Source organism: Stenotrophomonas sp. SMYL89 (assembly GCF_036319985.1).
GTDB lineage: Bacteria > Pseudomonadota > Gammaproteobacteria > Xanthomonadales > Xanthomonadaceae > Stenotrophomonas > Stenotrophomonas maltophilia_Q.
Genome location: NZ_JAWIRW010000003.1, coordinates 169211 through 225049, shown reverse-complemented (window position 1 = coordinate 225049; position 55839 = coordinate 169211). Strand labels below are relative to the sequence as shown.

52 protein-coding genes and 1 tRNA gene (2 of these 53 only partly in view) are annotated in these 55839 nt (G+C 67.8%); 26 read left to right on the top strand and 27 right to left on the bottom strand.

The window, feature by feature from the left end; all coding sequences use genetic code 11:
- Positions 1–780, bottom strand: partial view of a 2,5-didehydrogluconate reductase DkgB gene (gene dkgB, locus V3B41_RS05500; RefSeq protein ID WP_010482282.1) — the 5' portion only. 30 nt of this gene lie to the left of the window's left edge; only the first 780 of its 810 coding nucleotides appear in the window; its start codon is at positions 778–780; its stop codon lies beyond the left edge, outside the window.
- A gap of 86 nt (positions 781–866) precedes the next feature.
- Positions 867–2081: an MFS transporter gene (locus tag V3B41_RS05495; RefSeq protein ID WP_329860357.1), complete on the bottom strand. Its 1215-nt coding sequence runs from the start codon at positions 2079–2081 to the stop codon at positions 867–869.
- Positions 2082–2186: 105 nt separating this feature from the next.
- Here V3B41_RS05495 and V3B41_RS05490 point away from each other — a divergent pair, with 105 nt between their 5' ends.
- A complete protein-coding gene (locus tag V3B41_RS05490; protein ID WP_049426727.1) occupies positions 2187–3089 on the top strand; it encodes a LysR family transcriptional regulator in 903 nt (300 codons plus the stop codon).
- 91 nt (positions 3090–3180) lie between these two features.
- Here V3B41_RS05490 and V3B41_RS05485 read toward each other — a convergent pair whose 3' ends face one another.
- Complete coding sequence (locus V3B41_RS05485; RefSeq protein WP_100443717.1) at positions 3181–5301, bottom strand: methyl-accepting chemotaxis protein; 2121 nt, start codon at positions 5299–5301, stop codon at positions 3181–3183.
- Between the two features lie 184 nt (positions 5302–5485).
- Between V3B41_RS05485 and V3B41_RS05480 the strand changes: the two genes are divergently transcribed.
- The gene (locus V3B41_RS05480) at positions 5486–5941 is read left to right on the top strand and encodes an Rrf2 family transcriptional regulator (protein ID WP_049427226.1); all 456 of its coding nucleotides are present in this window, start codon (positions 5486–5488) and stop codon (positions 5939–5941) included.
- On the top strand, positions 5931–6836 hold the full coding sequence (locus tag V3B41_RS05475) for an NAD(P)/FAD-dependent oxidoreductase (RefSeq protein WP_329860353.1): 906 nt from the start codon (positions 5931–5933) through the stop codon (positions 6834–6836). Before V3B41_RS05480 ends, V3B41_RS05475 begins: the two co-directional genes overlap by 11 nt.
- A 109-nt stretch (positions 6837–6945) precedes the next feature.
- Here V3B41_RS05475 and V3B41_RS05470 read toward each other — a convergent pair whose 3' ends face one another.
- The 4 genes from V3B41_RS05470 to V3B41_RS05455 form a co-directional block, all read right to left on the bottom strand.
- The gene (locus tag V3B41_RS05470) at positions 6946–8166 is read right to left on the bottom strand and encodes an RtcB family protein (RefSeq protein ID WP_049427222.1); all 1221 of its coding nucleotides are present in this window, start codon (positions 8164–8166) and stop codon (positions 6946–6948) included.
- A 56-nt stretch (positions 8167–8222) separates the two neighbouring features.
- Complete coding sequence (locus V3B41_RS05465; protein WP_049427220.1) at positions 8223–9347, bottom strand: slipin family protein; 1125 nt, start codon at positions 9345–9347, stop codon at positions 8223–8225.
- A gap of 355 nt (positions 9348–9702) precedes the next feature.
- Positions 9703–9773: transfer RNA gene (locus V3B41_RS05460), tRNA-Gln, on the bottom strand.
- 643 nt (positions 9774–10416) lie between these two features.
- Positions 10417–11373: an aldo/keto reductase gene (locus V3B41_RS05455; protein ID WP_197632932.1), complete on the bottom strand. Its 957-nt coding sequence runs from the start codon at positions 11371–11373 to the stop codon at positions 10417–10419.
- Between the two features lie 169 nt (positions 11374–11542).
- Here V3B41_RS05455 and V3B41_RS05450 point away from each other — a divergent pair, with 169 nt between their 5' ends.
- The gene (locus V3B41_RS05450; protein ID WP_329860350.1) at positions 11543–12400 is read left to right on the top strand and encodes a methyltransferase; all 858 of its coding nucleotides are present in this window, start codon (positions 11543–11545) and stop codon (positions 12398–12400) included.
- A 123-nt stretch (positions 12401–12523) separates the two neighbouring features.
- Positions 12524–13063: a pseudouridine synthase gene (locus tag V3B41_RS05445; protein WP_019336761.1), complete on the top strand. Its 540-nt coding sequence runs from the start codon at positions 12524–12526 to the stop codon at positions 13061–13063.
- A gap of 90 nt (positions 13064–13153) precedes the next feature.
- On the opposite strand, the gene V3B41_RS05440 is transcribed toward V3B41_RS05445, so the two are convergent.
- Together V3B41_RS05440 and hrpB are read right to left on the bottom strand one after the other, a co-directional pair.
- Positions 13154–13528 (bottom strand): hypothetical protein, encoded by a 375-nt coding sequence (locus V3B41_RS05440; RefSeq protein ID WP_049427214.1) that lies wholly within the window; start codon positions 13526–13528, stop codon positions 13154–13156.
- Positions 13529–13688: 160 nt separating this feature from the next.
- A complete protein-coding gene (gene hrpB / locus V3B41_RS05435; RefSeq protein WP_049427213.1) occupies positions 13689–16193 on the bottom strand; it encodes an ATP-dependent helicase HrpB in 2505 nt (834 codons plus the stop codon).
- Positions 16194–16261: 68 nt separating this feature from the next.
- On the opposite strand from hrpB, the gene V3B41_RS05430 reads away from it, so the two are divergent.
- A complete protein-coding gene (locus V3B41_RS05430) occupies positions 16262–17059 on the top strand; it encodes a TatD family hydrolase (RefSeq protein WP_049427229.1) in 798 nt (265 codons plus the stop codon).
- A 78-nt stretch (positions 17060–17137) separates the two neighbouring features.
- Here V3B41_RS05430 and V3B41_RS05425 read toward each other — a convergent pair whose 3' ends face one another.
- The 5 genes from V3B41_RS05425 to V3B41_RS05405 all read right to left on the bottom strand — a co-directional run bounded on the left by V3B41_RS05425 (position 17138) and on the right by V3B41_RS05405 (position 21927).
- A complete protein-coding gene (locus V3B41_RS05425; protein ID WP_197632940.1) occupies positions 17138–18064 on the bottom strand; it encodes an NAD-dependent epimerase/dehydratase family protein in 927 nt (308 codons plus the stop codon).
- A complete protein-coding gene (gene panE, locus V3B41_RS05420; RefSeq protein WP_329860347.1) occupies positions 18061–18999 on the bottom strand; it encodes a 2-dehydropantoate 2-reductase in 939 nt (312 codons plus the stop codon). The genes V3B41_RS05425 and panE overlap by 4 nt, the downstream gene beginning before the upstream one ends.
- A 194-nt stretch (positions 19000–19193) precedes the next feature.
- Positions 19194–19961 (bottom strand): hypothetical protein, encoded by a 768-nt coding sequence (locus tag V3B41_RS05415; protein WP_049427208.1) that lies wholly within the window; start codon positions 19959–19961, stop codon positions 19194–19196.
- 209 nt (positions 19962–20170) lie between these two features.
- On the bottom strand, positions 20171–20962 hold the full coding sequence (locus tag V3B41_RS05410) for an ABC transporter permease (protein ID WP_049427207.1): 792 nt from the start codon (positions 20960–20962) through the stop codon (positions 20171–20173).
- A complete protein-coding gene (locus V3B41_RS05405) occupies positions 20959–21927 on the bottom strand; it encodes an ABC transporter ATP-binding protein (protein ID WP_049427206.1) in 969 nt (322 codons plus the stop codon). The genes V3B41_RS05410 and V3B41_RS05405 overlap by 4 nt, the downstream gene beginning before the upstream one ends.
- Before the next feature lie 85 nt (positions 21928–22012).
- On the opposite strand from V3B41_RS05405, the gene V3B41_RS05400 reads away from it, so the two are divergent.
- Positions 22013–22762, top strand: coding sequence for a ferredoxin--NADP reductase (locus V3B41_RS05400; protein ID WP_080354965.1), 750 nt, complete (start codon positions 22013–22015; stop codon positions 22760–22762).
- Between the two features lie 77 nt (positions 22763–22839).
- Here V3B41_RS05400 and V3B41_RS05395 read toward each other — a convergent pair whose 3' ends face one another.
- The 3 genes from V3B41_RS05395 to V3B41_RS05385 all read right to left on the bottom strand — a co-directional run bounded on the left by V3B41_RS05395 (position 22840) and on the right by V3B41_RS05385 (position 26054).
- On the bottom strand, positions 22840–24006 hold the full coding sequence (locus V3B41_RS05395) for a lytic polysaccharide monooxygenase (RefSeq protein WP_049427201.1): 1167 nt from the start codon (positions 24004–24006) through the stop codon (positions 22840–22842).
- Positions 24007–24167: 161 nt separating this feature from the next.
- Positions 24168–25334, bottom strand: a complete 1167-nt coding sequence (locus V3B41_RS05390) for a lytic polysaccharide monooxygenase (RefSeq protein ID WP_049427199.1) — start codon at positions 25332–25334, stop codon at positions 24168–24170.
- A 234-nt stretch (positions 25335–25568) separates the two neighbouring features.
- Positions 25569–26054, bottom strand: coding sequence for a DUF1203 domain-containing protein (locus V3B41_RS05385; protein WP_049427198.1), 486 nt, complete (start codon positions 26052–26054; stop codon positions 25569–25571).
- A gap of 155 nt (positions 26055–26209) precedes the next feature.
- On the opposite strand from V3B41_RS05385, the gene V3B41_RS05380 reads away from it, so the two are divergent.
- The 4 genes from V3B41_RS05380 to V3B41_RS05365 all read left to right on the top strand — a co-directional run bounded on the left by V3B41_RS05380 (position 26210) and on the right by V3B41_RS05365 (position 30928).
- Complete coding sequence (locus V3B41_RS05380; RefSeq protein ID WP_049427197.1) at positions 26210–27412, top strand: GGDEF domain-containing protein; 1203 nt, start codon at positions 26210–26212, stop codon at positions 27410–27412.
- A 68-nt stretch (positions 27413–27480) separates the two neighbouring features.
- Positions 27481–29004 carry an alpha/beta fold hydrolase gene (locus V3B41_RS05375; protein WP_049427195.1) on the top strand — a complete coding sequence of 508 codons (1524 nt, stop codon included), beginning with the start codon at positions 27481–27483 and terminating at the stop codon, positions 29002–29004.
- Positions 29001–29747: an ATP-binding cassette domain-containing protein gene (locus tag V3B41_RS05370; protein ID WP_197650640.1), complete on the top strand. Its 747-nt coding sequence runs from the start codon at positions 29001–29003 to the stop codon at positions 29745–29747. The genes V3B41_RS05375 and V3B41_RS05370 overlap by 4 nt, the downstream gene beginning before the upstream one ends.
- Complete coding sequence (locus V3B41_RS05365; RefSeq protein ID WP_049427189.1) at positions 29744–30928, top strand: ABC transporter permease; 1185 nt, start codon at positions 29744–29746, stop codon at positions 30926–30928. The genes V3B41_RS05370 and V3B41_RS05365 overlap by 4 nt, the downstream gene beginning before the upstream one ends.
- A 157-nt stretch (positions 30929–31085) precedes the next feature.
- On the opposite strand, the gene V3B41_RS05360 is transcribed toward V3B41_RS05365, so the two are convergent.
- Entirely contained in the window at positions 31086–31871 is a 786-nt protein-coding gene (locus tag V3B41_RS05360; RefSeq protein WP_329860441.1) for a helix-turn-helix transcriptional regulator, read from the bottom strand.
- A gap of 77 nt (positions 31872–31948) precedes the next feature.
- Here V3B41_RS05360 and V3B41_RS05355 point away from each other — a divergent pair, with 77 nt between their 5' ends.
- Positions 31949–32203 (top strand): hypothetical protein, encoded by a 255-nt coding sequence (locus tag V3B41_RS05355; RefSeq protein ID WP_049427185.1) that lies wholly within the window; start codon positions 31949–31951, stop codon positions 32201–32203.
- A gap of 74 nt (positions 32204–32277) precedes the next feature.
- Here the strand turns inward: V3B41_RS05355 and V3B41_RS05350 are convergent, their stop codons facing one another.
- Entirely contained in the window at positions 32278–33282 is a 1005-nt protein-coding gene (locus V3B41_RS05350; RefSeq protein ID WP_197619410.1) for an energy transducer TonB, read from the bottom strand.
- Between the two features lie 201 nt (positions 33283–33483).
- Entirely contained in the window at positions 33484–34104 is a 621-nt protein-coding gene (locus V3B41_RS05345) for a TIGR00645 family protein (RefSeq protein WP_049427182.1), read from the bottom strand.
- A gap of 112 nt (positions 34105–34216) precedes the next feature.
- Between V3B41_RS05345 and V3B41_RS05340 the strand changes: the two genes are divergently transcribed.
- From V3B41_RS05340 to V3B41_RS05325, 4 genes are all read left to right on the top strand, one after another.
- Positions 34217–34906 (top strand): glutathione binding-like protein, encoded by a 690-nt coding sequence (locus tag V3B41_RS05340; protein ID WP_049427180.1) that lies wholly within the window; start codon positions 34217–34219, stop codon positions 34904–34906.
- A 162-nt stretch (positions 34907–35068) separates the two neighbouring features.
- Positions 35069–37294, top strand: a complete 2226-nt coding sequence (locus tag V3B41_RS05335; protein ID WP_049428575.1) for a S9 family peptidase — start codon at positions 35069–35071, stop codon at positions 37292–37294.
- Positions 37295–37318: 24 nt separating this feature from the next.
- Positions 37319–37834 carry a cytochrome c oxidase assembly factor Coa1 family protein gene (locus V3B41_RS05330; protein WP_049428574.1) on the top strand — a complete coding sequence of 172 codons (516 nt, stop codon included), beginning with the start codon at positions 37319–37321 and terminating at the stop codon, positions 37832–37834.
- Between the two features lie 67 nt (positions 37835–37901).
- A complete protein-coding gene (locus tag V3B41_RS05325) occupies positions 37902–39701 on the top strand; it encodes a DUF885 family protein (RefSeq protein ID WP_197619412.1) in 1800 nt (599 codons plus the stop codon).
- Between the two features lie 135 nt (positions 39702–39836).
- Here V3B41_RS05325 and V3B41_RS05320 read toward each other — a convergent pair whose 3' ends face one another.
- On the bottom strand, positions 39837–40301 hold the full coding sequence (locus tag V3B41_RS05320; protein WP_014038879.1) for a hypothetical protein: 465 nt from the start codon (positions 40299–40301) through the stop codon (positions 39837–39839).
- A 184-nt stretch (positions 40302–40485) separates the two neighbouring features.
- On the opposite strand from V3B41_RS05320, the gene V3B41_RS05315 reads away from it, so the two are divergent.
- The 4 genes from V3B41_RS05315 to V3B41_RS05300 all read left to right on the top strand — a co-directional run bounded on the left by V3B41_RS05315 (position 40486) and on the right by V3B41_RS05300 (position 43085).
- Positions 40486–40734, top strand: coding sequence for a hypothetical protein (locus tag V3B41_RS05315; RefSeq protein ID WP_005411548.1), 249 nt, complete (start codon positions 40486–40488; stop codon positions 40732–40734).
- A gap of 122 nt (positions 40735–40856) precedes the next feature.
- A complete protein-coding gene (locus V3B41_RS05310) occupies positions 40857–41774 on the top strand; it encodes a bestrophin family ion channel (protein ID WP_049428569.1) in 918 nt (305 codons plus the stop codon).
- A gap of 19 nt (positions 41775–41793) precedes the next feature.
- Positions 41794–42783, top strand: coding sequence for a porphobilinogen synthase (hemB, locus tag V3B41_RS05305; RefSeq protein ID WP_049428566.1), 990 nt, complete (start codon positions 41794–41796; stop codon positions 42781–42783).
- A gap of 32 nt (positions 42784–42815) precedes the next feature.
- A complete protein-coding gene (locus V3B41_RS05300) occupies positions 42816–43085 on the top strand; it encodes a hypothetical protein (protein WP_049428564.1) in 270 nt (89 codons plus the stop codon).
- Positions 43086–43167: 82 nt separating this feature from the next.
- On the opposite strand, the gene V3B41_RS05295 is transcribed toward V3B41_RS05300, so the two are convergent.
- Positions 43168–44031, bottom strand: coding sequence for a PD40 domain-containing protein (locus tag V3B41_RS05295; RefSeq protein ID WP_100443714.1), 864 nt, complete (start codon positions 44029–44031; stop codon positions 43168–43170).
- A gap of 48 nt (positions 44032–44079) precedes the next feature.
- Here V3B41_RS05295 and aroE point away from each other — a divergent pair, with 48 nt between their 5' ends.
- The 3 genes from aroE (at position 44080) to dinG (ending at position 47552) form a co-directional block, all read left to right on the top strand.
- Positions 44080–44925 (top strand): shikimate dehydrogenase, encoded by an 846-nt coding sequence (aroE, locus tag V3B41_RS05290; protein ID WP_049428561.1) that lies wholly within the window; start codon positions 44080–44082, stop codon positions 44923–44925.
- Between the two features lie 3 nt (positions 44926–44928).
- Entirely contained in the window at positions 44929–45282 is a 354-nt protein-coding gene (locus tag V3B41_RS05285) for a hypothetical protein (protein ID WP_049428559.1), read from the top strand.
- A 167-nt stretch (positions 45283–45449) separates the two neighbouring features.
- On the top strand, positions 45450–47552 hold the full coding sequence (dinG, locus tag V3B41_RS05280) for an ATP-dependent DNA helicase DinG (protein ID WP_329860335.1): 2103 nt from the start codon (positions 45450–45452) through the stop codon (positions 47550–47552).
- 69 nt (positions 47553–47621) lie between these two features.
- Here the strand turns inward: dinG and V3B41_RS05275 are convergent, their stop codons facing one another.
- Positions 47622–48212, bottom strand: a complete 591-nt coding sequence (locus V3B41_RS05275; protein WP_065428067.1) for a hypothetical protein — start codon at positions 48210–48212, stop codon at positions 47622–47624.
- 73 nt (positions 48213–48285) lie between these two features.
- A complete protein-coding gene (gene ilvD, locus V3B41_RS05270; RefSeq protein ID WP_295547516.1) occupies positions 48286–50124 on the bottom strand; it encodes a dihydroxy-acid dehydratase in 1839 nt (612 codons plus the stop codon).
- Positions 50125–50585: 461 nt separating this feature from the next.
- On the opposite strand from ilvD, the gene V3B41_RS05265 reads away from it, so the two are divergent.
- The 3 genes from V3B41_RS05265 to V3B41_RS05255 all read left to right on the top strand — a co-directional run bounded on the left by V3B41_RS05265 (position 50586) and on the right by V3B41_RS05255 (position 52964).
- Positions 50586–51158: a DUF1190 domain-containing protein gene (locus V3B41_RS05265; RefSeq protein WP_005420172.1), complete on the top strand. Its 573-nt coding sequence runs from the start codon at positions 50586–50588 to the stop codon at positions 51156–51158.
- 7 nt (positions 51159–51165) lie between these two features.
- A complete protein-coding gene (locus V3B41_RS05260; protein ID WP_049428949.1) occupies positions 51166–52344 on the top strand; it encodes a glutathionylspermidine synthase family protein in 1179 nt (392 codons plus the stop codon).
- 296 nt (positions 52345–52640) lie between these two features.
- Positions 52641–52964 (top strand): hypothetical protein, encoded by a 324-nt coding sequence (locus V3B41_RS05255; protein WP_308306918.1) that lies wholly within the window; start codon positions 52641–52643, stop codon positions 52962–52964.
- A gap of 123 nt (positions 52965–53087) precedes the next feature.
- Here the strand turns inward: V3B41_RS05255 and V3B41_RS05250 are convergent, their stop codons facing one another.
- The 3 genes in view from V3B41_RS05250 to V3B41_RS05240 are tightly spaced (each overlapping or abutting the next) and all read right to left on the bottom strand, a layout consistent with a single transcriptional unit that may run on beyond the window.
- Complete coding sequence (locus tag V3B41_RS05250; protein ID WP_049428947.1) at positions 53088–54386, bottom strand: DUF58 domain-containing protein; 1299 nt, start codon at positions 54384–54386, stop codon at positions 53088–53090.
- Positions 54383–55369: a MoxR family ATPase gene (locus V3B41_RS05245; RefSeq protein WP_049428946.1), complete on the bottom strand. Its 987-nt coding sequence runs from the start codon at positions 55367–55369 to the stop codon at positions 54383–54385. The genes V3B41_RS05250 and V3B41_RS05245 overlap by 4 nt, the downstream gene beginning before the upstream one ends.
- Positions 55366–55839, bottom strand: partial view of a DUF4350 domain-containing protein gene (locus V3B41_RS05240; protein ID WP_329860329.1) — the 3' end only. Its footprint extends 711 nt past the window's final position; 474 of the gene's 1185 nt are visible here — the last part of the coding sequence; its start codon lies off the right edge, out of view; it ends in the stop codon at positions 55366–55368. The genes V3B41_RS05245 and V3B41_RS05240 overlap by 4 nt, the downstream gene beginning before the upstream one ends.

The window sequence follows — 55839 nt, the reverse complement described above, 5'->3', positions numbered from 1 at the left end:
ATTGGCCAGGCGGTGCCCACGATCCAGCTTGGCGATCTGTGCCATGTCTTCGTCGGTCAGGCGGATCGCGGCCGCTTCCAGGTTGCTGGCCAGGTTCTCGCGCTTGGTCGAAGATGGAATGACCGAGAAGCCCTGCTGCAGGGCCCAGGCCAGTGCGATCTGCGCGGGCGTCGCCTGGTGCCGGCCGGCAATGGCCTGGATCACCGGGTCCTTGATCACCTCGCCATAGGCCAGGCTCATGTAGGCGGTGATGTGGATGCCGTTGTCCTGCAGGAACTTCACCAGCAGGCGGTTCTGCAGGTACGGATGGATCTCGATCTGGTTGGTGGCGATCGCATCGGCGCCGAGGATCTCGATCGCCTTGCGGGTCTGGGCGATGGTGAAGTTGGAGATACCGATCGCCCTGGTCAGCCCCTGCGCCTTGGCTTCGGCCAGCGCCGGCAGGTACTCCTCCATCGGCACGTCGACCTTGTCGTTCGGCGAGGGCCAATGGATCAGCGCCAGGTCGACGCGGTCGGTGCGCAGCTTTTCGAGGCTGGTACGCAGGCTGGCCAGCAGCGCATCGTGCTTGAACTCGGAGATCCACACCTTGGTGGTGAGGTACAGATCATCACGCGGCACGCCGGACTCGGCGATGGCCTGGCCGACTTCGGCTTCGTTGCCATAGATCTGCGCGGTATCGACGGCGCGGTAGCCGACATCCAGTGCATTGCGCACCGAGTCGATCACGGTCTGGTCCTTCAGGCGGAAGGTACCAAGGCCAAAGGCGGGAACAGTCATTGAAAGCTCCAAGGGGGGAGGGAGTTGCTAGGGAAAGAGGGTAGGACAGGTGCCGTATGCATGCCGGCAACGCTGCATTGCATGGATCAGTGCGCGGCCACGGCGATGCCGTCGGCACGATCATCGATGCCATCACGACGGTCCAGGCGCCCGCTGAGCACGGTCAGCGCATAGGCGGCCAGTACCACCAGCGCGCCGAGCCACGGCGTGTGCATCAGGCCGACGTGCTCCACCACCAGGCCACCCAGCGAGGCGCCCAGCGCGATGCCGATGTTGAAGGCGGCAATGTTCAGGCCCGAGGCCACGTCGGTGGCCTGCGGTGCATAGCGCTGCGCCTGCTTGACCACATAGACCTGCAGGCCGGGCACGTTGCCGAATGCCGCCGCGCCCAGCGCCAGCACCGTCAGCAGCATCAGCCAGATGTTCCAGGCGGTGAAGGTGAGCACGAACAGTACGACCGCCAGCAGGGCGAAGATGCGCTTCAGCGCGGGCACCGGGCCCATGCGGTCGGCCATGCGGCCGCCCCACAGGTTGCCGATCGCCACCGACACGCCGTACACCAGCAACACCAGGCTGACCGCGTTGGCCGAGAAACCGGTGACGTCCTGCAGGATCGGCGCCAGGTAGGTGAAGGCCAGGAAGGTGCCGCCATAACCCAGCGTGGTCATCGCATAGACCAGCAGCAGGCGTGGCTGGGCCAGCACGGCCATCTGCTGGCGGAAGCTGGACGGCGCGCTCTGCGGCACGCTGCGCGGCACGAACAGCAGCGCGCCCAGCAGTGCGATCACGCCGAGCCCGGCCACGGCCAGGAAGGTGGCGCGCCAGCCCAGGTGCTGGCCGATGAAGGTGCCCAGCGGTACGCCGGTCACCAGTGCCACGGTCAGGCCGGTGAACATGATGGCGATGGCACTGGCCGCCTTCTCCTTCGGTACCACCGCAGTGGCGATGATCGAGCCGATCGAGAAGAACACGCCATGTGCCAGGCCGGTGAGGATGCGCGCGGCGATCAGCGAGGTGTAGCCCGGCGCCAGGAAGGCGATGACGTTGCCGAGCGTGAACAGCACCATCAGCGCCACCAGCAGGGTCTTGCGCGGCACGCGGCCGGTCAGCGCGGTCAGCACCGGCGCACCGATCGCCACGCCCAGCGCGTACAGCGAGACCAGCAGGCCGGCCGAGGGCAGGCTGACCTGCAGGTCGGCGGCGATGGTTGGAATCAGGCCGACGATGACGAACTCGGTGGTGCCGATGGCGAAGGCACCGAGGGTCAGGGCCAGCAGGGCGAGGGGAATGCCACGGATCATGGCAGGCTCCAGAGGGAAGGAAGGCGCGCAGTGTGCGCGTCGAACCTTTGCCTAAACACCCATCTTCACGCCAATCACTCTTGCCGCGTGGTCAATAATGGCGCCATGAAAACCACCCTCGATGAAATGCAGGCGTTCCTGGCGGTGATCGACAGCGGTTCGATCAGTGCCGCGGCCGAGCAGCTGGGGCAGACGCCCTCCGGCGTCAGCCGTGCGCTGGGGCGGCTGGAGGACAAGCTGGGTACCACCTTGCTGACCCGCACCACGCGCCGCCTGCACCTGACTGCCGAAGGCGAGGCCTACCTGCGCCATGCGCGGGCGATCATCGACGCGGTGGAATCAGCCGAGGAGCAGATGGCGGCGCGCCGCGAACGCCCGGCCGGACGCCTGCGCGTGGATGCGGCGATGCCGTTCGTGCTGCATGTGATCGCGCCGCTGGTCGCCGGCTATCGTGCGCGCTATCCGGAAGTACAGCTGGAGCTGAACAGCTCCGAGCGCTACATCGACCTGCTGGAACGGCGCACCGACCTGGCGATCCGGATTGGTCCGCTGGCCGATTCCACCCTGCATGCCCGACCGCTGGGCCGCTGCCAGCTGCGCCTGGTGGCGAGCCCGGCCTACCTGGCCGCACATGGCGAACCGGCCAGCGTGGCGGCGCTGGGCCAGCACACCCTGCTCAGCTTCAACGAGCCGGAATCGCTGAATCACTGGCCGCTGCCGGGCGATGCCGATGGCCTGCTGCGGGTGCGCCCGGACATCGCGGTGTCCAGCGGCGAGACGTTGCGCCGGCTGGCGGTGGAAGGGGTGGGCATCACCTGCCTGTCCGACTTCGTGACCGACCGCGACCGCGCCGCCGGCACCTTGGTGCCGGTGCTGGCGGCACAGACGCTGGACGTGTACCAGCCGATCCATGCGGTGTATTACCGCAACACCGCAGTATCGGCGCGGATCAGCTCGTTCCTGGATTACCTGGGTGAAGCGATGGCGCGGAGCGATTACCTGCGTTGAGGTGCGCCGAGCGCAGGCTCGGCTCTACAGAGCCCGGAACGATTGACGGCCCGGTGTAGAGCCGAGCCCACGCTCGGCTGCCTGCAAAGGATCAGGCTGCGCGCGCCAGCGCATCCTTCGCTGCGGCGGTGGTCGACAGATCAAACACATCCACCGCATCGATCAATCGGTTCGCCTGCTGTTCCAGGCTGCGTGCGGCGGCACTGGCTTCTTCCACCAGCGCCGCATTCTGCTGGGTGGTGCCATCCATCTGGATCACCGTCTGGCTGACCTGTTCGATGCCTGCGCTCTGTTCCTGCGAGGCCGCGGAAATCTCGGCCATGATGTCGGTCACGCGCTGCACCGACGCCACGATCTCGGCCATGGTGTCGCCGGCCTCGCGCACGCGCTGTGCGCCGAGGCCGACCTGTTCCACCGAGGCCTCGATCAGCGCCTTGATCTCCTTGGCGGCACCGGCCGAGCGCTGTGCCAGCGTGCGCACTTCGCTGGCCACCACGGCGAAGCCGCGACCCTGCTCACCGGCGCGTGCCGCTTCAACCGCCGCGTTCAGCGCCAGGATGTTGGTCTGGAACGCGATGCCATCGATCACGCTGATGATCTCGGCGATCCGCCTCGACGAGGTCTCGATCGCGCCCATCGTCGCCACCACCTGGCCGACCACGCTGCCGCCCTGCGAGGCGACCGTGTGCGCGCCGATGGCCAGCTGGTTGGCCTGGCGCGCATGCTCGGCGTTCTGGCGCACGGTGGAGGTCAGTTCCTCCATCGAGGCAGCGGTCTCTTCCAGATTGGCCGCCTGCTGCTCGGTACGGCGCGACAGGTCATTGTTGCCGGCGGCGATCTCTGCGGCGGCGGTGTGGATGTTGCCGGAGGCGTGCTTGATGTCGGTGACGATGGTCGCCAGCTGCGCGGCGGTGGTGTTGGCGTCACCGGCGATGCGCGCGAACACGCCCTGGAAATCACCGTGCATGCGTGCGCCGAGGCGGCCGTCGGCTATCGCGCGCAGCATGCTGGAAACCTCGCCCAGGTTCAGCTCGGTGGTCTGCATCAGACGGTTGAGGCCATCGACCATCGCGCGGAAATCATGCTCGAAGCGTGCGCTGTCGCCGCGCTGGCTGAAGTCACCGGCGGCAGCGGCTTCGGCCAGGCGGCGGATCTCGCCGTTGATCACGCCGAGATTAGCCTTGGCCGTATCCAGTGCGTTGGTGATCACGGCCTTCTCGCCGGGCAGGCGTTCCATGTCCTGGCTGAGGTCGCCGACGGCATAGCGGCCCATGATCGAGATCGCGCGCATCTTCACCTGGATATGTGCGTCGACCAGCGTGTTGCAGTCGGCCACCATGGTGCCGAAGGCGCCGGGGAACGCGCTGGCGTCCATGCGGTGGCTGATGGTGCCGGCCTCGTGTGCCTGTGCCATCGCAGTCTGCGCATCCAGCACGCCGCGCAGCGTGGACTGCACCGCCTGCATGGCTTGCGCGAGGCGTCCAATCTCGTCGCGGCTGCGCACCTGCACCACGTGCTGCAGGTCGCCGGCGGCCACCGCGCGGGCGGCGGCTTCCACCGCCAGCACCGGCTGCACCACCGCGCGTCGCAGCCACCAGGCCAGGCCCATCAGCAGCAGCACGGCGGCCAGCACGGTCAACGAGGCACACAGCAGCAGGGTCTGCCGCGCCTGCTGCGACCGTGCCGCCACGGCCGTCTCCGCCACCTGCGTGGCATGCGTGCTCAGTGCATCCAGTGCCGTAGCCACCGGGCGATCCTTGCCGCGCACGAGGTTGTCGCCGGCGGCGGGATCGTAGCCGGCCTCCGCAAACGCCTGCAGGGCGGCGTGGTAGTCCTTCTGCAGCTGTGTGTGCAGGCCGATGAAGGCCTGTGCCAGTTCACGCGTACGCGCGTCCGGACTGGCTGTGAGGCTCTTGGCCAGCTGCTCGACCAGGCGGCCCTCGCTGTCGAAGGCGTCCAGATGGCGCTGGCGCAGCGCGTCGTCGTGGCCGCGCAGCAGCACGTTCTTCCATTCCTGCACCTGGCCGCGGAACTCGCGCTGCAGGCGTTCGGCGTCGCGGCTGTGCGCGACTTCGGGCGGAACCTCGGTGGAAAGCTTCAACCAGGCGGAGGCCAGGCCCGCCAGAGCGCACAGCAGGACCACGGCAAGACCAACGGAAACCGCGCCGAGCAGCTTGGACTGCAGGCGCGGAGCACGGACAGACGCATTCATGGGGAGGGACTCTCGGGAAGGGGCGATTCGGTATCGACCGGTGCCACTTCTCTCTGAAGTGCGACTTGGATCACATTCCCGTTTCGTTTAGTGATGTGAAGGAGATATTTCATAGGACAAATGTGTCCATATGGAACGAAAGAAGACCCTCGACAGAGGATTTAAATGTAACTATCGTTGTTACATGAAATCCGCGAATCCCCTTTCCGACGCCCTGCACGTGATGGCGCATCTGGTCGGCCATGCCGCCCCGCGCACCTCCGAGCAGCTGGCGTCGTGCCTGCCGACCCATCCGGTGGTGATCCGCCGCCTGCTGGCACAGCTGCACAAGGCCGGCCTGGTGCGCAGCACCCGTGGTCATGGCGGCGGCAGCCAGCTGGCCCGCGATGCCGCAGCGATCACCCTGCACGACATCTATCTGGCGGTGGGAGCGCCGCCGCTGGTGCAGGTCGGTACCCGCGACGCCAGCGGCGGCTGCCCGATCCAGCAGCTGGTCAACAGCGCCCTGCTGGAGGGCGCGCGCGAGGCACAACGGATGCTTGAACAGCGATTGCAAGCGACCACGCTGGACCAGCTCGGCGCCGACTTCGCCCGCCATCTCGCCCATCACCGTTCCCTGGAAGGTCCGCATGAATCCTGATGTGCTCATCGTCGGCGGCAGCTATGCCGGCATTGCCGCCGGCCTGATCCTGGCCCGTGCCCGTCGCCCGGTTACGGTCATCGATGTCGGTTCGCCGCGCAACCGTTTCGCCAGTCATTCGCACGGGGTGCTCGGGCTGGATGGCATCAGTGGCGCCGAGCTGCTGAAGACCGCGCGCCAGCAGCTGCTGGACTACCCCACGGTGCGTTGGGTGCATGCCGAAGCCGTGCAGGCCACCGCCAGCGCTGAAGGCGTGGAACTGCGTACCGCCGATGGCCAGGTCCTGGCCGCACGCAAGCTGCTGCTGGCCAGTGGCATCGCCGACCAGCTGCCGGACCTGCCGGGGCTGGCCGAGCGCTGGGGCAGTACCGTGCTGCATTGTCCCTACTGCCATGGCTACGAAGTGGGTGGTGGCGCCATCGGCCTGCTTGGTGGTCACCCGATGTCCGCCAGCAAGGCGCCGCTGTTCGCCGATTGGGGAAATGTCACCTTCTTCAGCCAAGGCCTGCCGATCACCGATGAGGAGCAGGCCGCCATGCAGCAGCGCGGCGTGCAGATCGAGACCGCGCCGGTGGTGGGCGTGCAGGGTGACCAGCCGACCTGGCTGGAAGTGGAGTTGGCCGATGGCCGCCGCATCGCCCAGCGTGCGCTGTTCGTACCGGCCACCCAGGCGATGGCCACGCCGCTGGTGCAGCAGCTCGGTTGCACCTTGGTCGAGAGCCCGCTGGGGGTGCTGATCGAGGTCGACATGATGAAGCAGACCTCGGTGCCGAACGTGTATGCCGCAGGCGATGCGACGACGGTCGGCAACATCACGTTGGCCGCTGCCGAAGGCGTGCGTGCGGGCATTGGTGTGCACCATGCGCTGGTGGGCGAGGACAGCGTGCCGCGTTGATCGCTGCGCCGGTAGCTGCCGACCTTGCCCGGCGCCGTTCGATCCACGCATGGCGTGGATCTACCGCAATCGAGCGCGGTGGGTGCCGGCCCTGGCCGGCACCGTTCCATCATCCCTTCACGCACAGCACCTGCCGCAGCGTGTGCACCACGTCCACCAGGTCCAGCTGGGCGGCCATTACATCATCGATCGACTTGTACGCCGCCGGTGACTCGTCCAGCACGCCGCTGTCCTTGCGGCATTCCACATGCGCGGTGGCCTCGCGGTGCTGGGCCAGCGTGATCTGCTGGCGTGCAGCGCCACGGCTCATCACCCGGCCGGCACCGTGGCTGCAGCTGTGGAAGCTGTCCGCGTTGCCCTTGCCGCGCACGATGTAGCTGCGCGTGCCCATGCTGCCGGGAATGATGCCCAGCTCGCCCTCGCGCGCACTGACCGCGCCCTTGCGCGTCACCAGCAGTTCCTGGCCGTGGTGCGTCTCCTTCTGCACGTAGTTGTGGTGGCAGTTCACCGCCATCGCCGCCAGCTGGAACTTCGGCAAGCGGTGGCGCATCTCGGCCAGCACGCGCGACATCATCGCCTCGCGGTTCTGCCGGGCGTAGTCCTGCGCCCACGACACGGCTTCGACGTAATCATCGAACAGCGGCTCGCCTTCCATGAAGAACGCCAGGTCCTTGTCCGGCAGGTGGAAGCCGAGCACGCGCCGTGCCAGCTCCTCGCGCGCCTTTTCGATGAAGTAGGTGCCGATCAGGTTGCCGGTGCCGCGCGAGCCGCTGTGCAGCATCACCCACACCGTATCCGTCTCGTCCAGGCACAGTTCGATGAAGTGGTTGCCACCGCCCAGCGTTCCCAGCTGACGGTCGAGCTTGTCGGTGCGGATCCTGCGGTGCCTGTCCTTGATCTTCTCCAGCCCGGCGGCCAGCCCGGACTGCACCAACCGGGTGTGGATGCTGTCGGGCATGCGCTGGTGCTCGCCGCCGCGCCCGTTGCCGACCGGGATGCTGCGCTCGATGCTGTTGCGCAGCTGCCGCAGGTCATCGGGCAGGTCGTTGGCGCGCAGTGTGGTGCGCACGGCGGCCATGCCACAGCCGATGTCGACGCCGACCGCGGCCGGAATGATCGCGCCACGGGTCGGGATCACCGAGCCCACGGTCGCGCCCTTGCCCAGGTGCACGTCCGGCATCACTGCCACCCACGGCCCGACGAACGGGATCGCAGCGATGTTGCGCAGCTGCTCATGCGCCTGCGCTTCCAGCGGAACGCCGTTGACCCAGCCCTTGATCGGCGTGGTGCCCTGGGCGTGCAGCCATTGATAGTTGTGTTGAGTGTCCATGTCTTCGTGTATGTCCTTGATGGGCCGGCGGCGCGTCCCTGCGCCGCCGCTACCCCCTACCTGATCGTCACCAGCTGCTTCAGCACGCCATCCAGGCCGCCGAACACGGTGAGCTTGTCGATCTTCTCGGTGACCTTCTCCAGCGCCTCCAGCTCCTTCAAGCGCATCAGCACCGGGTTGTCCTCGATCAGCTTTGCGGTGTTGAGCTGCGAACGCGTGGCATTGGCCTCCTCGCGGCGGCGGATCACGCTGGCCTGGGCCTGCTTCTCGGCCAGCACCACGCCGTTGAGGATCTCCTTCATCTCGCCCGGCAGGATCACGTCCTTGATGCCCACGCCAAGCAGACGTACACCGTGGCCCTCGATCGCGGCCTGCACATGGGCGGCGATCTCACCGTCCAGTGCCGCCTTGTCACCCAGCAGCTCGTCCAGGCTGCGCACGGCAATCGCCTGGCGCAGGCCGAACTGCAGCTGCCGATAGATGAACTCATCAGCATTGCTGAGCGAGCGGTGTGCCCGCACCGGGTCGACCACCTGCACGGTCGCGGCCAGGTTCACCCGCAGGGTCACCTTGTCGCGGCTGAGCAGCTCCTGGCCGGATACGTCCAGCGAACGCGCACGCAGCTCCACACGCTCCACCGACACGTTGCCGTTGAAGTTCCAGAACGCGTGCAGGCCGGCGTCCAGCGTCTGCCGCAGCGTGCCATCGATGAACAGCAGGCCCACCGACTCGCTCGGCACGGTGCTGATCACCGCCACACGCGGCAGCACGCCCAGCTGGCCCAGCCGCTGCTGCACGTCCGCCGGGACGCGCGGCTCGTCACCGAGTGCCATCACGCGCACCTGAGTGTCGACAGAACCGCGCCAGTACAGGCGGCGGCTGCCCGGCGGCAGCACCTCGTCGATGCGGCCGTTGCGCAGCAGCAGGCCGACCTCGCCGGCACCGACGTTGGCCAGCACGAAGTGCGTGTCCAGCGTCGCGCCCAGCGCTTCGATCAGGCTGTCCTGGTCGCTGCCGGAGTAGGCCGCGCCCTTCGATGCGTTGTGGATGTCCACCTGCGGGCGGCCGCCGAACAGCGACAGGCGGTGCACACCCGGCAGCAGGATCTGCTGGAAACGACGGTTGCGATACACCAGGCCGCGCTCGCCGTCGCCGATCACGACCTTGATGGTCCAGAACATGGGAGTCTCTCCTTGTATGGCTCTGGTGGTTCGACCCGTTGCGGATGAATCGCCAGGACCCGGGTCGATCAGGTCGTGGCGAGGCCGCGTGCACACCACGTGCAGGCAGCGGAAGAGGGCGGCCATCGGCGGACGGTCCGCGCGCGGAGCCTTCGGTGCACCGGCAGTGCTGCCGTCGTCGTTCCCGGCAGGCAGCACCGGGGCGGAACGTGGCTGGCATTGACGGCGGGCCGAGGCCCGGCGTGCGGTCCGTTGCCCTTCCTGTAACGCCCGAAGGCGTTCGCAGGACCGGCGACGATGGCCGCTGGGGCGTGCGCCCCGGGTGTTGCTTTACGTCATGACGTGGAAGGTCATGTGGTTGGAGTGGGAGTCGAACCCACGACAGACGGAATCAGGGTCCGTTGCTCTACCCGACTGAGCTATCCAGTGGTGAACCGCGCGGAATCGAACCGCGTGCCGGCGAACCGGCGCCTGCCTCCAGCAGGCGATCCAGGCGATGGCATGTCCGCGACCTCCGGCATACGCCACGGCAATGCCGCGCGCACCAGCCCGTGGTTGAAACGGGACCGTTGGTAGTCGAGGGTGCAGGCCACCGACATTATCGCGAGCGATAATGTTTGGGTGCGATGCAGATAATGTCCAGGCGTTGCCGTGCACGCGGAGAAAATCCTCCGGTGGGGCGGAAAAACCTGGGTCAGTGAGCGGCGGGTTGCCGCGTGGGGTGCAGTTCTGGCATCGCCGGTCCTTGCGCCGACGCAAATGAAAACGCCCCCGGGACTTGCGTTCCGAGGGCGTCGTCAGGCCTCGGAGATCGGGGTGGCCGATCTCCGCAGGGCGGGTATCAGGCCGTTGTCAGCTGGACTTCCTTGCAGAACGCGCGCGCCAGCACGTCCATGCGCAGGCATGGCAGCAGTTTGGCGGTGGCGACGGAATGCGCGTTCAAGGGAAGTTTCCAGTGGTTGTTGAAACGAGGTGCGCACGATAAACCACGATTTAGTCGTGCGCAACTATTTTGTTCAATTATTTTCTTCGCTGTTGTGCAATGCCGGCCAGCGGCCGGCACTGCAACTCAGGCTTCCGTGCTGGCGGCATCCAGCTGCGCGACATCCTGCACGCTCAACGACACGTTCGCCGCCGCCAGCAGATCGTGCAGCTGTTCGACGCTGGTAGCGCTGACGATCGGCGCGGTGATCGACGGCCGTGCGATCTGCCAGGCCAGTGCGATCTGCGCAGCGCTGGCGCCGTGCTTGCTGGCCACGTCATCCAGCGCCTGCAGGATGCGCAGGCCGCGCGGGTTCAGATAGCGCTTCACTACTGTCTCGCCACGCGCCGGGCTCTTGGCCGCATCGGCCGGCGTGCGGTACTTGCCGCTGAGGAAGCCACTGGCCAGCGCGTAGTAGCCGATCACGCCGATCTGCTCGCGCTGCACCAGCGGTTCCAGTTCCTTTTCGTAGCCGGCGCGGTCATACAGGTTGTACTCCGGCTGCAGGGTTTCGTAACGCGGCAGCTTGTAGTCGGTGGACACCTTCAGCGCATCGGCCAGGCGCGTGGCGCTGTAGTTGGAGGCACCGATCGCACGTACCTTGCCGGCTTCGATCAGGCGGCCGAACGCAGCCAGCGTGGCTTCCAGCGGCGTCGACTCGTCATCCTCGTGGGCCTGGTACAGATCGATCACGTCGGTCTGCAGGCGGCGCAGCGAATCCTCGACCGCCGCAGTGATGTTGTCCGGGGTCAGGCCGGGGCGTTCGGCCCACTTGGCCACCTTGGTCGCCAGCACCACCTTGTCACGCTTGCCGCTGCGCGCGAACCACTTGCCGATCAGTGTTTCCGATTCGCCGCCGGCGTTGCCCGGCACCCAGGCCGAGTACACATCGGCGGTGTCGACCAGATTGAAACCGGCGTCGACGAAGGCATCGAGCAGGGCGAAGCTGGCCTTCTCATCGGCGCTCCAGCCGAACACGTTGCCACCGAAGGCGAGCGGACGTACATGCAGGCCGGAACGGCCCAGTTCGCGGGTTGCCGTCATGGGCACGGACTCCTTGGGGGAAGTGCTCCAGAATAGAACGCGATGTGTGACCGTGCTGCGGCGGCGACCACAAAACAGTGTTCCGCGATGCGCACGCCGCTAACGTTTTGTGAACACCTTGGACGCTGCGACTGCTAGTCTCGCCGCATCTTCCGCTGGAGTCGTCCCGATGATGCCTGCTTCGTCCCTGCGTGGCTGCCGCCTGCTGCTTGCTTCGGCCCTGCTTGCTGCTGTTCCCGCGTTCGCCGCACCGGCCACGGTCGCGCCGGCGAAGATCGAGGTCTCGCCGGCCATCGAGGCGGCGGTGAAGGCGCCCACCCGCGATGCCAACAACATCAAGCGCGATGGCTTCCGTCATCCGGCGCAGACGCTGTCGTTCTTCAAGGTGGCTCCGGAAAAGACCGTCATCGAGATCACCCCCGGCAACGGCTGGTACTCGGAGATCCTGGCGCCGCTGCTGCATGACAAGGGTCATTACGTCGCCGCCGTGGTCGACCCGATGGCCGTGCCCGAAGGCCGCGGCCGTGACTACCAGCAGCGCAGCCGCGACAGCCTGGAGAAGAAGTACGCCGGCGCCCCGGCACAGTTCGGCAAGACCGCCGTGGTCGCCTACGATCCAGCCAAGCCGGTCTTCGGCCCGGCCAATTCAGCCGACGTGGTCCTGACCTTCCGCAACGTGCACAACTGGCGCAAGGCCGGCCAGGCGCAGGGCATGTTCCAGGGCTTCTACAACGTGCTCAAGCCGGGCGGCGTGCTGGGCGTGGTCGAGCATCGCGCCAAGGCCGATGTGGCCGACGACGATGACACCGGCTATGTCGGCCAGCAGCAGGTGATCGCGATGGCCGAGGCGGCTGGTTTCAAACTGGATGCGCGCAGCGAGATCAACGCCAATCCGCGCGACACCAAGGACCACCCGAACGGCGTGTGGACGCTGCCGCCGACCAACCAGCACGACAAGGCCGATGATGCGAAGTACCAGGCGATCGGCGAAAGCGACCGCATGACCCTGCGCTTCATCAAGCCGTAAGAGGGGCATGTGCGGACCCTGTAGAGCCGAGCCCATGCTCGGCTCATCGCGCGCAGCGCGACAGGGACGTGGCGCATGGCGCGGCATGGGACAATGCCTCATCCGCCGACTGCCGTGCCCGCAATGCTGATCGCCTTCAACAAGCCCTTCAACGTGCTCTGCCAGTTCACCGACCGCAGCGTGCCGCCGCGGCCGACCCTGGCCGGGTTCGGCCTGCCGCCGCGCGTGTATGCCGCCGGTCGTCTGGACCATGACAGCGAAGGCCTGCTGCTGCTGACGGATAACGGCACGCTGGCGCACAAGCTGACCGACCCCAGGCACAAGGCCGACAAGACCTACTGGGTGCAGGTGGAAGGCACGCCCAGCGATGAGCAGCTGCAACGGCTGCGCGATGGGGTGGAGCTGAATGACGGGCCGACCTTGCCGGCGAAGATCGAGCGCCTCGATCCGGCGCCGTCGCTGTGGACACGCGATCCGCCGGTGCGCTTCCGCAAGACCGTCCCCGATGCCTGGCTGGCGATCACTATCCGCGAGGGCCGCAATCGCCAGGTGCGGCGGATGACCGCGGCGGTGAACCTGCCGACGCTGCGCCTGGTCCGCGTTTCGATGGGACCCTACCGGCTGGACGACCTGCAGCCGGGGCAGTGGCGGCAGATCGGCTGAAACAGAAAGGGCCGGATACCTCGCGGCATCCGGCCCTGGCTCGGGGTCAGATCCCTTCCGCAGGAAGGGCTCTGACCCGGTCGGTCACACTCAGGCGTCGCTGCCGATATCGCTGTGCTCGTCCACCACGGTGTCGTTGCGGCGGTCACGTGCGTTGATGCGCTGCGCCTGCCCATTCACCACGTGGCCATTGGCAGCCTTCTTCTTCTGCTGCTTGCGGTACAGCGCATAGCCCAGCAGGCCGACACCGACGGCAGCAGCGGCGATGGTCACGGCCGGGTTGCGGCGTGCGAACTTGGTGGCGACCTTGCCGCCGGTCTTCACTGCGCCGATGGCGGCGCCGGTCTTGATCCAGTCCGCATTGCGCAGGCTGCCACCGGCGCTCTTCAGGCCATCGCCGGCGGTGTGGGCCAGTTCCAGGGCGCGCTCCAGAGCGCGGTCGGTGATTACGGTGAGCTTGCTCATGCGGGGGTCCTTTGCCTCGGGTCGAAGTCCAGTGTCGCGTGTTGCCCGTAAACGGTATGTCAGTCGGGGCCGCAGGCGGTGTGACTTTAGCGTAGCCATTCAGGATCAGGCAGGGTGGGTCGGATCCCTTTCCGTTGGGAAACGGCTCTGACCCCGCCCTTCAGGTTCCGCGCGGCTTGGCCCGGTGCGTGGCCGTCGCGGTCCACGGATCATCCGGCCACGGATGCCGCGGGTAGCGCCCCTTCATTTCCTTTTTCACTTCGGCGTAGGTGCTTTCCCAGAAGTTGCGCAGGTCCTGGGTGACCTGCAACGGGCGGCCGCCGGGGGAGAGCAGGTGCAGGGTCAGCGGCACGCGCCCATCGGCGATGCGCGGCGTATCAGCCAGGCCGAACAGTTCCTGCAGCTTCACCGCCAGCACCGGTGGCAAGGGCTCGCCACTTTCGCTGTCCAACTCGTAGGTGATCGGCCGCTCCAGTCCGGACGGCACGGTAATGCGGGTCGGCGCATGGCGCTCGACCAGCTGCCGCTGCGACCACTCCAGCGGCGACTTCAGCGCCTCGCCGAAGCTGGACTCGTCCAGCGCATCCAGACGGCTCTTGCCGGCGAACGCGGGCTGCAGCCACTGCGCACGGTTGGCCAGCAGGGCCGCGTCGCTGCAGTCGGGCAGATCCAACTCCGGCATCCAGCGCCGCAGTGATTCCACCCGTGCCTGCCACTGGCGCAGGCCTTCGGTCCATGGCAGCGCCTGCAGGCCGAGCTCGGCCACCGCGTCGGTCAGCGCCTGCGCGGCGTGCTGCGGATCGACCCGGCCGGCCGAGCGGCTGTCCAACACGATGCGGTCGAAACGGGTCTCGCGCAGGGCCACCAGGGCGCGGCGCTCGCTGTCCCAGCGGACCACATCTTCGGTGACGAAGCGCTCCGGCCACGCCTTGCGCAGCTGGCCTTCGTCCACCGGTGCGGCACGCAGCAGCAGCGCATCGCGTGCCTCGAAGCGAAGCTCGCTGGCCACCAGCCACGGTTCGCCACGCAGGTCGCTCAGCTCGTGCAGGCGCGCGCTGCGCCCATTGGCCAGCAGGTAACGCAGTGGATCGCCGGGATGCTGGAAGCCGATCCGATCAGGGAAGGCGTGAGCGAGCAGGTCACCCAGCTGATGGGCCTCGATGCTGGCCGGCGGCGTGGCTTCGCAGCGCAGGCGGCGACGCCACTGCTTGGCGGCGGCATCGATGGCGGCCAGCCCGCTACGGTTGGCATCGCCCGGTGTGCGGCCATTGCGGAACGCGGCCAGTGCGCGCCAGCGGCTCGCCAGCGCGTCACCGCCTTGGCGCAGCGGATCGCGCGCTTCCAGCAGCGCGGCCAGATCGGCGGCCAGCGCCTGCGAACGTGCATCGGGCGCGGCCAGCAGCATCGCCGCCATCCGTGGGTGCGTACCCAGCGCCAGTACGCGGCGGCCGAGTGCGGTGATCGCACCACTGCTGGACAATGCGCCCAACCGCTGCAGCAGTTCGCGGGCGGCGCCCATCGGGCCGGCAGGTGGTGGATCGAGGAAGCGCAGGTCGCTGCTGCCCCAAGCGGCCAGTTCCAGTGCCAGTCCGGCCAGTTCCACCTGGTCGATCTCGGCCCGGCGCTGCGGCTCCAATCGCTGCGACTGCGGCCACAGCCGCCAGGCCACGCCTTCGGCCACGCGACCGGCGCGACCGGCGCGCTGGTCGGCCGACGCCTGGGCGATGGAGACCACGTCCAGCCGGGTGAAGCCGCTGTTGGGGTCGTAGCGCGGTTCGCGTGCCTGGCCGCTGTCGATCACCACGCGCACGCCGGGCAGGGTCACCGACGACTCGGCCACGTTGGTGGCCAGCACCACGCGGCGGCGGCCGTCGCTGGCGGCCTGCAGCACGCGCGCCTGCTGTTCCACCGGCAGCTCACCATGCAGGGCCAGTACTTCGACGCCGGCATCCAGCGATTCCTGCAGGCCGGCCTGCACCCGCGCGATCTCGCGCTGGCCGGGCAGGAACACCAGCAGGTCACCGGGGTGATCGGCCAGGGCCTGCTGCACCGCGCGGCGCACCTGCAGTTCCAGCGTCTCATCGCGGCGCGCCGGGAAATGGCTGATCGCCACCGGGTAGCTGCGGCCCTCGCTGCTCAGTCGCGGCGCATCGAGGAAGCGTGCCAAGCGCTCGCCATCCAACGTTGCCGACATCACCACCAGACGCAGGTCATCGCGTAGCTGTGCCTGCACGTCCAGCGCCAGCGCCAGGCCCAGATCGCCGCTGAGGTGGCGTTCGTGGAATTCGTCGAACAGGATCGCGCCGACCTCTTCCAACATCGGGTCGTCCTGCAGCATGCGGGTGAGAATGCCCTCGGTGACGACCTCGATGCGGGTGCGTGCCGAGATCTTGTTCTCGAAGCGGATGCGGTAGCCGACCGTGCCACCGACCTCTTCACCGAGCTGTCGTGCCATGAACAGCGCCGCGCTGCGCGCAGCCACCCGGCGCGGTTCCAGCAGGATGATCTTCCGGCCCTGCAGCCACGGTGCGTCCAGCAGCGCCAGCGGCACCTGGGTGGTCTTGCCTGCGCCGGGTGGGGCTTCCAGCACCAGCCGCGGCTGCGCAGCCAGGTGCTGCTGGATCTGTGGCAGCAGCGGGGAAATCGGGAAGAGCGGGGCGTTCATTATGCAAAGGATAAGGGGCCACGGCCGGCGCAGGTACAATGCGCGGGCACTTTTCCCCCGCGATGACCATGCACCTGATCGATATCGGCGCCAACCTGACCCACGACTCCTTCGACCGCGACCGCGATGCCGTGCTGGACCGTGCGCGCCAGGCCGGCGTGGTGCAGATGGTCATCACCGGCGCCAGCCGCGAGCACTCGCCGTTGGCGGTACAGCTGGCGCAGCAGCATCCGGGCTTCCTGTATGCCACCGCCGGCGTGCACCCGCATCATGCGGTGGAATACACCGACGAATGCGATGCCGAGATGCGCGCGCTGCACGCCCATCCGGAAGTGGTGGCGGTGGGGGAGTGTGGGCTGGACTACTTCCGTGATTTCTCGCCGCGCCCGGCCCAGCACCGTGCGTTCGAGCGCCAGCTGCAGCTGGCCGCGGACAATGGCAAGCCGCTGTTCCTGCACCAGCGCGACGCGCATGCCGATTTCATGGCACAGATGAAGAACTTCGAAGGTCGCATCGGCCCGGCGGTGGTGCATTGCTTCACCGGCGAACGCGATGAACTGTTCGACTACCTGGACCAGGACTGGTACATCGGCATCACCGGCTGGCTGTGCGATGAGCGCCGTGGAGCGCACCTGCGCGAACTGGTGAAGAACATCCCGGCCAACCGCCTGATGATCGAGACCGACGCGCCGTACCTGCTGCCACGCACACTGAAGCCGATGCCGAAGGATCGCCGCAACGAACCGATGTTCCTGTCGCACATCGTGGAAGAGCTGGCACGTGACCGTGGCGAGGACGTTGCGTTGACCGCGGCCAATGCCACGGCGGCCGCGCGCACGTTCTTCCGTCTGCCCGACGCGGGTTGATCCGTAGAGCCGAGCCCATGCTCGGCTCATCGCGCGCAGCGCGACGGACACGGAGAGCAGCCGAGCATGGGCTCGGCTCTACAAAGCGCTGTCCGGTAGCGCCGGGCCATGCCCGGCGAGCGAAGCGGCAAGGTCCTTCAGCCCTTCCCGATACGTCGGAAACCGTGGCGCCCACCCCAGCGCTTCACGCGTGCCCCGGCTGTCGATGCGCTTGTTGCTCTCGTAGAAGCGTCGCAGCGTCGGGCTCAGTGCCGGGTCATCCCAGGCCACGGCGGGCGGCAGCGCAAACCCGCCCAGCTTCGCGGCGAAGGCCAGCACATCCTGCGGCGGTGCGGGCTCGTCGTCGCTGGGCAGGTAGAGACCCTGCCGGGCCGGTCGCCGCATTGCGGCGATGATGACGGTTGCCAGGTCATCCACGTGCAGTCGGTTGAACACCTGGTCCGGGCGAACCACGTGGCGTGCACGGCCCTGTGACAACTGCACCAGCGCATTGCGGCCCGGTCCGTACAGGCCTGGCAGGCGGAACACCGCCGAGGCGATGCCGCGTTGTCCGGCCAGTGCACGCCACTGTGCTTCCGCGAGCAGGCGCTGCACGCCGGCCGCGTCGGTGGCGTCGGCCGCGCTGCGCTCGTCGATCCAACCGCCGGCGCGATCGGCATACACCGAGGTGGACGACAGATAGCCGACCCAGCGCAGTGCTGGGCTGGCCAACAGCGCGGGCAGCAGCAGGCGCAAGGCAGGATCGCCCTCGGCATCGGGCGGCACGCTGCACAGCACGGCATCGGCGTGTGCGATCTCCTCGAGCAGATCGGGCGAAGGTGCGGTGTCGGCCTGCAACCGATACCGACGAAGACCGTCATCGGGCGCCGCTGCCGGATCGCGCACCGTCCCAGCAACCTGCACGCCACGTGCCTGCAACTGCGTGGCCAGCACGCATCCGCTCCAGCCCAGGCCGAGGATCAGCACCCGCGCTGGCAGTGCGTTGGCCTGCAACGCGAAGCTCACGCGCTGCGCAGTGCCTGGTAGGCCTGCAGGCTGCTGTAGGCGACCTGCAGCAGCAGGGCTTCCTGGTCGGCCTTGCGCGCACGCGCCAGCATGTCGCCGACGATCTGCTCGACCTCCACCTGCTGGCCGGCCTCCAGGTCACGCAGCATCGATGCCTTCAGCGCAGATCCGGCCTGGGTCAAGGTGCCGCGCGCGTTGTCCTGCGCGGCTTCGGGAATCGGTTCACCGGCGGCCTCGGCCACGGCCAGGCACTCGTCGTACAGGCCACGCACGATCGCCTCGCCATCGTGGGTAGCGACGATGGTGCCGATGTCCGCACGCAGCAGGCAGGTGGCTGCGGCCAGCGCGGTCAGGAAGGTGTACTTGATCCATTGCTCCTGGCCGATGTGCTCGCTGGCCAGGTGATCAAGATTGGCCTGTGCGCAGGCGGCAGCGAAGGCGCGCACGCGCGCGGAGATCGCGCTGCCATCGCGCTCGCCGAAGGTGAGCTTGGCCGGCTTGCCCAGATGCAGCACGGCGCCGTCGGCGGCCTTGGTGGCGCTGATGAAGCACAGGCCGCCGAGCACCGCCTCACGACCGAAGCGCGCATCCAGTGCGTTGTAGTGATGCAGGCCGTTGAGGATCGGCAGCACGGTGGTGTTCGCACCGACTGCCGGCGCGATGGCATCGATCGAGCTGTCCAGGTCATAGGCCTTGCAGCTGAGAATGACCAGATCGAACGGCTTCTCCGCGGCGAGCGCGGGCAGTGCCTCGGCGGTCACGTGCTGCACCGGGAAGCAGGCATCGCCGATCGGGCTGTGGATGACCAGCCCATCGCGGTCCAGCTGCGCTGCGCGGGCGGGGCGCACGAGGAAGGTCACGTCCACGCCGGCCTGGGCCAGTCGACCACCGAAGTAACCGCCGGTACCGCCGGCGCCGAGGATCAGGATGCGCATTGCAGGTTCACCGTGTTCTGGGGGAATCAGAACTGCGATTGTGCCGGAGATTGCGGCCAACGGCGGTGCCCCCCGTGGTGGTTCGCGGAAAGCACTGTTCAGTGGGGTTGGCCCGGCGCGGCCACCGCCACCGCGTGAAGCAGTTCAAGGGCGGAAGCGGGTCGCTCGCTGCGCTCGCCCATGCAGAGCGGTACTCAGCGCAGCTGCTCGCTGAAGTCTTCGGTGTATCCCAGCAGAAGCGTGGTGCGGGTGGCCAGCGTCGCAGCCAGGTGCGACCAGGTGTCGTCCCTTCCTGTGGCAAAGATGTGCTGCAGATCCGTGACCAGAGCACTCGCTTCCGCAGGCAACGGCGCGCTGTCGCGCTGGAAGCCCAACCACGATGCGCCAAGCCCGAACAGGCGGTAGCCATGGTGTTCCTGCAGGTGCCGGATCAGGGCATGGTTCTGGAAGATGTCCCAGTCGGCGCTGAAGTAGCCATTGGGCAGGGCGGCGATCAGCAGGTCGTCACGGACCACGGGTACCTGCTGCACGCAGACCACCTCGTCGACGATCAGATCCGGCGCGGCATTGGCAGCAACCAGCGCCTCGATGTCTGCGTCACTGCACATCAGTGTGCCTGCCAGCGCGCTCCATTCCAGCCGATGAGAGGAATGCTCGAGCTGCGCGATGACATGCGCCAGCAATCGCTCGCGTGCCGCCAACGCATCGTCGGGGGTTGCCGGGTCTTCGTCCTCGTACAGCGCGATGCGCGCGTCGTCTGACGCGTGCATGCTGGTGTAGCGGCACTGACCGGCATCATCAAGCGTGCACAGATAGCGGTGCCGGGGATCAGCTGCGTGCCGTGTGGCCAGGTATCCCAGCACCTCATCCAGCGTGGGCGAATCGCCCAGCAGCGCGTGGCTGAAGGCATCGATGGGGCCGTCCGACACGGCCTTGTCCAACGGAATGGAAGTGATCTTCATCGCCACAGCCTAGCCGCAATCCCAAACGAAAAGAGCCGAGCATCGGCTTGGCTCTACAGAGATCGCTTCATCCACGCATGGCGTGGATCTACAGTGTCGACCAAGGTCGACACCCACCAGGCTCCCGCCATGCCACGGATAGTCAGCTTTTGCCGTTGCCGTTGAAGTTGATTCAGCGGGTGCGGGGCCGCAGGCCCTGCAGGCAAAACTCAGCTGCGCATGCCCACGCCACGGCGCAGCAGCCACAGCGCCAGTGCCGTCAGCACCACCACGAAGCCGATCATCAGGCCGTAGGCCACCGGCAGCGGAACGTCACTGCTGCCCAGCAGGCCATAGCGGAACGCGTTGACCATGTAGAAGATCGGGTTGGCGTGGGTGGCCGCCTCGGCCCAGGTCGGCAACAGCTTCACCGAATAGAACACGCCACCCAGGTAGGTCAGCGGGGTCAGGATGAAGGTCGGCACGATCGCCACGTCGTCGAACTTCTTCGCATACACCGCGTTGATGAAGCCGGCCAGCGAGAAGATCGTCGCGCCCAGGATCACCGTGGTCAGCATCACGATCGGGTGCGGGATGCGCACCGGGGTGAAGAACATCGCGATGATCAGCACGATCACGCCCACCATCAGGCCGCGCAGCACGGCACCGGCCACGTAGCCCCACAGGATCACCCAGTTCGGCATCGGGCTGACCAGCAGCTCTTCCACATGGCGGCCGAACTTGGCGCCGAAGAACGAGGAACTGATGTTGCCGTAGCTGTTCTGGATCACGCTCATCATCACCAGGCCCGGCACGATGAACTGCATGTAGCTGTAGCCGCCCATCTCACCCACGCGCGACCCGATCAGGTTGCCGAAGATCAGGAAGTACAGGGTCATGGTGATCGCCGGTGGCACCAGGGTCTGGCCCCAGATGCGCATGATGCGGGCGACTTCGCGGCGCACGATGGTCATCAGTGCGACGCGGTTGCGCTGGCCGTCGGTCAGCTCGGTGGTGCTCATGCGGAAGTCTCCAGGTTGCCGGTGAGGCGCACGAACAGCTCCTCCAGGCGGTTGCTCTTGGTGCGCATCGAACGCACGCGGATGCCAGCCTCGTTCAGCGTGGCGAACACGCGGTTGAGGTCCATCGCGCGCGGCATGTCGATGTCCAGCGTGTGCGGGTCCGGGGCGGTCAACGTCGCGCCTTCGATCACCGGCAGCTGCGCCGGCAGTTCACCGTCGATGTCCAGCAGGAAGCCTTCCACGTCCAGCTTGGCCAGCAACGCGCGCATCGGGCCCTGCTCGACGATCTGGCCGTGGTTGATGATCGCCAGGTGCCGGCACAGGTACTCGGCCTCTTCCAGGTAGTGCGTGGTGAGGATGATCGTGGTGCCGGCCGCGTTGATCTCCTTCAGCACGCGCCACATGTCGCGGCGGATCTCGATGTCCACGCCGGCGGTCGGTTCGTCCAGGATCAGCAGGCGCGGGCGGGTCATCATCGCGCGGGCGATCATCAGCCGGCGCTTCATGCCGCCGGACAGTGTGCGGCTCATCACCTGGGCCTTCTCCCACAGGTGCGCGCGCTTCAGTTCCTCTTCGGCGCGCTGCTCGGCTTCCTGGCGCGGCACACCGTAGAAACCGGCGTAGTTCACCAGGATGTCGAAGGGCTTCTCGAACAGGTTGAAGTTGATTTCCTGCGGCACCAGCCCGATCAGGCGCATGGTGGCGCTGCGGTTGCGCACCAGGTCGCTGCCGAACACCTCCACCTGGCCCTCGCTGAGGTTGACCAGGGAGCTGATGATGCCGATCAGGGTCGACTTGCCGGCGCCGTTGGGGCCGAGCAGGGCGAAGAAGTCGCCCGGAGCCACTTCCAGGGAAACACCCTTCAGGGCCTGGGTGCCGTTGTCGTAGGTCTTGCGCAGGTCGCGCACGCGCAGGGCGGGCGCCATATCGTTCTGGGATGCCAAGCTCGAAGCCTTCGCGCCCATGGGCTGGCGCTGGAGAGGGGGCGGGGAGGGGCTATTATAGAAGACCCCGAGGGCTTGCCCCGGCTACACACTGTCCCGAAAAGTCGTGCCTGTTCAATTCCCCCTCAAGCTGGTCGGCTGCCGCATGCTGGCCCCGACCGTCGGCCACTACCAGTTCGTGCGTGACGATGGGCAGCCGCTGGATTTCCAGCCCGGCCAGTTCATCCAGGTCCATTTCAGCTATGCCGACGGCACCGAAACCAAGCGCAGCTACTCGCTGGCGACCATCCACGACCACGCGCTGGGCCCGGGCGAGGCGGTGGATATCGCGGTCAGTTTCGTGCCCGGCGGCGCCGCCACGGCCCTGTTCGAGGCGCTGGAGCAGGGCGGCCAGATCAATGCGTCCGGCCCCTATGGCCGGTTCTGCCTGAACCCCGGCGACCACAACGCCCGCTACCTGCTGATCGCCACCGGCACCGGCGTCACCCCGTACCGCTCGATGCTGCCGCTGCTGGAAACGGCCATGGCCGAGCGGGGCGTGCAGATCGTGCTGCTGCAGGGCGCGCGCAGCCCGGGCGAGCTGCTGTACAGCGAAGATTTCTACAGCTTCGCCGAAAAGCATCCTAACTTCCGTTATGTTCCGTGCCTGTCGCGCGAACTGCCGGCCGATCCGCATCCCGACGTGCAGCATGGCTACGTGCAGCAGGCGCTGGCCGGTTTCTCGCCGGACCCGGCCACCGACATCGCCTACCTGTGCGGCAACCCGGACATGGTCGACGCCTGCGCCGAGCTGCTCAAGGCTGCCGGACTGGGCAACCCGCAGATCCGCCGCGAGAAGTACGTCAGCAGCAAATAGGCCCGGGTAGTGCCGGCCGCTGGCCGGCAACCCCCTCATGTACCGGAGGCGGCCTCATGCCGCCTCCGGAACCTGCCTCAGTACGCGACCCAGGCATCCCGCCAAGCGTAGCCGGTGCCCGGACGGTAGGCATCGGCATTGATGTTGCACCACGCACCTTCCGGGAAGGGACGGCAGGCGTACAGTTTGCCGTCGGTGCCCTTCACCACGGTTTCGCCGGGTTTATAGCTGCCGATACCAGCCGGGTAGATGAAGTCGTAGTCACCTGGAGGTGGGTCTATCGGGCCCGGTCCCGGAACCAGTGTTTCGAGCTGGAAGCGGTTGCCAGGCTTGAGGTAGACACGATTATCCGTGGCAGAAGCGACCGGCGTGATCATCCCGTCTTTCATTACACCCACACGTGCGTGCTGCGCGTTGGCGTTGACCTGCCGTGCCAGCGCCAAGGGCCATTGATTCGCTGCGGTCTGACCAGCGCTCAGTGTCAGCGCCGGGCGTTCCAGATCGTTGCCGTTGGCACTGAACACCCGCAGGGTCAAGGTGGTCCCGGTGTCCAGCGCGCCCCGCGCGATGACCGGACCTGCGTCCTGCCATTGCGGCGGCGGGGTGACGCCACCACCGCCTTCGAAACGCACGTCCATGCAGGTGTAGAAGGCCTCCTGCGAATCCGAGCGCTGCCAGGTATTGTAGATGATGTGCTGGCCCTCGCGCTTTGGCAGCGGGCAGTCCAGCTTGTATACGCCACCGGCGGACAACGGTACGTTGCCCAGCGTGCAGAAGGCTTCCAGATCACCCCAGCGCAGGGGAGAGCCAGGTTGCCAGCCATCGCGGGTGACGTAGAACTTCCACTCACGGGTTTCGTGCGGAGCGGAACCCAGGAATTCAAAGGTGTAGCGACCGCGCGCGTCGGCCCGTATCGGCGAGGTGGCCCAGTCGCTGCGGTTCAGGTCCAGGCCGCGATAGGTGGAGTTGCCGCCGCTGCACAGTTGCCCGTCCGGAACCACCGCCTGGTGGTTGCCGTTGGCATGAGCCTGATTGACACCAGCCCAGTCGTAGAACGGTTGGGCACCGCCCAGCTGCTTGGCGGCGGCGCAGGCCGGATTGGTCGGGTTTTCCGGGTTGCCCAGATAGCATGCGTAGACACGGCTGGTGGGCTTGGACATGGTGCCATGGGCGAAGGCGCTGCCAGGCAGCGCCAGACCCGCGATGAAGGACAGTGCAAGGACGGTCCGATGGGACAGGTGCATCAGGAATCTCCTGTGGGTGGTGGAACCCTGCGGAGTTTCGACATGCGTCCCGGCACGCTCCATAGGAATAGTTTGAAAGGTAAGGGTGCGTTTTCTGCGCTGCGATGAACTTCGCATTCCGAGGGGGAACGACGAAAAAACGCCGTTCCCCGCAGGGCATCTCAGTACGCGATCCAAGCGTCCCGCCAGGCAGAGCCGGTGCCCGGACGATAGGCATCGGCATTGACGTTGCACCACGCACCTTCCGGGAACGGGCGGCAGGCGTACAGCTTGCCGTCGGTGCCCTTCACCACGGTCTGGCCCGGCACGTAGCTGCCGATACCGGCCGGGTACACATGGTCGAAATCACCGCCCGGCGACGGCGTACCCGGGTCCGGCACCTTGGTGTCGAGCTGGAAGCGGTTGCCGTCCTTCAGGTACACACGGTTGGCGGTGGCCGATGCGGTGGGCGTGATCACGCCGTTGCTGAGCACACCCAGCCGCGCATGCTGTGCATCGGCATTGACCCTGCGTGCCAGCACCAGCGGCCACTGTGCCGCGGCGGTCTGGCCGCTGGCCAGGGTGGCCTCCACGCGCTCGACATCGTTGCCGTTGGCGTTGAACACGCGCAGCGCCAGCGTCGTGCCGACCGGCAGCTCACCGCGCGCAGTGACCGGGCCGGCATCCTGCCATTGCGGTGCTGGCGTGCCGCCGCCGCCCTGGAAGCGCACGTCCATGCACGTGTAGAACGCTTCGGTCGAATCCGAGCGCTGCCAGGTGTTGTAGATCACGTGCTGGCCGCTGCGCTGCGGCAACGTGCACTGCAGCTTGTAGGTGCCATCGGCCGACAGCGGTGTATTGCCCAGCGTGCAGAATTCCTGCAGGTCGGCCCAGCGCAAGGGGCTGCCCGGCTGCCAGCCTTCGCGGGTGACGAAGAAGCGCCAGTCGCGCGTGGCATGCGGCGCGGTGGCCTTGAACACGAAGGTGAATTTGCCATTGGCATCAGGCTGGATCGGCGTGGTCTGCCAGTCGCTGCGGTCCACGTCCAGGCCGCGGAAGGTCGGGTTGTTGCCGCTGCACAGCTTGCCATCGGGTACCACCGCCTGGTGGTTGCCATTGGCGTTGGCCTGGTTGATGCCATTCCAGTCGTAGAACGCCTGCGAGCCGCCGATCGCCTTGGCGGCGGCACAGGCCGGATTGGTCGGGTTCTCGGGATTGCCCTGGAAGCAGGCATAGACGCGGCTGACCGGCGTGGTCATGGTGCCGTGAGCGGCTGCAGTGCCGGCCAGGCCGAGGCCTGCGGCGGCGAACGCGGTGGCCAGCAGCACTGGTGTGGAGCGGAATGACATGGCGCATCCTTGTGGTCGTCGAAAGGGAACGGTGACCGCAGGCGTTGCGCTGCGCGGCGGACTTGCGGCGGCACCACAGCGAGTATCGAGTCGTGGTGCGGGCGGAGGAACCATGGAAGTGCCGATCCGTGACTGTGCATGTGAAGCCCTTCCCGCAGGCTTCACGCGGTGCTGAATGGATGCGCCAGCGGTCACGTGATCGGCGTGCCATCGATCACGTCATGGAGGTTGGCGCTACGTGGCGCTGGTGCCGACCCGATCTGCCTGGCATGAGAAACAGCCGTGTGCCGCGTTGTGCAGCTGGACGAAGGCCACCGCTGGATCGGCGAAGATCGTGTCCAGCTGCGTGGCAACCTCGGTGCCGGCGCAGACCTGCGCACTGCGCATCAGCGCTGCGCTGTCGTAGGCACGCAGCGAGATCATGCGGCGCTGCACATAAGGTGGCACCTCCCCGGCAGGCAGTACGCAACGGGTCACGCCGCGCTGCACGAAGATCGGGCCGGAGGCGCGATACGGCGAGTGCAACGGCAGGTGCACGTGGGACAGCAGGAGCAGTTCGCTGCCGCAGGGAGGATCGCTCAGGCTGATCCGGCAGGGGTGTCCTCCTGAATCGCCCGCCCAGCGACGCTGGATTCCCAGTGCAGCGAGCGCGTTGTCACTCATCTCGAACAGGGGCAGGAAGGGGCGGTGGTCGATGCCACCGAGGTACCACGCGTGCATGGGCGTCTCCTGGGTTGTGCGCGGATTCTGCGCATGCGCCGGTCGTCCTGCTCGCCGTTTTCAGACCCGGCATCACCCTCGAAGCCGGGGAACGCCACGGGATTCGCGCTGCAAGGCGCTAAGATGCGCGCGCCGCCCCGGCCGACGAGCGCTGCATGTCCCTGGATTTCCGCACCATCACCGTGCTTGGCTTCCTGCTCTGCATCGGCATTGCCGTGGGGTTCTCGCTGCTGCTGGTCGTGCTGCGCGGGCAGCCGGTGCTGCGCCAGTGGACCGCCAGCCTGTGGCTGCTGACCCTGGGCGTGACCCTGCTGGCGCTGCGCCCCTATCTGCCACTGGTGCCGGCCGTGCTGGCCGGCAACGCGGCGATGGCCGGGTGCGCGCTGATGATGCTGCGCGGGGTTGCGCTGCACCTGGAGCAGCCGTTGCCGCTGTGGTGGCCGTTGTTGATGGCGGCCGCGTTCATGGCCTGCATCTTCGCCTTCCTTGTGCTGTGGCCGAACCTGGGCATGCGCCTGCAGGTGTTCAGCGTGTTCGCGCTGGGTGTCGATGGCTGGATTGCATGGCTGCTGCTGCGCCATGCCCCGGCCCAGCAACGCACCAGTTGCCGGTTGGCCGCTGCGGTGTTCCTGGCCCAAGCCAGCCTGTATGCCGTGCGCCTGTTCCTGCCGGTGGCCCCGGATGCCGGCGAGGACATCATGCGCACCGGTTCGCCGATGTTCGCGACCTACATCGCCGGAGTGATGCTGGAACTGGCGCGCTGCTTCGCGATGGTGCTGCTGCTGGTTGAGCGGATGCTGGTCGATCTGCGCCATGCGGCGCGCACCGACGGCCTGACCGGCCTGCTCAACCGCGGTGCGGTGCTGGCCGATGGCCACGCGCGTCTGCAGCGCCTGCGTCGACAGGGGCGGCCGCTGGCGCTGCTGCTGGTGGATGTCGATCACTTCAAGCAGATCAATGACCGCTGGGGCCATCTGGCCGGCGACCAGGTGTTGCGCCACTTTGCAGCGGTGCTGCAGCGCTGTACGCAGGGCCGTGACGCCCTGCTGGGCCGTTACGGCGGCGAGGAGTTCGTGCTGGTGCTGGCCGGCAGCACGCAGGGCGAAGCAATGGCAGGGGCTGCAGCGATCCGTACCGCTCTGCAGCGGTGCCCGGCGCGCCTGGCCACCGGAGCGGTGACGGTCACCGCCAGCATCGGTCTGGCGATGGACGAAGGCCACGGCGACCTGTCCACGCTGCTGGCGGCGGCCGATGCGGCGCTGTACCGGGCCAAGGCCGAGGGCCGCGATCGCCTGGCCTGCGCCGTCCCGGCCGGGAATCCGCCTCTGCCCATCGCCGCCGACGCGCTGCCCGTGTAAGTTGGGTCACATCTTCCGCGGCAGCCCGTCGTGGTCGGCAGGAACGTCCTCCAGGGGAAACACGCACGATGCAAAGACACCACCTCGCGCTGGCCGGAATGCTGGCCAGCCTGATGCTTGCCGGTTGCAACCAAACGTCGTCGGTCGACGCGAAGGGCAGCACCGACGCGCCCAACCGCCGCTTCGGCACGATCGGCTTCCAGCCCTGCACCTTGTCCACCGTCGGCGCCAGCGCCAACGTGGAAGCCCAGTGCGCCACCCTGCAGGTGCCGGAGGATCGCGCCCATCCCGAAGGCCGCAGCATCGGCCTGCGCATCGCCTGGCTGGAATCCGGCGACGGCAGCAGCCAGCCCGATCCGGTGTTCTTCCTGGCCGGCGGCCCCGGCCAGGCCGCCAGCGAGGTGGCCGTCGTTGTCGATACCGCCCTGCGCCAGGTGCGCAAGCAGCGCGACGTGTTCCTGATCGACCAGCGCGGCACCGGCGGCTCCAACCCGCTCAGCTGCCTGGGCGCCGACGGCAAGGAACTGCAGCTGGACGAAGACGCCGCGCCCACCGAAGCGGTGATGCGCGACTTCGCCACGCAGTGCCTGGCCTCGCTGAAAGGCCGTGCCGATCCGCGCTTCTACACCACCACCGAAGCCATTGCCGATCTGGACGCCGTGCGCCAGGCGCTGGGCGCTGAAAAGATCAATCTGGTCGGGGGTTCCTATGGCACCCGCGTGGCCCAGCGCTATGCCATGGCCTACCCGCAGCACACCCGCAGCATCGTGATCGATGGCGTGGTGCCCAACGATCTGGTGGTGGGTGGCGAGTTCGCCAGGACCTTCGACAACGCCATCACCCTGCAGTCGGCGCAGTGCCGCAAGGATGCCGCCTGCAGCAAGCGCTTCCCGGTGGATACCCGTGAACAGCTGCGCAGCGTGGCCGACACCCTGCGCCGCACGCCGGTGACGGTCGATTACCGCGACCCCGGTACGAACGCGCCGCGCCAGGACGTGCTTTCGCCGGACAGCGTGGTGGGCCTGGCGTTCGCCTTCTCCTACGTGCCCGAGTACTCCTCGCTGCTGCCGCTGGTGCTGGATGAAGCCGCACAGGGCCGCTACGTACCGCTTGCCTCGCTGGTGCGTGGCGCCACCCGCAGCATGGATTTCCAGATCAATCGCGGCATGCAGTGGTCGGTGATCTGCAGCGAAGACGCGCCGCGCTACCAGGCCCCGCCTGAAAGCGATGACGCGCTGTTCGGTGCCGAAGCAGCGCGCGCGTTCTTCGCTGCCTGCCCGGTGTGGCCTCACCAGCCGGCGCCGGCCGCCAGCACCGCAGCGCTGAAGGGCGATCTGCCCGTGTTGCTGCTCTCCGGTGAACTGGACCCGGTCACCCCGCCGCGCTACGCCGAGCAGGTGCTCAAGGGCCTGCCCAACGGCCGAGCGCTGGTTGCCCGTGGGCAGGGCCACGGCACGCTCAACGCCGGCTGCATGCCGCGCCTGCTTGGCCAGTTCATCGACACCACCCAGGCCAAGGCGCTCGATGCCAGCTGCCTGGACACGCTGAGCTACGTGCCGGCGTTCACCTCGTTCAACGGATGGACCCCATGATCGTCGCCGACAACCTGCACAAGGCCTTCGATACCCGCACCGGCCGCATCCAGGCCGTGGCCAACGTCGGCTTCCGCGCCGCCGATGGCCAGATCACCGGCCTGCTGGGCCCCAATGGTGCCGGCAAGACCACCACCATGCGCATGCTGTACACGCTGATGACGCCCGACCAGGGCAGCATCAGCGTCGACGGCATCGATGCGGCACGCAATCCGGTGGACGTCCGCCGCCACCTGGGGGTGCTGCCCGATGCGCGCGGCGTGTACAAGCGCCTGACCGCACGCGAGAACATCGCCTACTTCGGCGAACTGCATGGCCTCTCGGCCCAGCACATCCGCGAACGCATCGAAGTGCTGTCGCATGCACTGGACATGGGCGACATCCTGGATCGCCAGACCGACGGCTTCTCGCAGGGCCAGCGCACCAAGACCGCCATCGCCCGTGCACTGGTGCACGACCCGCGCAACGTCATCCTCGACGAACCCACCAACGGCCTGGACGTGATGACCACCCGCGCGCTGCGCCGGTTCCTGCTGGGGCTGCGCGAAGAAGGCCGCTGCGTGATCCTGTCCAGCCACATCATGCAGGAGGTGGGTGCACTGTGCGACCACATCGTGATCATTGCCAAGGGCACGGTGATGGCCGCCGGCAGCGCCGATGAACTGCGCGCGCAGTCCGGTGAAGCCAATCTGGAGGATGCGTTCGTGAAACTGATCGGCAGCGAAGAGGGCCTGCACGCATGAGCATGATGTCGACCCTGATGACGGTGATGCGCAAGGAGCTGCGTGACCTGTCGCGCGATCGCCGCACGCTGGCGCTGACCCTGCTGTTCGGGCCGCTGCTGTACCCGCTGCTGATCCTGGGCATGGGCAAGCTGTCCGAAAGCCGCGTGCGCACGCAGATCGAGCAGCCGCTGCAGATTCCCACCATCGGTGCCGAGCACGCGCCGAACCTGGTGCGCTTCCTGGCCGCGCAGGGCCTGAATGCCGCTGCGGCGCCGAAGGATCTGGCCGAGGCCATCCGCTCGCAGGACATCGACGTGGCGCTGCGCATCAGCCCGGACTTCGGCAAGGACTGGGCCGATGGCAAGCCGGCGCTGGTAGAGGTGATCCGCGACAGCACGCGGCGTGCCGCCGAGGTACCAACCGCACGCCTGCAGGCGGCGTTGGCCACCTACAACGGGCAGGTGGGAGCGCTGCGGCTGATGGCACGGGGCATCGACGCCCAGGTAGCGCGACCGCTGGACGTGGCCAGCCAGGACATGGCCAGTGCCGAAGCCAAGCGTGGCCTGATGCTGTCGGCGCTGCTGCCGATCCTGCTGACCCTCACCTCGTTCCTCGGCGGCGCCTACCTGGTGATGGACACCACCGCCGGCGAGCGTGAGCGTCAGTCGCTGGAGCCGCTGCTGGCCACGCCTGGATCGCGTAGCGCCATTGTCAGTGGCAAGATCGCCGCCGCCTGCATGGTTGGCTTCGCCTCGCTGCTGTTGACCCTGGCCGCGTTCAAGGTGAGCGCGCAGATTGCACCGGGCAACATCGGCCGCCAGCTCAACATGAACATCGTCGCCATGGTGCAGATGCTGCTGGTGATGTTGCCGATGCTGCTGATCGGCACCTCGCTGCTGACGTTCCTGGCCGCAGCCGCCAAGAGCATGAAGGAAGCGCAGAGCCATATGACCTGGTTGATGCTGCTGCCGATGCTGCCGGGCTATGCGCTGATTGCCTACCCGGTGAAGAGCCAGCCGTGGCAGTACGCAGTACCGTTCCTGTCGCAGAACCAGATGTTGCTGAAGGTGATCCGCCACGAGACCATCACCCCCTCGGTGTGGGCGATCTACCTCGGCGCCAGCCTCGGCCTGGCCGCCGTGCTGTGGTTCGCCGCCGTGCGCCGCTACCACAACGAACGCCTGGCGATCTCCGGTTGACCACCTGGTAGCGCCGGGCCATGCCCGGCGGATTTCGAACGAGGCCCGGTCATTCCGGGCTTCGTTGTTTTCAGGACCGCGTTGCCTGCCAAGTGGCGAAACGCTGGGCGATCACCGGCGCCAATCGCAAGTGCAGACAGCGGGAGTGTTGGACACCTCACCCCTCCCCATACCGCGCAGGCGTCACCCCCATCTCGCGCTTGAACACGGCGATGAAGGCGCTGGGCGTGTCGTACCCCATCGACAGCGCAACACCGATCACCGGATCACCTGCCAGCAGGCGTGGCAGCGCCAGCAGCACACGCAGTCGCTGTCGCCACTGGCCCAGCGTCATGCCGGTCTCGGCCAGCCAGTGGCGGGCCAGGCTGCGGCCCGACAGGCCACTGCTGGCGGCCCAGGCCTCGACGGTGCGGTTGTCGTGCGGCGCGCGAGCCAGCGCGGCGGCGATCTGGCGCAGGCGCCGGTCACGCGGTTGTGGCAGGGCCAGCGGCAGCGGCGTGCTGGCGGCAATCTCATCGGCGATCACGCCGGCCAGGCGTGCCTGCGCAGCATCCAGTGGCGCATGGGGCCATTGCAGCGCCCGCGCCGTCGCCGCCTGCAGCAGCGCGCTGGGCTGGAAAATACGTGGTATCGCTGGTAGTTCCACGCAGGCCGCAGCGCTGAAGTACAGGCTCCAGCCATCGAACTCCTCTGCCTCCGCCAGTGCGTGGGGCAGCGAGGGCGGTATCCATGCGACGTGCCCCGCAGGAAGCAGCCACTGCAGATCCCCCGCTTCGATGCGCAGCACGCCGTGGTGGGCACCCAGCAGCTGGCCGCGCACATGCCGGTGGCGTGCTGTACGGCGTCGTCCGGTTGCGCGCAGTTGCGACGACAGCACCGCGGGACCATCGCCGGCGTCCGCCAGGGTGGGATCGATCAACGCGATGAATGTCTGATCTACCATATCCATTGGCAGTTATACGGCAGAAACGCCAGCCGGCGGGCGCCACACTGGGCTCCGATCCCACAGGAGCATCCTCCATGCAGCCACACGACATCCTCCCCGACCATCAGAACGACGTGCAGGTGAACGGCGTGACCGTGCGCAAGGGCAGTGTCGGGGCTTTCCTCGCCAGCGTCCGCGACTGGCAGGATCCTGCCGGCGATCCCGCCACCCGGGCCACGGCCGAAGCGGATCTGCGTGCGCTGCTGCCGGGCCTGCATGCGCTGGGCCTGTTCCAGGTGCTGACAGCGCGCGATCCGGCACTGCAACACCTGATCGATGGAGCGGCCTGACACGGACAAGGCCCGGACATGCCGGGCCTTGATCCATTGTCGCCGGGCGTGGCCCGGCGCTACCTCGACGTGCCTCAGTTGTTGCCCGGCGCGAACACCAGCGTACGGCGGGTGGTCACCGGCGCGCTGACCGGCTCGAAGCGCCAACGCTTGACCGCGTTCAGGGCTTCACGGTCGAACACGCGTCCCGGCGTCGCGCGCAGCACGCGAGCATTCACCACCGAGCCATCGGTGCCGACGGTGATCTCCACCAGCACTTCGCCGGAGGTTCCCGAACGCAGGGCTTCGCCCGGATAGCGCGGCGCCGGTGTGCTGACCGGGCGCAGGGTGGGCGCTGCCGGTGCGGCGGCCTGGCGTGCGGCGCTGGCCTGCTGGGCGGCAGCCTGCTGCTGCTTCTGCTCAGCCTCGCGGCGGGCGGCGGCCTGGCGCTCGGCTTCCTGGCGCTCGTTGTCGCGGCGCGCGGCATCCTGCTGCGCGGCAATCTGCTTGGCGGCGTCGGCTTCCTTGGCGCGCTGCTCGCTCAGGCGCTGCTGCTCAGTCTGCTGCTTGCTGCGGTCCTCGGCATCCTTCTTGGCCTTCTCGGCTTCCGCTTCGGTGCGCTTGGCTGCGTTCTGCACGCCCTTGGCCAGGCCGTCCTTCAGGCGCGGCAGGGCCGGCGCGGAGGCATCCACCTTCTCGATCAGTGCCACCAGGCGCTGCGCTTCGGTGTAGTCCTCGCGGCTCAGGTGTTGCTCGGCGGCGATCAGGGTGTACGGCAGCAGGTCGGTCAGTGCGCTCTTCACCGAGGCGTCGTCCGGCGTCTTGTCACGCAGGGCGAGGTAGTACTCGATGGCGTTGTCGCCGGCCGGTGCATACATGCGGTTCTCGCGCAGCGCCTGGCTGGCCGACTCGCGCAGCTGCTCGGTGCCCATGGACTGCACCTTGGCAGCAACCGCCGGTGCGGCGGGTGCGGCAGCGGCAGGCGCCGTGGCGGCAGCAGGCGCTGCGGATTCTTCCTTGCCCGAGCAGGCGGCCAGTGCCAGTGCCAGGGCAACCGGCAGCCACCGGCGCGCGGCGGTGATCGTTGAGACGTGCGACATCCTGCTCCCCTCTAGAAGACGACGTGACGTAAATCATTGATATGCATGGCCGGGACCTGCGGTCCGGGCGCGGCAGGGTGACGTTTCCCGACGCCACCGCCGGCAACGGCGAGGGTGCAATCTAGCATCCCGGCCACTGCCGCGTACAAGGGGCAGGGGCCGGGAAGGGGCAGCGGCGAAGGGCCGCTGCCGGTTGCCGCATCAGTGGTCGTGCGACTTGTCGTGGGGCTTGCTGTGGCTGTTTGACATCAGCTTGTCGGTCCAGGCGATGCCGATCGCCGACAGGATGAACACGCAGTGGATGATGGTCTGCCACAGCACGCCATCCTGGGTCAGCATCGAGCAGCGGGCGACACCGATGTTGGCAGCGGCGACGCTCATCTGCTCCGGCGTGCACAGCGGGATGCCGCCCAGCGCACCGCTGGCGATGAAGGTCTTCAGCAGGTGGATCGAGGAGATGCCGATGATCGCCATCGCCAGCTTCACCTTGAGCACGCTGGCGTTGACGTGGCTCAGCCATTCCGGCTGGTCCGGGTGGCCTTCCAGGCGCAGGCGCGAGACGAAGGTCTCGTAGCCGCCGACGATCACCATCACCAGCAGGTTGGAGATCATCACCACGTCGATCAGGCCCAGCACGATCAGCATGATCTGCTGCTCGCCCATCGACACCGAGTGCGAGATCAGGTGCCACAGTTCCTTGCCGAACAGGAACACGTAGACGCACTGCGCCACGATCAGGCCCAGGTACAGCGGCAGCTGCAGCCAGCGCGAGGCGAAGATCAGCGTGGACAAGGGGGAGAGCGGCGGGCGGTTTGCACTCATGCGAGGGATGCTGCGTTGCGGGGGAGAGGCGAGGTTACCGGCCCGCCATGACGGTGCCAAGCCAACTCACGCACTAGACTTCAGGTTCCTTTCCGCACCCCGAGCCGCCGCCATGATCGACCTGTATTACTGGCCCACCCCGAACGGCCACAAAGTGACCCTGCTGCTGGAAGAAGCCGGCCTGGAGTACCGCATCCACCCGGTCAACATCGGCTCGGGCGACCAGTTCAAGCCGGAATTCCTCGCGATCTCGCCGAACAACAAGATGCCGGCCATCGTCGACCAGGCCCCGGCCGATGGCGGTGCTCCCCAGAGCGTGTTCGAGTCTGGCGCGATCCTGCTGTACCTGGCCGAGAAGACCGGCCGCTTCCTGCCCAGCGACCCCCGCGGCCGCGTCACCACCCTGGAGTGGCTGTTCTGGCAGATGGCCGGCCTGGGCCCGATGAGTGGCCAGATGGGCCACTTCAACGTGTACGCGCCGGAAAAGATCCCGTATGCCATCGAGCGCTACGACAACGAAGTGCGTCGCCTGCACGGAGTGATGGACAAGCGCCTGGCCCAGCACGCGTTCCTGGCCGGCGACGCGTACACCATCGCTGACATGGCCAGCTACCCGTGGATCGGCGCCTACGACAAGCTGCCGGTGGATTTCACCGCGTTCCCGAACCTCAAGCGCTGGCATGAAACCATTGCCGCACGCCCGGCCACCCAGCGTGCCTATGCCCTGCGCCAGCAGGTGAACCCGAACGCCGGCAAGCCGCTCAGCGACGAGGAGCGCAAGCACCTGTTCGGCCAGCGCTGACCGCCTCGGGGTCGGATCCCTTTGCAGCGCAAAGGGCTCTGACCCCAGCACCCGGCCATGGGCAGAAGGTCATGCTGCCTTCCCGCACAGGCTTGGTTAGGATGGGGGACGACCGCTCCGCGTCCATCGCGGGGGCGGACCTGCCGTTTGCCGGGATCCTCCATGCGCCACCTGTTCGCTTCGCTCGCCCTCATGCTCGCCACCACAACCGCCGCCCACGCTGAAAAGCTGACCCTGGAAGCCATCACCGGCCCGCTGCCGCTGTCCGGCCCGACCCTGATGAAGCCCAAGGTGGCGCCGGACGGATCGCAGGTCAGCTTCCTGCGCGGCAAGGACAGCGACCGCAACCAGCTGGACCTGTGGACCTACGACATCGGCAGTGGCCAGACCCGGCTGCTGGTCGATTCCAAGGTGGTGCTGCCCGGCACCGAGACCCTCAGTGATGAGGAAAAGGCGCGCCGCGAGCGCCAGCGCATCGCCGCGATGACCGGCATCGTCGATTACCAGTGGTCGCCGGACGCGCAGCGCCTGCTGTTCCCGCTGGGCGGCGAGCTGTACCTGTACGACCTCAAGCAGCAGGGTCAGGCGGCGGTACGCCAGCTGACCCACGGTGAAGGTTTCGCCACCGATGCCAAGCTGTCGCCCAAGGGCGGCTTCGTCAGCTTCATCCGCGGCCGCAACCTGTGGGTGATCGATCTGGCCAGCGACAAGCAGCTGCAGCTGACCCGCGACGGCAGCACCACTATCGGCAACGGCGTGGCCGAATTCGTCGCCGACGAGGAAATGGACCGCCACACCGGATACTGGTGGGCGCCGGATGATTCTGCGATCGCCTTTGCCCGCATCGACGAATCGCCGGTACCGGTGCAGAAGCGCTACGAGGTCTATGCCGACCGCACTGATGTGATTGAACAGCGTTACCCGGCCGCCGGCGATGCCAACGTGCGCGTGCAGCTGGGCGTGATCGCACCGGCCGCCGATGCGCAGCCGCGCTGGGTCGACCTCGGCAAGGAACAGGACATCTACCTGGCCCGCGTCGACTGGCGCGATGCGCAGCACCTGAGTTTCCAGCGCCAGTCGCGTGACCAGAAGCAGCTGGACCTGGTGGAAGTGGCGCTCGATTCCAACCGCCAGCGCGTGCTCGCCCACGAGACCAGCCCGACCTGGGTGCCGCTGCACAACAGCCTGCGCTTCCTCGACGACGGCAGCGTGCTGTGGTCGTCCGAACGCACCGGCTTCCAGCACCTGTACCGCATCGACAGCAAGGGCAAGGCCACTGCACTGACCCACGGCAACTGGCCGGTGGACGAACTGCTGGCAGTCGATGAGAAGGCCGGCAAGGCCTACTTCCGCGCTGGCATCGAAACCTCGCGCGAAAGCCAGATCTACGCAGTGTCGCTGCAGGGCGGCGAGCCGCAGCGCCTGTCGAAGGCGCCGGGCATGCACAGCGCCAGCTTTGCGCGCAACGCCAGCGTCTACGTCGACAGCTGGTCCAACAGCAGCACGCCGCCGCAGATCGAACTGTTCCGCGCCAACGGCGAGAAGATCGCCACGCTGGTCGAGAACGACCTGACCGATCCCAAGCACCCGTATGCGCGCTACCGCGATGCGCAGCGCCCGGTCGAGTTCGGCACGTTGATGGCTGCCGACGGCAAGACCCCGTTGAACTACAGCCTGATCAAGCCGGCCGGCTTCGATCCGTCCAAGCGCTACCCGGTGGCGGTGTATGTCTACGGCGGCCCGGCCAGCCAGACCGTCACCGACAGCTGGCCCGGCCGCGGCGACCATCTGTTCAACCAGTACCTGGCCCAGCAGGGCTACGTGGTGTTCTCGCTGGACAACCGTGGCACCCCGCGCCGTGGCCGCGACTTCGGCGGTGCGCTGTACGGCAAGCAGGGTACGGTGGAAGTGACCGACCAGCTGCGTGGCGTGGCCTGGCTGAAGCAGCAGCCATGGGTGGACCCGGCGCGCATCGGCGTGCAGGGCTGGTCGAATGGCGGCTACATGACCCTGATGCTGCTGGCCAAGGCCTCCGACAGCTACGCCTGTGGCGTGGCCGGTGCGCCGGTGACCGACTGGGGCCTGTACGACAGCCACTACACCGAGCGCTACATGGACCTGCCGGCGCGCAATGAAGCCGGCTACCGCGAAGCGCGCGTGCTGACCCATATCGATGGCCTGCGTTCGCCGCTGCTGCTGATCCACGGCATGGCGGACGACAACGTACTGTTCACCAATTCGACCAGCCTGATGAGCGCGCTGCAGAAGCGTGCCCAGCCGTTCGAACTGATGACCTACCCGGGTGCCAAGCATGGCCTGTCCGGCGCCGATGCACTGCATCGCTACCGCGTGGCCGAAGCCTTCCTGGGACGTTGCCTGAAACCCTGATCCAGCACGGGAAGGAGCCCGCCGATGACCCAGCCACCGCCGATTCCCGGCCATGACCCGGCATCCGCCGGTTGGTGGTGCCGCCACTGGCGCTGGGCCATGCCGTTGGTGGTGGTGCTGGTGCTGGGTGGGGCAGGGGGTGTGGTGACCTGGAGCGTGCTGCGCTGGAGCGAGGCGGCACGCGAGAGCCCGCCGATGCGCGAGGCGCTGCGGCGCGCCGGTTGCAGTATCGAACTGGTGGAAGCGTTCGGTGAGCCGCTGAACATCGAGTCGATGCCGCTGGGCAGCATGCAGACCGCGATCAACGGCCAGCGTGATGTCGGCCTGACCGTGGCCCTGGAAGGACCGCACGCGCATGGGCGGTTGTTCGTGCAGGGCACCCGTCGCGATGACGTGTGGGACTACCCGGTGATGTACGTGCTGGGCGAGGACAAGCAGACCTTCGACCTGACGGCGCTGGATGATGATGAGGCTGCACGCGAGTGCGAACTGCAGGCCTGCCGCGATCGCGGCGAATGCCCGCTGACCGCCGCGTTGTGACCTCCGGCCGATTGTCGCCATCGCCGTGAGCGCGTAGGGTGCGGGCAACCCTGTCCTGGAGTGCACCATGAAGCCGATCGCGTTGGCTGTTGCCCTGGCGCTGAGCGCCGCACCGCTGCTGTCCGCACCGCCGGCGCTGGCGGCACCCGCCGCCAAGGCCGCTACCCCGGCCAGCCCGGCCTGGGTCGCCCGCAGCAATGCGCTGGCGCAGATCCTGCTGGATGCGCAGGGCCCGTTCCAGCCGGAGGAAACCGGCTTCTTCGGCGTGCCCGGCTATGACGACAAGGTGGCCGACCTCGGCCCGGACAACGCCAAGCGCTACCGCGCTGCCATGGCCAAGGCACGCGACGAACTGAAAGCAAAGCTGGCCGCCGAAAAGGATCCCAACGTCCGCCAGGACCTGGAGATCATGATCCACGCCGCCAACCAGAACATCGAAGGCAGCGAGCTCAACGAGAAGTACCTGCTGCCGTGGAGCGACGCACCGCAGACCGTGTTCAGCGGCCTCAACCTGCTGCTGTCCGACCAGGTGCCGGCCGAGCGCCGGGCCAAGGCGATCGATCGCCTCAAAGCCTATGCCGGCCTGCAGCCGGGTGGCACCGCCTTCACCACGCTGGCCCGCCAGCGCTACGAAGAGCGGCTGAAGGACGGCAGCCTGCTGCAGCCGACGAAGATCGAAGTGCAGCAGTCGCTGGACAACGTCGAGACCTACGTCACCGGCATCGAGTCGCTGCTGAAGAAGTACCAGATCGCCGGCGCCGACGAGGCGATGAAGACCCTGGCCGGGCAGATGAAGGACTACGCCGCCTGGACGCGCAGGGAGGTGCTGCCGAAAGCACGTGCCGACGCACGCCTGCCGGCGCCGCTGTACGCCTACCAGCTCAAGCAGGTCGGCATCGACATCGACCCGAAGCTGCTGATGCAGCGCGCGCAGCTGGAGTTCATGGAAACCCGCTCGGCGATGCAGCAGCTGGCACCGCTGGTGGTGAAGGACAAGGGCCTGAAGGTGGCTGATCCGAGCGACCCGGTGGCGGTGATCCGGGCGCTGAAGGCCGACAAGATCGCCGACGATCACCTGGAAGGCCACTACCGCAAGGTGATCGATGCGATCGATCCGCTGATCCGTGAACACGCCATCGTCGACGTACCCAAGCGCGCCATGCAGATGCGCCTGGGCTCGGCCGCCGAGAGCGCGGCCAGCCCGGCGCCGCACTTCCTGCCGGCCCCGCTGGTCAACAACACCGGGCAGCAGGGCACCTTCGTGCTGCCGCTGGGCAACCCGGCCGCGGGCCCGGGCGCGCAGTACGACGACTTCAACTTCGGTGCGGCGGCATGGACGCTGAGCGCGCACGAAGGCCGCCCGGGGCACGAGCTGCAGTTCACCGCAATGGTCGAGCGCGGCGTGTCGCTGGCGCGCACCATGTTCGCGTTCAATTCGGTGAACGTGGAAGGCTGGGCGCTGTATGCCGAAGCCGAGATGGTGCCGTACGAGCCGCTGGACGGGCAGATGATCGCCCTGCAGTTCCGCCTGCTGCGCGCTGCGCGCGCGATGCTCGACCCGATGCTCAACCTCGGCCTGACCGACCGTGCCAACGGCGAGCGCGTGCTGATGGAGCAGGTCGGCCTGTCCAAGGCGATGGCCACCCAGGAACTGGACCGCTACATGGTGCGCATGCCGGGCCAGGCCGGCAGCTACTTCTACGGCTATACCCGCATCCTGGAACTGCGCATGCAGACCGAGCTGGCGCTGGGCGCGAAGTTCGACCGCCTGGCGTTCAACAACTTCCTGCTCGACCAGGGCCTGCTGCCGCCGGACCAGCTGGCTGACGCAGTGAACAAGGTGTTCGTGCCGAAGTACAAGCGCTGAATCCCACCCGGTAGTGCCGGCCGCTGGCCGGCAACCGGTGTGGGTAGATGCCGACCTTGGTCGGCGCTGTGGGGTCGTGCCAACCAAGGTTGGCACCCACCAGAGCGATGCGTCGGTTGCAGCGGTAGTGCCGCATCACCGCTGCGGTTGCGGCGTGATCACCTGTGTCGGCAACCGCGCCGGCGGTGCCGGATTCGGCACCCAGATGGCAACGCCCGCGGCGCGCTTCTGCGTCGTCGGAATACCGATGCCGACGCCGCCACCGACGTGCGAGCCGAACGTGCCCGCGCCCACCGACATGCCTACCGGCGAACCGCTGCTGCCCACGCCCATCAGCACCACGCCGTTGGCGCCGAGCGCCGCGGCTTCACGCTTCAGGCGGGCCACGGCGGCATCGGTCTGGCCCTGGGTGCCGAAGCCGACGGCTGAAGCCGATTCCAGCTGGGCGATTTCCTGGGAGCCGGCCGGTGGCGTCGAATAGATCTGCACCAGCGCCGGATCGATCGGTGCGCGGGCGCGGCCCAGCATCACCTTGGAGGTGCTGGCACAGCCAGCGGCGACCAGCAGGATGGCCGCCAACGCGGCCCAACGGATGTTCATGGCACGACCCCTGTAGGACTGGTTGCGATCATCGGCGGGCCACTCTGAATCGGCGCCAACACCCGGGCCAGGGCACGCACGGCAGCACGCTAGCACGGTGCGGGTGACAGCTCCGCCAATGGCAGTAGGCGGCGGCAGCGGGAACGTCTATGGTTGGGGCAGGAACCAACTGCGGGAGAGCGACATGGGTGTGATCAGTCTGTTGTGGGGCGTACTGGCGCTGTTGTGGATGATCCTGGCGCTGATTCCACTGCTCGGCTGGGGCAACTGGTTCCTGATCCCGTTCGCTGCGGTGGGCGCGGTGATCGCCGCGCTGGGCATCCTGTTCACCCACCCGAGCAAGCGTGGCCGGGCCTGGGCCGGCCTGGTCCTGAACGGCATCGTGGTGGTGGTCGGCATCCTGCGCCTTGGCCTGGGTGGCGGCGTGGTCTGAGCCCGGTCCCGGGTGCGACCGGGCGTCGCAGGCACACGGCCGATGGCCGGGCGGGGGCGTACAATGAATGGCTGCGCGAGCCCCCCGCGTGCCTGTGAATCCGCGCCCCGCGCGGCTGCCCCATGATCATCCGACCCCGTCCCCACGGCTGGCAACTGCTGTACATCCTGCGCGGCTCGATCGTCAAAGCGATCGCGCCGAAGGTGCTGGCCATCCTGATCCTGTCCATCGCCGTGGCCGCGGTGGTCGAACTGGCGCCGCCCACCGGCATCGAACGCGTTTCGGTCACGCCGTTCACCCTGCTTGGCCTGGTGCTGTCGATCTTCCTGAGCTTCCGCAACAGCGCCTGCTACGACCGCTGGTGGGAAGGCCGCAAGCTGTGGGGCCAGCTGGTCTACGAATCGCGTTCGCTGGCGCGCCAGGTGAACCTGCTGCTGGCCGACGACGCGGGCCGTCGTCGTCGCGTCGCCTACCTCACCACTGCGTTCGCCCATGCGCTGGCGGCGCGACTGCGTGGCCGCATCGTCGCCCTGGCGGCACTACCGTGGCTGGACAAGCGCCAGCGCGAACAGCTGGGCCAGCGCGAGAACGTGCCCGATGCACTGCTGGCGATGATCGCGGCCGAACTGGCGCAGGCGCTGCGCGCCGGCCAGCTCGACCCCATCCTCTATACCCAGCTTGAAGAGCGCCTGCACGCGATGTCGTCGATCCAGGCCGGCTGCGAGCGCATCCTCACCACGCCGCTGCCGTTCGCCTACACCCTGCTGCTGCATCGCTGCGCGTGGATGTTCTGCGTGCTGCTGCCGTTCGGCCTGGCCAGTTCGCTGGGCTGGGGCACGCCGGTACTGTCTGCGGTGCTTGCCTATGCCTTCTTCGGCCTGGACCAGTTGGGCGAAGAAATGGAAGACCCGTTCGGCCTGGAGCCGAACGACCTGCCGCTGGACGCGCTGGTGCGCACGATCGAGATCGACCAGCTCGATGCGCTAGGCGAACGCCCGTTGCCCGAACCCCTGCTGCCGCAGGGCTACCTGTTGCAATAGCCACTCCTCGGAGCCTGCCATGTCCCACCCGCTGTACCGCCCGCGCCGCATGCGCCACGACGAGTTCTCGCGCCGCCTGATGCGCGAGAACACGCTGACCACCGACGACCTGATCTACCCGGTGTTCGTGCACGAACAGGCCGGCCGCACCGCGGTGCCGTCGATGCCGGGCGTTGAACGGCTGTCGATCGAAGAGCTGCTGAAGGTGGCCGAAGAGGCGCTGGAGCTGGGCATTCCGGTGATCGACCTGTTCCCGGTGATCGACCCGTCGCTGAAGTCGCTGGACGCATCGGCCGCCTGGTCCGAAGACGGCCTGGCGCAGCGGGCGATCCGCGCGCTGAAGTCGCGCTTCCCGGAACTGGGAGTGATGACCGACGTGGCGCTGGACCCGTACACCACCCATGGCCAGGACGGCATCATCGATGACAAGGGCTATGTGCTGAACGACATCACCGTCGACGCGCTGGTCAAGCAGTCGGTGTCGCATGCCGAGGCCGGTGCGGACATCGTCTCGCCGTCGGACATGATGGACGGCCGCATCGGTGCGATCCGCCGCGCGCTGGATGCCGGCAACCACATCAACGTGCGCATCATGGCCTACTCGGCCAAGTACGCTTCGGCGTTCTATGGTCCGTTCCGTGATGCGGTGGGCAGCGCAGCCAGCCTCGGCAAGGCCGACAAGAAGACCTACCAGATGGACCCGGCCAACGGCGACGAGGCCCTGCGCGAGATCGCGCTGGACCTGGAAGAGGGCGCCGACATGGTGATGGTCAAGCCGGGCATGCCGTACCTGGACCTGGTGCGCCGGGTGAAGGAGACCTTCGGCGTGCCGACCTTCGCCTACCAGGTCAGTGGCGAGTACGCGATGATGAAGGCCGCCTTCGCCAACGGCTGGCTGGACGAGCGCGCCTGCGTGCTGGAGTCGCTGCTGGGCTTCAAGCGGGCCGGCGCCGATGGCGTGCTGACCTATTTCGCGCCGCAGGTGGCGCGATGGCTGCGCGAGCGCTGACAATAGCGCCACGATAGACGGAGGAATGCGCGATGGGGCCCGAACTGGGATGGATGCAATGGCTGATCTGGGGCATCGGTACGCTGGTGTTCGGCGCCATCATCGTCGGTGTCTTCATCGCCGCCTGGCGGGCCGGCAAGCGCCCGCCGGAGCAGCTCTCCGCTGCCCGCCACGTGGCCCGTGAGCAGGCCCTGCCGGAGAGCGTGCAGGCCGAGCTGGCCGCGCTGAACCAGCGCAAGGACAATGGTCAGCTGAGCGAGGTCGAGTACGAGCAGCAGCGCGCCAGGGTGTTGTCGCGCTGACGGGCAATGCCCGGGGTCGGATCCCTTTCCGCAGGAAAGGGCTCTGACCCCTTCGCGGGCGCCATCCACGCGTGGCGTGGATCTACCGCACGCACCCCGCCACCGCCGCCACCTTTGGTACCGCCAACCGGTACACGTCCACGCCACCGGCACGCGGTGCCTTGGCCGCGCTGCTGGCGACCATCATCTCGCCCGGCTTGGCGTTGTCGACCACCGGCGCGCCGGTCCAGCCACCCGTCTGGTTGAATGACAGCCCCAACGGCTGCAGGGCCACGCCGGTCCACGCACAACCGCTGCTCCACACCTGTGCGGTGGTGCCGCTGCCGCGGCTGAACACCACGGCGCCGTCCTGGCCCAGCCAGTCGCCGTCGGTCTCGTCGTCGGCGCTGTTCAACGCGCTCAGTGCAGTGGCCGGTCCGCGCTGGCCCTGGGCATCCAGCGTCGACACGAACAGATTCCAGCCGGCGCCCCGGCCCTGCTGGCGGGCAAACAACAGTCGTCGCCCATCCGCGCTCAGGGCCGGTCCGCGCTCTTCCCGGCGTCCACCATCGCCCGCCAAGGTCTGCGCCTTGCCGAGCTGGCCGTCGGCTTCCACCGTGGCGCGGTACAGCGCCAGCGCGCCCTCGCGGCCGGCCGCGAACAGCAGCCAGCGGCCATCACGGCTGAAGTAGGGATCGCGGGCCTCGCCGGCCACGCCCACCGGCAGCGCCTGCGCCTGCTGCCAGCGGCCATCGACCACGCGTGCCTGCCACAGGCCCCAGCCGGCCTCGCCGCGGCGCGCGAACACGATGCGCTGGCCGTCGGCGCTGATCGTGGCGCGGCCTTCGTCGGCACGGGTCGAGACCACGCCCATGCCTTCGATGCCGTACTCGTTCAACGCCATTGCCACGGGGGCAGAGAGTAGACTGGCGGCAAGCACCAGCAGGGGCGGGGTGATGCGCATCATCCGGGTCCGTGCACGAAAGAGCATCAGTCTAGCCAGCTTGAGGATTCCATGACCGACCGTTACGCCGTCTTCGGACACCCCGTTGCCCACTCGAAGTCGCCGCAGATCCACGCGGTGTTCGGTCGCCAGGAAGGCATCAGCATCGACTACCGCGCGATCGACCTGGCTCCGGATGCGTTCCTGGGCGGTCTGGAAGCCTTCGCCGCCGAGGGCGGTGTCGGCGCCAACGTCACCTCGCCGCACAAGGAAGCCGCGTTCTCGGTGTGCACCACGCTGACCGCGCGCGCGCGCCGCGCCGGCTCGGTCAACACGCTGCTGCGCAAGGGCGACCGTTGGCACGGTGACACCACCGACGGCATCGGCCTGGTGCGTGACCTGACCGATCGCCATGGCCTGGACCTGCGCGGCCGCCGCATGCTGCTGATCGGCGCCGGTGGTTCGGCACGCAGCGTCGCCCCGGCGCTGCTCGATGCCGGCATCACCGAGCTGGTGGTGGTCAACCGCACGCCGGAACGCGCCGATGAGCTGATCGATGCCATGGGCGAGCCGGGCCGCGCGATCAGCCGCTACTGGGAAGACCTGCGCGAGCTGGGCGACTTCGAACTGATCGTCAACGCCACCTCGGCCGGCCGCGACCGCGACGTCGAGTTCAAGCTGCCGCTGTCGCTGGTCAACTCGATGACCACTGCCGTCGACCTGAACTACGGCGAGGCGGCCATCGCCTTCCTGGCCTGGGCGCGCGCCGCGGAGTGCCGTAATACGGTCGATGGCCTGGGCATGCTGGTCGAGCAGGCCGCCGAGAGCTTCCTGCAGTGGCACGGTGTGCGCCCGCAGACCGACGAGGTCTACCAGTCGCTGCGCCAGGGCTCGGCCGTGCTGGCCGGCGAGGACTGATCGATGGACAACGCAACCCTGCTGGTCACGGTGCTGAGCATGGTGGGCGTGCGCCTGCCGGTGCTGATCGCGCTGTGCGTGGGCCTGGTCTGGGTGGTCGGCGCACCGCGCGATGCCACCCGCACCGGTGCCCTGGTCGGCCTGCTGCTGTTGCTGTTGGCCAGCCTTGGCGGCATGGCGGCGGGCATCCTGCCGATGTGGATGGTGCGCAGCGGTGATTTCAGTGCTGTGTCGAGCCTGAGCGCCATCCTCGGCGTGCTGCATTTCGCGCTGGCGATGGTCGAGGCCATCGGCGTGGTGCTGGTGGTGTGGGCGCTGGTGCGCCTGCTGCGTACCCGTACGCTCCCGGCCGCCTGACCGGTCGCGCCGGGTCATGCCCGGCGTATCTGCCCCTGGGACGGTCCGGCCACCGGACCGTGACCGCCAGCGCGCGTCGTCGCTGGCCCGTTCAGGGTGCCAGCGGCGGTGAATGCGGCCGGCCGTGCGACAATGCCCGGCCTGATCCAGCTACGGTAATTCCCGGCGTGACCGAAACCGTCGCCGCTCCGCGCGCGCTCGATGACTCCTTGAAGGACGCGATCCGCAAGGCGTACACGATGCTGCAGGCCAATACGCCCGGCTTTTCCACCCGCCGCTCGCAGAGCCAGATGATCGGCGTGGTGTCGCGTGCGCTGTCCAAAAGTGGCGGCGTCGGCGTGGTCGAGGCGCCGACCGGCGTCGGCAAGAGCCTGGGCTACCTCACCGCGGGCGTGCCGATCGCGCTGGCCAGCAAGAAGAAGCTGGTGATCAGCACCGGCACCGTGGCGCTGCAGTCGCAGTTGGTCGAGCGCGACATTCCCAACTTCCTCAAGGCCACCGGCCTGGAAGCGACCGTGGCGCTGGCCAAGGGCCGTACCCGCTACCTGTGCACGCGCAATGCCGCCGAGGCGCAGGGCGAGGGCTCGCAGGGCGGCATGTTCGAGGACGACGCGCCGCTGTTCGACCGGCCACTGGCGCCGATCGAGATGGACATCGCCAAGCGCCTGACCGATGCCTTCACCGGCGGCAGCTGGGATGGTGACATCGACAACGCCCCGGAAACCATCAGTCCCGGCCTGCGCAGCCGCATCACCACGCCGGCCTCGGGCTGCGCCGGGCGCCGCTGCGCCTACTCGGCGCAATGCGCGGTGCTGCGGTCGCGCAATACCGTGCGTGATGCGCAGATCGTGGTCACCAACCACGCGCTGCTGCTGTCGGCACTGTCGATCGGCGACAGCGACAACGGCCAGCCGTTGATCGCGCCGCCGTCGGACATGCTGCTGGTGCTGGACGAAGGCCATCACATCGGCAGCGTGGCGATCGACCAGGGCGCGGCAAGCCTGGCGCTGGATGAAATGGCCAAGCGCACCGGCCGCCTGCAGATCCTGATCGCTGGTGCCTACCGCGCGGTCGACAAGGATCGCCTCGGCAACCTGCTGCCGAACGAAGCGATCGAAGTGGCCAGCAACGTGGCCAAGCAGTTGCGCGCGTTCCGTGACCACATCGAGCGGGTGTGGATGCCGGCGCCGGCCGACGAGGAGCCGATGTGGCGCGCCGCCAACGGTCGCCTGCCCGAGGCCTGGCGCGAGCCGATCGAAGCACTGGCCGACGATACCCGCAGTCTCTACAACTGGGCGCATGCGGCTACCGCGCAGGTGGCCAAGGGCAAGCCGGACGACGCCGCGCGCGAGCGCCTGCAGCGCAACCTGGGCATGGCGCTGGAGATGATCGAGCAGCAGTACAACCTGTGGCAGGCCTGGCGTCGCGAGGACAAGGACGGTGCGCCGCCGATGGCGCGCTGGGTCACCGCCACCCGCGACGGCGACCTGGTGCTGCACGGTTCGCCGGTGTCGGCCGCGCACGTGCTGCGCAAGCTGCTGTGGGATGAAGTGGACTCGGTGGTGATGACCTCGGCGACGTTGACCGGTGGTGGCGATTTCCAGTCACTGGCGATCGACAACGGCATTCCCGAAGACGCCGAGATGGTCTCGCTGTCCTCGCCGTTCGACCTGCCCAACCAGGCCGAGCTGATCGTGCCGAAATTCCCGGTCACCCCGGACGACCGCGAGGGCCATCCACGCGAAGTGGCGCGCTATCTCGACACCGAACTGGACTGGGCCAAGGGCTCGATGGTGCTGTTCACCTCGCGCTGGAAGATGGAGAAGGTAGCCGGCCTGATGTCGGCCGCGCGCCGCAAGCAGGTGCTGGTGCAGGGCGAGATGTCCAAGACCCGGTTGATCGACGAACACCTGCGCCGCGTCGCGGCGGGCGAGGGCTCGGTGCTGTTCGGCCTGAACTCCTTCGGCGAAGGCCTCGACCTGCCGGGTGAGGCCTGCACCACGGTGGTGATCACCCAGGTGCCGTTCGCGGTGCCGACCGACCCGCAGACCGCCACGCTCAGCGAATGGTTCGAGGGACGCGGGCTCAATGCGTTCAACCTGATCGCCATTCCGCACGCCCTGCGCACGCTGACCCAGTTCGCCGGCCGTCTGATCCGCACCTCCACCGATACCGGCCGCGTGGTCATCCTCGATTCGCGGCTGCTGACCCGCCGCTACGGCAAGCGCATCATCGACGCGCTGCCGCCGTTCAAGCGCACCATCGGCTGAGGAGCGGGGTCAGATCCCTTCCGCCGGAAGGGCTCTGACCCCGTCGCGCGAGCAGGGTCGTTTCGCCTTTCAGTCCTGCGACTGCGGGCATGAGTCGGACGCCAGTGCGTAGGGCTGGTACATGCAGCGGATCAGGTCGTCCACCGCCTTCAGCCGCGGTGGCCATGCGACGTGCTGCAGGCCCTGCGCGCTACGCATCTCGACCATCCCTTCCCTGAGCGTGGTACCGGGTGGCAGCGGCAGGGCGGCCAAGCGCGCGCGCGCACGTCGTAGTGCCGGCAGGTCGTCATCCAGAAAGGCGATGGTCGCATCCACGTAGAGGTTCCAACCCTCCGGATCGGCGTCGGCAGGCTTGTACGTCAACCGCATCAGTGCGCTGGCGGGATCGCGTTGCCCCTCGTAGGCACGCAGTTGCGCCTCGTGCCAGGCCAGCTCTGGGTGGCCGCTTGCCTTGGCCTGGCGCCGGTATGCGGCGAACAGGTCAGCCAGTTCCAACTGGCAGCCTGCGCGCTCGACAAGTGCGTCCCAGCCCTCCCCGGGCCCTTGATTGAATGCATCGGGTGGCATCGCCAGCAGTTCGGCGCGATTGTCGAACTGGCATTCGCCGGCGAGTACAGGTGCGGCGATCACCCATGAGAAAAGCATCAGGCCGAAGCGCATCGTGACGTCCATGTACAGGGTTGCACATGATGCGCCCAGATGCCGGCCAGCGGCCGGCACTACCGCATCGGGATCAATCGCCGAGCAGGGCGGTATTGCGCACGGCGCCCTTGTCGGCGCTGGTGGCGAGCAGCGCGTAAGCCTTCAGCGCACTGGTGACCTTGCGCGGGCGCGGTGCGCGCGGTTTCCAGCCACGCGCGTCGGCGCCGGCGCGGCGCTGGGCCAGCGTGGCCTCATCCAGCAACAGATCAATGCGGCGGGTGGGGATGTCGATGCGGATGCGGTCGCCGTCTTCCACCAGGCCGATGACACCGCCGCTGGCGGCTTCCGGCGAGACGTGGCCGATCGACAGGCCCGAGGTGCCACCGGAGAAGCGGCCATCGGTGAGCAGCGCGCACTGCTTGCCCAGTCCCTTCGATTTCAGGTAGCTGGTCGGGTACAGCATTTCCTGCATGCCCGGCCCACCCTTCGGGCCTTCGTAGCGGATCACCACCACCTCGCCCGGCTGCACTTCGTCGGCGAGGATGCCGGCGACGGCGGCGTCCTGGCTTTCGTAGACGCGCGCGGGGCCTTCAAACACGTGGATCGACTCGTCCACGCCTGCGGTCTTGACCACGCAGCCATCCAGCGCGAGGTTGCCGCGCAGCACGGCCAGGCCGCCTTCCAGCGAATACGCGTGCTGCAGCGAACGGATGCAGCCTTCGGCGCGGTCGATGTCCAGCGTCGGCCAGCGCGTGGCCTGGCTGAAGGCCTCCTGGGTGGGAATGCCGGCCGGGCCGGCCTTGAAGAAGGTATGCAGGGTGTCGTTGTCACTGCGCACCACGTCCCAGCGTTCCAGCGCGTCGGCCAGGCTGGTGCTGTGCACGGTCGGTACCGAGGTATCGAGCAGGCCGGCGCGGTCCAGCTCGCCGAGGATGCCGAACACGCCGCCAGCGCGATGCACGTCCTCGACGTGGTACTTCGGCGTGTTCGGCGCCACCTTGCACAGCTGCGGCACGCGCCGCGACAGCGCGTCGATGTGGGTCAGGTCGAAGTCCACCTCTGCCTCCTGCGCCGCGGCCAGCAGATGCAGGATGGTGTTGGTGGAACCGCCCATGGCGATATCCAGGGCCATCGCGTTGGCGAACGACGCCTGGGTGGCGATGCCGCGCGGCAGCGCGCTCGGGTCTTCGCCGCCATACCAGCGATGGCAGAGTTCGACGATGAGGCGGCCGGCGCGGCGGAACAGCGCCTCGCGATCGGCATGGGTCGCCAGCGTGGTGCCGTTGCCGGGCAGCGACAGGCCCAGTGCTTCGGTCAGGCAGTTCATCGAGTTGGCGGTGAACATGCCCGAGCAGGAGCCGCAGGTGGGGCAGGCGCTGCGCTCGAACGCCGCGACCTTCTCGTCGGAGGCGCTGTCATCGGCGGCCACCACCATCGCATCGACCAGGTCCAGCTTGTGCTCGGACAGTCTGGTCTTGCCCGCTTCCATCGGGCCGCCAGAGACGAACACCACCGGGATGTTGAGGCGCAGCGCGGCCATCAGCATGCCGGGCGTGATCTTGTCGCAGTTGCTGATGCACACCAGTGCGTCGGCGCAGTGCGCGTTGACCATGTATTCGACCGAGTCGGCGATGATCTCGCGGCTGGGCAGCGAGTACAGCATGCCGTCGTGGCCCATCGCGATGCCGTCGTCCACGGCGATGGTGTTGAATTCCTTGGCGACGCCGCCGACCTGTTCGATCTCGCGCGCGACCAGCTGGCCGAGGTCCTTCAGGTGTACGTGGCCGGGCACGAACTGGGTGAAGGAGTTGGCGATGGCGATGATCGGCTTGTGGAAGTCGCCATCCTTCATACCGGTGGCACGCCACAGGGCGCGGGCGCCGGCCATGTTGCGGCCTGCGGTGGAGGTGCGGGAACGATATTCGGGCATGGCTGGCGGAACGGGCGGGCCGTACGACGTGGGGGTCGCCTGATCATGGCCAATTTTTTCGGTTGCTGCTGCAACCACCGGAGATGGTCCGGCCGGGCTGCGCCCGGCACCTGCCGAAGCAACAGCTGAAGCAACGGCGGGCTTCCTGCGGGAGGCGGGGTGGGTCCGCTGGCGGGGGGCGCCGTAAACCCGTCCTTGGGGGCTTGGCCGCGGCATCCATGCCGCGGACACCCCCGCCAGCGGACCCACCCCGCCTTCGACAGTTTCCTGCGATCTGTCGGGGCCGGCGCTCTGCTCCTGGTAGGTGTCGACCTTGGTCGACACGATGGATCCATGCCATGCGTGGAAGATGGGGAACGACGAAAATGAAAGTCCGTTCATCTTTCGGACTTTGCCGATTCCGGTTGCTGGCCCGGATTTGGCATCATTGGGGCATTGATCCGTCGACAGGGCATGAGGCCATGAAACGTTCCCGCACCACCGCGTTGCTGCTGATGAGCGCCGCGCCGCTGCTGTTCACCGCCTGCCAGAAGGAGCCGGAGGTGAAGGTGCAGGAAGGCCTGTACACCTCGGTCGAGGCCTGCACCGAGGCTACCGGCGATCCGTCGTCGTGCCGCAATGCCTTCGCCGAAGCGCAGAAGCAGGCCGCCGATGCGGCGCCGAAGTACGCCAGCAAGGAAGCCTGCGAGAAGGACTACAAGCCGGAACAGTGCGTGCAGCAGCACACGTCGGCGGGTACCTCGTTCATCGGCCCGATGATGATGGGCTTCTTCATGTCGCAGATGCTGAGCAACCGCGGCGGCCTGGCCCCGCAGGCGCCGGCGTCGGCGCCGGCCTACCAGGACAAGAATGCGGGTTGGGCGCGCCCGGCACCGGGTGGCACCGGTGGCCTGAACACCGCCAGCGGCATCGGCGCGGGCAAGGCCGGCCTGGCCCCGGTCACCAGCGAGCCGAACCGTGCGGTCACTGCCAGCCGTGGTGGCTTCGGCAACACCAGCGCGCGCCGCAGCACCAGCGGCAGCTACGGCGGCTGACCGGTCCATGCAGCGCATCCGGATTGCCGAGCGTGCCCAGTGGCGGGCTCGTGCGGAGGAAGCGGGTTTCCGTTTCCATACCATCGATGGTCAGCCGTACTGGGATGAAAGCGCGTACTACGCGTTCACCCTGCGCCAGATCGAACAGGACATCGAAGACCCCAGTGCCGAGCTGCACCAGATGGCGCTGGACCTGGTCGGTGATGTCATCGGCAGCGAACGGTTGATGGACCAGCTGGCGATTCCGTCGCATTACCGCGACTGGATCGCCGACAGCTGGCGCCAGCGTCAGCCACACCTCTATGGCCGCCTGGACCTGGCCTACGATGGTACCGGTCCGGCCAAGCTGTACGAACTGAACTACGACACGCCGACCTCGCTGTTCGAGGCCAGCTTCTTCCAGTGGCAGTGGCTGGAGGACCAGCGCAATGCCGGCCGCCTGCCGCAGCATGCCGACCAGTTCAACGCGATTCACGAAGCGCTCGTCGAGCGCTTCGGCGAACTGGCCAAGCAGTTGCCGCCGCCGCTGTACTTCAGCGCGGTGGGCAGTTCCGAAGAAGACCGTGGCACCGTCGATTACCTGCGCGACTGCGCTTCGCAGGCCGGCCTGCATGGCCAGGCCATCGCCGTCGAGGACATCGGTCTGTCCGAGGACGGCCGCTTCACCGCGCTGGACGATTCGGTGATCGGCACGCTGTTCAAGCTGTACCCGCTGGAAGACCTGATGGCCGAGGAATTCGGTCGCGCGCTTCCCGGTTCGGGCATGCAGCTGCTGGAACCGGCGTGGAAGGCGGTGCTGAGCAACAAGGGCATCCTGCCGCTGCTGTGGCAGCGCAACGTGGGCCATCCGAACCTGCTGGAAGCGCACTTCGATGACGGCAGCACGCTGGCCTCGGGCTGGGTGCGCAAGCCGCTGTTCTCACGCGAGGGCGCCAACATCGAGATGCACCTCGCCGATGGCAGCACCCAGCGCAGCGACGGCCCCTACGATGGCCCCGCGATCATCCAGCGCGCGCATCCGCTGACCCGCTTCGAAGGCGGCTACCCGCTGATCGGCAGCTGGGTGATCGGCGACCACGCCTGCGGCATCGGCATCCGCGAGGACGACAGCGCGATCACCCGCGACAGCGCGCGTTTCGTGCCGCACGCGATCGTCGACGAGGCGCCGACGCGGATCTACGTCTGATGGTGGCAGGGCGCCACCGGGACGACGGTCACTCACTGCTGCGCTATGCAGACCGGGTGGCGGTGCGTTGCAATCGATGTGACACGCCGGGTTGGGTGGTAGGTACGCCTGATTCACGCCGCTTCCGGTGCCTGGGTTGCAGCCAGGCATTGAACGGCGGCTGCGGTTGCAGCCGCTGTGGCTCCGGAGACTGGGTAGGACCGGTGCGCTACTGCGGCTACCGTCCTTGCGGCTACTGCGGCCACAAATGGGTAAGCGCTGAAGTTCGCCGCGCTCGAGAGACATCTGCGCTGCGGGTGCTGTCCGCGGACTGCAGCCAATGTGGGCGCAGCAGCGATGTCGAGGTCACCCGGTCGCGCTGGCGTGGCAACGAAGCCATCGACCCGGACTTCGGCCTGCCTTTGAGGTTGGTGGAAAAAACCTCGGCTGGCCTGCTGTGGGCGTATAACGCCGAGCATCTGCAGGCATTGCACGACTACGCCGCGGCCAGACTGCGCGAAGGCAGCGGCCATCATCGTTCGATGTTCTCGCGCCTGCCGCAGTGGATGAAGCTGGCCCGCAACCGGGTGCTGCTGCAGCGTGCGGTGGAGCGGTTGCAGCGGCGATTGCTGCAGGGGTAGTGCCGGCCACTGGCCGGCAACACCATGCGTGGGTTGATGTGGCAGCCGAGCGTGGGCTCGGCTCTACAGACAGCCCGATTCCTGTAGAGCCGAGCCCATGCTCGGCTTGGGTCAAGCGCAGGACTACAGCAGCCCTTCGCGCTTCACTGCCAGGTAGCGCTCCACCAGCGCGCCGGGCAGGGCGTCGGCGGTCACGTCCAGCACCATCACCTTCTCGCTGCGCAGCGCGTCGTGCGCCTTCGCGCGCTGCTGCAGGTACAGTGCGGCGGCACCGGCCTGGGTGGCATCCTCCAGCGTCTGCACGTCGCCCTCCAGTGCGCCGTCCAGCTCGCGCTCGCGCAGGCTGGCCACGCACACCAGATGGCGTTTCTGCAGCAGGCGCACCGCCGCCAGCAGATCCTCGATGTCTTCGTCGCGCACGTTGCTGACCAGCATCACCAGTGCGCGCCGGCGCTGGCGCAGCGACACCTCGGTGGCGGCGGCCAGGTAATCGGTGGCCACCGCGCGCGGCTGCAGGTCGTAGCTGGCACGCAGCAGGTGCTCGACCGTGCCCATGCCACGCTGCGGCGCCACCCAGCGGCGCTCGCCACCGGCAGCGAACAGGCCGGCGGCATCGCCCTGGCGCAATGCCAGGTACGCCACCACCAGCGAGGCGTTCAAGGCGTGGTCGAAATGCGAGAGACCGCCTTCGCTGGCCAGCATGCGCCGCCCACTGTCGAGCATCAGCAGCAGCTGCTGGTTCTTCTCGTCCTGGTACTCGCGCGAGACCAGCTTGCGCGCCCGTGCGGTGGCCTTCCAGTCGAGCTGGCGCAGGCTGTCGCCCACGCGGTATTCGCGCATCTGGTGGAAGTCGGTGCCTTCACCACGGCGACGCTTCACGTGCGCACCCACCAGGCGCGATGCCTGGTCGGCGCTGAACAGCGCGAAGCGGGTGAGCGGCACGAAGTTCGGATAGACCCGTACGTCCAGCGCCGGTGGCAGGGTGCGTTGCTGCCACCACAGCCGCCATGGCGAGCGCATGCGCAGATGCACACCGTCGAAGCGGAAGCGCCCACGCTGCAGCGGCTGCAGGTGGTAGTGCAGGGTGGAGGCGCTGCCGGGCTGCAGGCGCACGCGCTGCGGTAGCGATTCCAGCGGCCAGCCGCCGGGGACCAGGTCGAACACCTGCACCGTCATCGCTGCGTCCGCCTGCAGGCGCAGCGCGGCCTCGCGGCGCACACCCAGGGCCAGCGCTTCGGGCAGTTCGCGCTGCACCTGCGGCGATGGACGCCGTGACTGCCGCCACAGATCCATCAACGCCGGCACGGCAATCGCCACCGCAGCCAGCGCCCAACTCCAGCGTGGCAGCAGGCCGCCCAGCACCAGGCCGCCCAGGACGGCCCAGGCCAGCAACAGCGCCAGCAGCAGCGGGGCAGGCCTCATCGGCGCGGTGCTTCCACCTTGGCCAGCAGCGCACCCAGCACGTCGTCGGCATCCTGGCCTTCGATCTGCAGCTCCGGGACCAGCGCGATGCGATGGCGCAGCGCAGGGCGCGCGATGTCGCGCACGTCGTCGGGGGTGACGAAGTCACGGCCGGCCAGCACCGCCTGTGCGCGCGATGCACGTACCAGCGCGATGCTGCCACGCGGGCCGGCACCGACTGCGATGCCCGGCCACTGCCGGGTAGCGGCCACGATCCGCACCGCGTAGTCGATCACTTCGTCATCCACGTTGATCGCCGCGGTGGCGCGCTGCAGCTCCACCAGTTCACCGGCACCGAGCACGCGCGGTACCTGGCTCAGGTCGAAATCGCTGGCGGAGCGGCCGCTGGTGATCGCGGTCACCATGCGCTTCTCGTCCTCCAGCTGCGGGTAGTCGATCAGCACTTTCAGCAGGAAGCGGTCCAGCTGCGCTTCCGGCAGCGGGTAGGTGCCTTCCTGTTCCAGCGGGTTCTGCGTGGCCAGCGCCATGAACGGTGGCGCCAGGGTGAAGGCCTTGCCTTCAATGGTCACCTGGCCTTCCTGCATCACTTCCAGCAGCGCCGACTGGGTCTTGGCCGGCGCGCGGTTGATCTCATCGGCCAGCAGCAGGTTGGTGAACACCGGGCCGCGGCGGATCTTGAAGCTCTCGCTCTTCGGGTCGTACACGGCGTGCCCGCTGACGTCGCTGGGCATCAGGTCGGGGGTGAACTGCACGCGCCCATAGTCCAGCTCCATCGCCTGCGCCAGCGCGCGCACCAGCAGGGTCTTGCCCAGCCCGGGCACGCCCTCGATCAGCACGTGGCCACCTGCCAGCAGGGCCACCAGAATCTGGTCCAGCACGTCGGCCTGGCCGATGAAAGCGCGGCCGACGGCCTCGCGGATGGCATCGACGCGTTCGATCAGGCGGGCATCGGCGGCCGCCGGCAGCTCGGGGACTTCGGTCATAGCAGGGATCTCATCTGGAGCAGCAAGCGGATGCGCTCGCGCAGGGCGGAGGAATCGTGCGGCGGAGGCGGTGTGAGCGCGCTGGCGACGCGGCTTTGTGGCCACTTCAGCAGTGCGGCGATGGCCTGCTCACGCGGTGCGCCATCGAGCGCGGCGGCAACCGGCGCGCGCAGGCGCAGGCGATGCAGGAACAGGGCGAGCACGGCGTCGTACAGGCGCATACCGTGGCCGAAACGCAGCAGCAGTTCGCCACTGGCGCGCACGTGCTCCAGCAGCGAGCGGCGTTCCAGCACCGGCGACGGTTGCAGGCTGCCGAAGCGCTGCGAGCGGCTCCACAGCCAACCCAGCAGGGCCAGCAGCAGTGGCGCCCACAGTGGCCAGCCCTGGTAGAAGATGCGTGCCCACAACGATGGCGGGCGGCTGGCGTAGATCAGCCAGACCGTACCCTTGCCGTAGTTCGGGTCGAGCAG

Excerpts from the sequence above, each read along its gene's own strand:
- V3B41_RS05495 (WP_329860357.1), bottom strand. The coding sequence starts at position 2,081 with ATGATCCGTGGCATTCCCCTCGCCCTGCTGGCCCTGACCCTCGGTGCC.
- V3B41_RS05490 (WP_049426727.1), top strand. The coding sequence starts at position 2,187 with ATGAAAACCACCCTCGATGAAATGCAGGCGTTCCTGGCGGTGATCGAC.
- V3B41_RS05485 (WP_100443717.1), bottom strand. The coding sequence starts at position 5,301 with ATGAATGCGTCTGTCCGTGCTCCGCGCCTGCAGTCCAAGCTGCTCGGC.
- V3B41_RS05480 (WP_049427226.1), top strand. The coding sequence starts at position 5,486 with ATGAAATCCGCGAATCCCCTTTCCGACGCCCTGCACGTGATGGCGCAT.
- V3B41_RS05475 (WP_329860353.1), top strand. The coding sequence starts at position 5,931 with ATGAATCCTGATGTGCTCATCGTCGGCGGCAGCTATGCCGGCATTGCC.
- V3B41_RS05470 (WP_049427222.1), bottom strand. The coding sequence starts at position 8,166 with ATGGACACTCAACACAACTATCAATGGCTGCACGCCCAGGGCACCACG.
- V3B41_RS05465 (WP_049427220.1), bottom strand. The coding sequence starts at position 9,347 with ATGTTCTGGACCATCAAGGTCGTGATCGGCGACGGCGAGCGCGGCCTG.
- V3B41_RS05455 (WP_197632932.1), bottom strand. The coding sequence starts at position 11,373 with ATGACGGCAACCCGCGAACTGGGCCGTTCCGGCCTGCATGTACGTCCG.
- V3B41_RS05450 (WP_329860350.1), top strand. The coding sequence starts at position 11,543 with ATGATGCCTGCTTCGTCCCTGCGTGGCTGCCGCCTGCTGCTTGCTTCG.
- V3B41_RS05445 (WP_019336761.1), top strand. The coding sequence starts at position 12,524 with ATGCTGATCGCCTTCAACAAGCCCTTCAACGTGCTCTGCCAGTTCACC.
- V3B41_RS05440 (WP_049427214.1), bottom strand. The coding sequence starts at position 13,528 with ATGAGCAAGCTCACCGTAATCACCGACCGCGCTCTGGAGCGCGCCCTG.
- hrpB (WP_049427213.1), bottom strand. The coding sequence starts at position 16,193 with ATGAACGCCCCGCTCTTCCCGATTTCCCCGCTGCTGCCACAGATCCAG.
- V3B41_RS05430 (WP_049427229.1), top strand. The coding sequence starts at position 16,262 with ATGCACCTGATCGATATCGGCGCCAACCTGACCCACGACTCCTTCGAC.
- panE (WP_329860347.1), bottom strand. The coding sequence starts at position 18,999 with ATGCGCATCCTGATCCTCGGCGCCGGCGGTACCGGCGGTTACTTCGGT.
- V3B41_RS05415 (WP_049427208.1), bottom strand. The coding sequence starts at position 19,961 with ATGAAGATCACTTCCATTCCGTTGGACAAGGCCGTGTCGGACGGCCCC.
- V3B41_RS05410 (WP_049427207.1), bottom strand. The coding sequence starts at position 20,962 with ATGAGCACCACCGAGCTGACCGACGGCCAGCGCAACCGCGTCGCACTG.
- V3B41_RS05405 (WP_049427206.1), bottom strand. The coding sequence starts at position 21,927 with ATGGGCGCGAAGGCTTCGAGCTTGGCATCCCAGAACGATATGGCGCCC.
- V3B41_RS05395 (WP_049427201.1), bottom strand. The coding sequence starts at position 24,006 with ATGCACCTGTCCCATCGGACCGTCCTTGCACTGTCCTTCATCGCGGGT.
- V3B41_RS05390 (WP_049427199.1), bottom strand. The coding sequence starts at position 25,334 with ATGTCATTCCGCTCCACACCAGTGCTGCTGGCCACCGCGTTCGCCGCC.
- V3B41_RS05385 (WP_049427198.1), bottom strand. The coding sequence starts at position 26,054 with ATGCACGCGTGGTACCTCGGTGGCATCGACCACCGCCCCTTCCTGCCC.
- V3B41_RS05380 (WP_049427197.1), top strand. The coding sequence starts at position 26,210 with ATGTCCCTGGATTTCCGCACCATCACCGTGCTTGGCTTCCTGCTCTGC.
- V3B41_RS05375 (WP_049427195.1), top strand. The coding sequence starts at position 27,481 with ATGCAAAGACACCACCTCGCGCTGGCCGGAATGCTGGCCAGCCTGATG.
- V3B41_RS05370 (WP_197650640.1), top strand. The coding sequence starts at position 29,001 with ATGATCGTCGCCGACAACCTGCACAAGGCCTTCGATACCCGCACCGGC.
- V3B41_RS05365 (WP_049427189.1), top strand. The coding sequence starts at position 29,744 with ATGAGCATGATGTCGACCCTGATGACGGTGATGCGCAAGGAGCTGCGT.
- V3B41_RS05360 (WP_329860441.1), bottom strand. The coding sequence starts at position 31,871 with ATGGTAGATCAGACATTCATCGCGTTGATCGATCCCACCCTGGCGGAC.
- V3B41_RS05355 (WP_049427185.1), top strand. The coding sequence starts at position 31,949 with ATGCAGCCACACGACATCCTCCCCGACCATCAGAACGACGTGCAGGTG.
- V3B41_RS05350 (WP_197619410.1), bottom strand. The coding sequence starts at position 33,282 with ATGTCGCACGTCTCAACGATCACCGCCGCGCGCCGGTGGCTGCCGGTT.
- V3B41_RS05345 (WP_049427182.1), bottom strand. The coding sequence starts at position 34,104 with ATGAGTGCAAACCGCCCGCCGCTCTCCCCCTTGTCCACGCTGATCTTC.
- V3B41_RS05340 (WP_049427180.1), top strand. The coding sequence starts at position 34,217 with ATGATCGACCTGTATTACTGGCCCACCCCGAACGGCCACAAAGTGACC.
- V3B41_RS05335 (WP_049428575.1), top strand. The coding sequence starts at position 35,069 with ATGCGCCACCTGTTCGCTTCGCTCGCCCTCATGCTCGCCACCACAACC.
- V3B41_RS05330 (WP_049428574.1), top strand. The coding sequence starts at position 37,319 with ATGACCCAGCCACCGCCGATTCCCGGCCATGACCCGGCATCCGCCGGT.
- V3B41_RS05325 (WP_197619412.1), top strand. The coding sequence starts at position 37,902 with ATGAAGCCGATCGCGTTGGCTGTTGCCCTGGCGCTGAGCGCCGCACCG.
- V3B41_RS05320 (WP_014038879.1), bottom strand. The coding sequence starts at position 40,301 with ATGAACATCCGTTGGGCCGCGTTGGCGGCCATCCTGCTGGTCGCCGCT.
- V3B41_RS05315 (WP_005411548.1), top strand. The coding sequence starts at position 40,486 with ATGGGTGTGATCAGTCTGTTGTGGGGCGTACTGGCGCTGTTGTGGATG.
- V3B41_RS05310 (WP_049428569.1), top strand. The coding sequence starts at position 40,857 with ATGATCATCCGACCCCGTCCCCACGGCTGGCAACTGCTGTACATCCTG.
- hemB (WP_049428566.1), top strand. The coding sequence starts at position 41,794 with ATGTCCCACCCGCTGTACCGCCCGCGCCGCATGCGCCACGACGAGTTC.
- V3B41_RS05300 (WP_049428564.1), top strand. The coding sequence starts at position 42,816 with ATGGGGCCCGAACTGGGATGGATGCAATGGCTGATCTGGGGCATCGGT.
- V3B41_RS05295 (WP_100443714.1), bottom strand. The coding sequence starts at position 44,031 with ATGATGCGCATCACCCCGCCCCTGCTGGTGCTTGCCGCCAGTCTACTC.
- aroE (WP_049428561.1), top strand. The coding sequence starts at position 44,080 with ATGACCGACCGTTACGCCGTCTTCGGACACCCCGTTGCCCACTCGAAG.
- V3B41_RS05285 (WP_049428559.1), top strand. The coding sequence starts at position 44,929 with ATGGACAACGCAACCCTGCTGGTCACGGTGCTGAGCATGGTGGGCGTG.
- V3B41_RS05275 (WP_065428067.1), bottom strand. The coding sequence starts at position 48,212 with ATGCGCTTCGGCCTGATGCTTTTCTCATGGGTGATCGCCGCACCTGTA.
- ilvD (WP_295547516.1), bottom strand. The coding sequence starts at position 50,124 with ATGCCCGAATATCGTTCCCGCACCTCCACCGCAGGCCGCAACATGGCC.
- V3B41_RS05265 (WP_005420172.1), top strand. The coding sequence starts at position 50,586 with ATGAAACGTTCCCGCACCACCGCGTTGCTGCTGATGAGCGCCGCGCCG.
- V3B41_RS05260 (WP_049428949.1), top strand. The coding sequence starts at position 51,166 with ATGCAGCGCATCCGGATTGCCGAGCGTGCCCAGTGGCGGGCTCGTGCG.
- V3B41_RS05250 (WP_049428947.1), bottom strand. The coding sequence starts at position 54,386 with ATGAGGCCTGCCCCGCTGCTGCTGGCGCTGTTGCTGGCCTGGGCCGTC.
- V3B41_RS05245 (WP_049428946.1), bottom strand. The coding sequence starts at position 55,369 with ATGACCGAAGTCCCCGAGCTGCCGGCGGCCGCCGATGCCCGCCTGATC.